Below are 55270 nucleotides of genomic sequence, written 5' to 3' on the forward strand. Positions count from 1 at the left end.
AAAGGCCAACCCCGACATCGACGTGAAGATCCAGAACCCGGGCGCGGAAGGCGTGGCCGCCGCGGTGCCCCGCTTGCTCGCCGCCGGGGAGGCCCCCGACGTGGTCGAGTCGCTCCCGCCGTCGACGGAACTCGCTCCCGAGCTCGTTGACCTGTCGACGTACGACTGGGCGAAGAACGGCCCGCTCGCCGAGCAGTACACGATCGACGGCAAGTACTACATGGCGGGCATCGGTATGCAGCTGCAGAGCCTCTGGTTCTACAACAAGGACGCGTTCGCGGCGGCGGGCATCGCCGAGACGCCGACGACGGTGGAAGAGCTCTCCGACGACCTGGCGAAGCTGAAGAAGGCCGGCTGGACCGGTGTCCAGACCGGCGGCGACTGGATGTCGAGCTACGCGCTGCAGACCGTCGGGCTGCCCACGGTCGTCGGCCAGCATCCCGATTGGTACCAGAAGATGAGCGACGGCAAACTGACCTTCAGCAAGACCTACGGCGACGCGGTCGACGAGTACGCCGATTGGATCGGGAAGGGCTACGTCAACGACGACGCCCTGGGCATCAAGTACGCGGACGCCGAGCAGAACTTCCTCGCCGGCAAATCCGCGCTGTACCCGATGGGCAGCTGGTTCGTGGCGAGCGAGGCGGCGGCGACCACCCCGGCGAACATCGGCGTCTTCCGCGCCCCGGCGTTCGACGGCGTGAAGCAGCCGGCGATGGGCGCCAACATCGCGAGCCCCTACGTCATCATGAAGGACTCGAAGCACACGGAAGCCGCGGCGAAGCTCGTCGAGTACCTGGTGACCGACAAGACGGCCATCCTCGACCAGCTGAAGGTCGACGGCAACTACCGCGCGGGCTACGAGTACGACATGGGCGATCTGGGCAAGGAACTGCTGCAGATCGTGACGGACACCCCCGACGCGGCGTACACGCCGACCGGCCAGGGCTATGGTGAGCGCACCCTCCCCTCGGGTTACTCGACCGAGATCAACGCCCAGACGCAGGCCCTGCTCGGTGGGACCGCGCCGAGCGACGTGAACACGGCGATGGACGACTGGTTCAGCGCCAACCTCAAGTGACGGCCGCACCCATGCTGACCGAGAGCGTCGCACCCACCACGCGGGCCCACGACCGGGCCCGCGTGGACGGGAGCCGTCGTCGACCCAGCCCGCGTTGGGGCGACCGGCTCGCCGGCTTCGTCATGGCGGCCCCGGCCGTCATCGTGTTCATCGCGATGTTCATCGTCCCGATGATCCTGGCGTTCGTCCTCAGCCTCACCGACTGGAACGGCTACAGCCTCCGCTTCGACTTCATCGGCTTCGACAACTACCGGTTCGCCTTCCGCAACCCCCGCACGATCGACGCGGCGGTCTTCACCGCCGTGATCGCGGTGGTGGGGACCATCCTCTGCAACGGCGTCGGGCTGGCACTGGCGGCGCTGATCTCGGGGCCGGGGCGCGCGAACACCGTGCTGCGGACGATCTTCTTCTACCCCTACATCATCAGCGCCCTGATCATCGGGTTCCTGTGGTCGGCACTGCTGTCGCCGCACGGCGCGGTGAACGGGCTGCTGGGGGCGGTGGGCGTCGGGCCCGTGCCGTTCCTGACCGACCCGACGTTCGCCAAGGCGACGGTGATCCTCACGATCGTCTGGGCCCATTTCGGGTTCAACATGATCCTCTACATCGCCGGCATCAAGTCGGTGCCGACGGAGTACTACGAGGCCGCGACGATGGACGGCGCGAGCCGCTGGCAGCAGTTCCGTTCCATCACGGTGCCGATGATCGCCCCGGTGGTGACCGTGAACCTGGTACTGACCCTCGTCGGGCTCCTCAAGGCGTACGACGTCATCCTGGCGCTCACGGACGGCGGCCCGGCCGCGTCGACGCAGACCATCGTCTACCAGATCCTCAAGGACTCGTTCGCGCAATCGCGGCTGGGGCTGGGGGCGGCCCAGTCCGTCGTCCTGCTGATCGTCACGGCGGCGATCGGGCTCGCGGTGACGTTCGCCCGGCGAGGCGCCGAGCGGAAGGTGACCGACTGATGACGACGACCACGACCCCGACCGCGCGCCCGACGGCTGCGCCCGCCACGCCCGCGAGACGGTCGCCGGTGGGAGCGATCGTGCGCTGGATCGCGCTCGGAGGGACGGCGCTGGTCATGCTGGTGCCGCTCTACGTGCTCGTGATCAGCGCGTTCAAACCGCAGGACCAGATCATCCAGCACCCGCTCGAGATCTCGCCGAGCTCGTTCACGCTCGAGTTCCTCTGGAACGCGATCACCAGCACGAAGTTCAACGTGATCGCCGCCTACGGCGTCACCCTGCTGTTCGTGGCCCTCGTGAACCTGTTCTGCATCCTGCTGTCGGCGCCGGTGGCCTATGTCATCGCGCGCGGGCGCAAGAAGTGGCACATGGCGCTCCTCCTGCTCTTCGTCTCGGGGCTGTTCATCCCCGGTCAGGTGACGCTGATCCCGGTGGTCTTCGTACTGCGGGTGCTGGGATTGATCAACACCATCCCCGGCTTCGTCCTGTTCGAGACGGCGGCGACGCTGCCGGTGACGATCTTCCTGTTCAGCGCGTACCTGCGGACGGTCCCGCGCGACATCGACGAGGCGGCCGCCCTCGACGGCGCCGGCCGGATCCGCATCTTCTGGTCGTGCATCTTCCCGATCATGCGTCCGGTGGTCGCTACCGTCGTGGTGCTCAACTCCATCGGGGTCTGGAACGACTTCGTGAGCCCGCAGATCATCCTGGGCGGCGGATCGGGGATCTACACGGTCACGACGGGGGTGTACGCCGCCGTTGGCGAGTTCTCGACGGACTACACCGTCGTCTTCCCGACCCTGCTGCTGGCGATCGCGCCCATCGTGGTGTTCTTCGTGATCATGCAGCGGCACATCATCGGCGGCCTGGTCGCCGGAGCGACGAAAGGCTGACGCGTGGAGATCATCACCGGCATCCCGCTGGACGCGGCGCCCGCCTGGGCCGTCCTCCAGCGCCGCCTGTTCGCCGACATCGAGGAGGGCCGGCGCCTGTTCGAGCGCCGCTACACCGGGCCGGACGGCGGCATCCTCTTCCCGGCGGAGTTCACCGACCGCGACGGGGTCGACGATGTCTACGAACCGTTCTTCAACTGGCCGGCGTTCTACCTGCTGGGCGGCGGCGACGAGGTGCTCGCCGCCGCGAAGCAGCACTGGGAGGGTGTGACGGCTCAGCTCACGGCGGCCGGGATGCTGACCGGCGAGTACGAGAACGGCTACGACTGGTTCCATCAGGGGGAGTCGCTCCTCTTCTTCTACGGGCTGTGCGCGGCGGATCCCGCAGACCAGGCGTTCGCCGAGCGTGCGCGCCGGTTCGCCGAGCTGTACACCGATCCGGCGCACGGCAACTACGACCCCGACCGCAACATCATCCGAGCGCCGCACAACGGGGCGCTCGGACCGCGTCCCGGCCTGAACGACGTGGTGCAGCCGTACTCCGCCGACCTCGCGGAGATGGAACGGTACGGGCTGCCCCTCGAGCACGTTCCCGGCATCGAGCGCTGGGACGATCTCGCGCGCCCGTCCGCGGCGCAGGCGATGGGGGAGGCGATGCAGCGCGCGGCGGCCGGAGACGTCGTCGTGAACCTCGCCGCGACCGGACTGGTGGCCAATCGCTGGCTCCTGGACGGCGACCCGGCCGCCGCGGAGTGGATCGAGCGCTACGTCGGCGGGTGGAGCGAACGTGCCCGAGCCAACGGCGGCCTCGTTCCCGACAGCGTGGCACCCGATGGATCGGTCGGCGGCCTGCACGACGGCCGGTGGTTCGGCGGGCACTACGGCTGGACCTGGCCGCACGGCCTCCCCTCGGTCGGCATGGCCACCGTCGTCGGCGGGCTGAGCGCCGCCCTGGTCACCGGGGACGACGGCCACCTGGACACGGCGCGTCGCGTGCTCGACGCGGTCCTCGACCAGGCCGTCGTCGCGCCCGTGACCGAGACGCCGTACAGTCTGCGCGGGGGCTGGCTCGCCCGGCTCGGGGCGGACGCGAGCCGACCCGCGCTCCTCGTGCCGCACCGGTACGGACGGCAGGGCTGGTTCGACTACGCCCCGATGCCGCCGGAGCTCCCGACCTGGCTGTGGTGGTGGTCGCACGACCCGGCCGACCGCGCGCGCCTCGACCGGGTACGGGAGGGGCTCCCCGCCACCGCCGATCCGGTCAAGCCGTTCCGGGATAAGGCGGAGGCGGGCCACGAGGCGCCGTGGCTCGACTTCCTCGACGGCCGCCTCCCCGACTACCCGGAGCGCGCTCTGTCGATGGCGCTCGGCCAGGTGGCGCGGCGGGTCGCGCTCATCGACCAGGACGACAGCGATCCGGCCACCGTGCACCTCCATTTCTGGCAGCGCGTGAACCCGGTCGTGACGGAGGTGCTCACCCAGCTGGTGGGCGGGGCCCCGCAGGTGCTCTACAACGGCGGCCTCCCGTTCACCGCGGTCGCGTACGAGGACGCCGACCGCCGGCGCCCGGGGCTGCCGCAGGATGTCGCCGCCCTGGTGACCGGGATCGAGCGCGACCGCGTGGCCCTGCAGCTCGTCAACATCTCGCCGACCCGGACGCGCCGGGTGGTCGTGCGTCCCGCCCATCCCGCGTCGCCGCGGCTGACCGCGGTCGGCGCGATCACGGAGCGGGACGGCGACCATCCCGGGGCGAGCACCGCTTACGCGGCGACCCGCGGCACCCGGCAGCACGAGCGGATCGAGACGGATGCCGACGGCGTCGTGGTCGTCCTGCCGCCGTTCCACCGCGCCGAACTCGAACTGTTCACCACGCCCAGCGACCCGACCGACAACACGAAGGAACGACCATGACCGAGACACCGGGTGCCCTCCCGCACCCCGACTTCACCCTCCCCGTGCGCGGCGCGGCCTATCGGCGGGCGGACGCGGGCACGATCGCCGGCTTCGACACGATCACGTCGGCGACCGCATGCGCCAAGCTGCACGGGATGGGCATCTCGCGCTCGTACGTGGACGGGCCCGTGCCCCTGACCCCGGGTCAGCGCGTGGTGGGCTCGGCGATCACGCTGCAGTTCATGCCGCAGCGGGAGGACCTCGCGTCCGGCCTGGGCCAGGAGTACGTCGAGCGCCACACCGCCCTCTGGCACGTCCTCGAGCAGGTGCAGCCCGGCGACGTGCTCGTGATCCAGGCGTACGGCAGCCGGTTCTCCGGCTGCATCGGCGACATCCTCGCCCGCTACTTCCTGCGCAAGGGCGGGGCCGGGATCGTCGTCGACGGGCGTATCCGCGACGCCGCCCGGATCCGGGAGCTCGGGCTGCCGGTGTGGTCGACGGGGACGACCCCGCACTACGCGTCGCAGACCGAGCTGTTCCCGTGGGCGTACGACGTGCCCGTCGCCGTCGGCGGCGCGCTCTGCATGCCGGGCGACGTGGTCCTCGCGGACGACGACGGTCCCGTGATCGTGCCGCAGGCCATGTCCGGTCAGGTCATCGAGGCGGCGCGCGACCACGAGGAGTGGGAGACCTTCAGCCGCAGCCGGCTCGACGACGGTGCCCGGCTGAGCGACTACTACCCGCTCACACCCGACACCCGAGAGGAGTACGAGGAGTGGCGTTCCGCGCAGGCGTTCGCCCTCTGAGGGCCACGCCTGGCGCGTCCGACACCTTCGGTCTCGGCTGCGCGCCGATCGGCAATCTCTACCGTGCCGTGGCCGAAGCGGACGCCGAGGCGACCGTCGCGGCCGCGTTGGCGCACGGGATCCGCTTCTTCGACACGGCGCCGCACTACGGCGCCGGAGCGAGCGAGCTCCGCCTGGGCCGGGGCCTCGCTGGCGTGGACCGCGACACCGTCTCGATCGCGACGAAGGTCGGCCGGCGCATCGTCGACGCGGAGGGAGCCGCCGTCCCCGCGGGCGGGGTGGGGACCGCCACGGTGGGCGATCTGAGTGCGGACGGGGTGCTGCGGAGCGTCGACGGCAGCCTCCGCCGCCTCGGCACCGACCGCATCGACCTCCTCTACCTGCACGACCCCGCCGACGTCGACGAGGCGCTCCGCGGCGCGATCCCGGCGCTGGTCCGCCTGCGCGAGGAGGGCGTCGTGCGCTCGGTCGGCGTCGGGATGGTGTGGCCCGAGCCCCTCACCCGCTTCGTCCGCGAGGCAGCGATCGACGTGGTCATGATCGCGGGCCGCGTGACCCTGCTCGACCGGACGGCGGAATCCGGACTGCTGCCCGCGGCCGCCGAACGCGGAGTCGGGGTCATCGCGGCCGGCGTCTACAACTCCGGCATCCTCGCCGACCCCGAGGGGAGCCCGTACTTCGACTACCGCGAGGCCGCTCCCGAGTTGCGGGACCGCGCCGTCGCCCTCCGCGGCCTCTGCCGCTCGCGCGGGGTGCAGCTGTCGCACGCCGCGGCGCGCTATCCCCTGCAGCACGCGGCCGTCGATGCGGTGGTCGTCGGCGCGCGGACTCCCGAGGAGGTCGCCGCCATCGCCGCGGCCGAACGCGCACCGATCCCCGATGATCTGTGGGCGGAGCTGGAGGCGGTGTGACCGGCGGCGCCATCGACGCCCATGTGCACCTGTGGGATCTCGAGCGGTTCGGACTGTCGTGGTTCCGGCCGGAGCTCGGACTCCCGCGCGCGGCGGATGTGCGGGCCCTCGCGGTGGCCGCGGGGGAGGCGGCGACGCCCGTCGGCCGAGTGACGGGCGCGATCGCGGTGCAGGCGGCCGACACGGTCGAGGAGGCGCAGTGGCTGTCCGGTCTGCGCGACCCGCTGGTGGCGGGCGTCGTGCTGCAGTACGACCCCGAAGACCGGCCGGGCGGCGCGCGGAGCGAGCTCGCCGGCCGGGTGCGCGGGGTGCGCGTCGCGGTGCCCGCGCGACGCCCCGATCTGGCCGACGTCGCGGGGATCGACGCCCTGTGCGACCGGATCGGGCGGGCGCACGGCGTCGTCGAGTTCCTGGTGCGCGCGGAGCAGCTGCCGGCCGTCGCGGGCATCGCCGCCCGGCAGCCGCGCACCCAGATCGTCGTGTGCCACCTGGGTCTCGGCGCCGCCGAGCCGGACGACTCGTGGGAGGCGGGACTGCGCGCCGTGGCGGCGCAATCCAATGCCGCGGCGAAGGCGTCCGGCCTCGTGACCGCGGCCGACCCCGCCGGCGACCGGCTCGCGCGCGCGCTGGCCGTCGCGGTCGACGCCTTCGGGCCGGAACGGCTGCTCTTCGGCAGCGACTGGCCGATGTCCGCCCGGATCGCGCCGTACGCGGCGGTCGTCGACCGCACCGCGGCGGCGCTCCCGAGACTGGGGGCGAGTGGGGACGAGGCGTTCTGGGGAGGAACGGCGCGGAGGATCTACCGGCTCTGATCGGTGCCGGGCTCCTCGAGGAGCGTCCCCGCAGCGTGAGCCCGGAAGAGGGCGGACGCGGCGGCCGGGTCGTCGCCGTCGAGCAGGTCGAGCAGGCTCCGGTGCCAGTCGGCGACCTCGTGCCAGTCGCCCTCGAAGCTCGGGTCGCCCAGCACGTGCATCGAGCGGAGGCCGGGTTCGATGATGTCCCACATCTTCGGCAGGTAGCTGTTCCCGCTGGCCTCGACCACGCTGCGGTGGAAGGTGAAGTCGAGCTCGCGGAACGCATCCAGGTCGCCGGCGTCGGCCGCGCTGTGCATCTGGGCGATCAGGTCGCCGAGACGGGCGCGCGTCGCCGGTGCGAGCGTGCCGCACGCGAGCCGTCCGGCGATCGCCTCGAGCTCCGCGCGCGCGGCGCGGGCCTGCAGGAATTCCTCCTCGGAGTAGCTGGCCACGAAGTTGCCGAGATGGCGCACGTGCGAGACGAGGCCCTCGTGCGCGAGCTGCTTGAGCGCGTCGCGCACCGGAGCCTGACTCACCTGCATGCGCTTGGCGAGCTGCGACTCGACGAGCTGCTCGCCGGGCGCGAGCGTCCCGTCCTTGATCATCGTCTTCATCAGCTCGTAGATCTGGTCGGAGAGCAGGCCGCGCTTGAGACCGGCCAGGGAGGTGAACGGGTCGGTCATGCGCGCGCCCCCGCTCGCAGGTCGGAGGCGGGAATCGTCTCGTACGCGGCGAGCCAGGCATCCGCGAGCAGGCGCGAGCCCGCGGGCGTGGGATGCACGCCGTCGGGCGCGATCGCCGCCGGCCCCTGTTGCTCGGCCGCGCGCGAGAAGGCGGCCTGCACCGGCACGAAGCGTGCGCCCGTCTCGTCCGCGAGGCGCGCGACGACGGCGCGCTTCTCGTCGAGATCGGCGGCCCACTCCGCCTGATCCGGCCGGATCGGCACGACGTACGGCTCCACCAGGAGCACGACCCGCGCGTCCGCCCGGTCGAGCAGCCGGCGGTAGGTCGCCTCGAAGTCGGCGGCGCTCGTCGGGTCGTCGCTGTCGAAGCGCCGCCACATGTCGTTGACGCCGACGGCGATGGTCAGGACGTCGGGCCCCTCCGCCCGGACGTCCTGCTCCCACCGTCGCTCCAGGTCCACGGTGCGGTCCCCGGCGATCCCCCGGTTCACGACGACGACGTCGGCCCCCTGTGCCGCCAGGTCGTCGACGATGAGGGCGACGTAGCCGTCGCCGTACGAACCGTCGTCGGTGCGATCGCGGCCGGCGTCGGTGATGGAGTCGCCGGCGAAGACGAGCCGTTGCGTCATGGTGCCCTTTCGATCGCATCGCACACCGTGCGACCTCCCCAGCATAATCGATAATCGCTGGGAGGAGCGCCGTGATCGACGACAGAGCGGGGGCCGCGCGTCGGCACGGCCCCCGCTCGGTCGGCGCGCGTCAGCTGCCGGCGCCCGCCGTCCACGCCGCCGCGCCGTACTGGAACGCGCCGAGGCTCGGAGTGGCGTCGGTCGATCCGTCGTTGACCCCCGGCAGCGGGATGGCCGCGTTCCGGGCGGGGGATCCAGCCTGGATGCGGTAGTCGTGCGCTGCGGGATCCACATAGAGAGGATCGCCGTCGATGAGGTTGTTCGAGAGTACGAGGCCGCCGTCGGTCGCGCCCGCGAGCCCGGTGATCGGGCCGATGTTGTTGTAGATCTTCGTGCCCGTCGACTGGCCGGCCTCCTTCACATAGAAGAGGGTCATCCCGCCGGTGTTGTTGTACACGAGGTTGTCGTGCGATCCCGTGCCGAGGCCGTTCAGCTCGATCGTCCCTTCGTGGTTGCCCCAGCCCAGGTTGTTGTCGATCTGCATGTCGCTCATCCCGTTGTCGGCGTAGATGCCCGAGATGCCGAACGGGTAGACGCCGCCCGGCCGCGGTGTCGGGTCGTGCAGCACGTTGTGGTCGACGCGGGTCCCTTCCATGTGGGCGGAGCAGCAGGAGTAGATGGCGGCCGTGTCGACGCTCAGCGTCGCGTAGCCCGAGATGTCGTTGTACGCCACGCGGTCCGGGCCGGGGGTGGTGCCGGCGACACCGTTCCACTGCAGGTTGATGCCGCTGCGGCCGACGCGCGCCATCGTGTTGTGGGTCACCGTCTGGCTGTGTCCCTGGACGGCGACGGCGGCGGCGTAGGTCCCCGCGTAGTCCACGTCGGTGATGACGTTGTCCTCCGCCGTGTTGCCGTAGCCTCCGAGCGAGACGCCGTTGCCCGCGCTGTACTGCAGGTGGCTGTCCCGGATGCTGTTGCCGGTGCCCTTCAGGACGATGCCGCTCGTGGAGACGCCGCGGGTCACGTTCGACCCGCAGTCGGTCGCGCCCTGCGTGACGTCCCAGTAGTGGCTGAGGTACGTCCCGTCGATGCCGTCGAGCGCGACACCGGTGCTGGCGTCGCCGGTGCGGATCGTGGAGGCGAACAGTCCGATGCCGTCCACCTGCACGTTGCTGGCGTTCGTGAGGTCGAAGCCGAGATCGCGCTTCTTGGCCTCGATCCGGTGGCTGTTCGGGTCGTCGTCGCTGTAGAGGTAGAGCCGCTTCGTCTGCGCGTCGTAGAAGTACGAACCGGGGTGCCCGAGCTCGCCGATCTTGCCGGACAGCCGGAACCAGGTGTCGGTCGGGACGACCTTGTGCACGCACGGGGGAGCCGTCGTCAGAGTGACGGAGCCGACGGCGGAGCTCGCCACGGTGCCCGTGCTGGTCACGTACCAGTACGACGTCAGCGCCCGGGCGCCCGTCCAGTACCCGGCCGGTCGCGTGAGCGTGGAGTCCACGATGGTCGCGTCGGCCGTGCCGGCGTCCGCGCGCTCCACGGCGGGGTTCAGGAGGTCGGTGCCGGGGAAGGGGTAGGACGCCTCGATGTCCATCGTCCCGTCCGTGAAGATCTGCGCCTCCGCCGCAGCAGAGCCGAGGTCGACGCCGACGCTGTAGATCTTGCCGTCGGCGACCGCCTGGCTGAACGGCGTTCCTGCCGCGAACGGATCCGCAGCGACGACCTGCGCGAGCTCGGTCGCACCGACCGGGGCGAAGCCGGTGACGTGCTCCGCGCCGCTGATCACGGGGTGCGCGCCGGGCGCGGCGGTGAAGGTGATGGGCGCCGTCGCCGTGCCGGAGTGCGCCGGCACGACCGTCTCCTCGTAGGTGCCGTCCTGGATGACGCAGGTGTCGCCGGGCTGCGCGACATCGGCGCAGTCCTGAACGCTGGCGAACGCCGTGTGCTGCGAGCGCCCGTTCATGACCCGGCCCGCGTGCTGACCGACGTAGAAGGTCTTCCCGGTGGGGTGGGGAGGGGGTGGGGGCGTCGCCGCGGCGGAAGTCGCCGTGGCGGTGAGGAGGACTCCCGCGGCGAGGATCCCGCCGGTCAGGAGGAGGCCGCGGTGGCGGCGTGCACGTCGGTACCCGAGCATCATTGCTCCAATCGATAGTGAGTAATCGATAATCTAGGATCCGCGCGACCCGCCGTCAAGGGGCGAATGACTCACTCCGCGAGGTGCAGCAGGCTCACCATCCCGTCCGCCCAGGTGACTTCGGCCGTCACCGCGCCGGCCTCCGACGGCAGCAGCCGCAGTCGCGGCGCCCGCGGGACGACCGAAGTCCGGCTGAGAGAGACCGCGACGGCGACGGCGTCGTCGACCCCGATGCCGTCGAACTCGGCCCACTCCACGGTCGTGCTGCCGAGCGGCGACGTGTCGTCCTCGGCGTGAGCCGTCACCGTCGCCTCACCGAGCAGCGGGATGAGCGCGGCGACGGCCTCCTGCCCCTCGGCGACGGGCCAGCCGCTCACCCGGAGCCGCACGGGAGCTGTGGAGCCGTCGTCGGCGAGCCGCCGCACGACGCGCACCTCCCACGCGCCACGCACGAGCGAGCCGGTGAGGAGCCGCGGCCCGTCGGTGATGGTCCCCGCGCGCCCGGACCCGTGATCGGGGCCCCTGTCGTCCCCCGCGTCGACCCACTGGGTGCGGGCGACGGACGTCGCGAAGGCGGCGATCCCGTCGTCCCCGAGCACGCCGCGCGCGAATCCCGACCGGTTCGTCGAGCGCCCCGCGTCGTCCACGGCGCCGACCGTGTTGTCGACGGGCGCCTCCACGGTCGGGCCGACCAGTGGCGGGAGGGTGGCCGAGGAGTACCCGAGGCGCGCGTACAGCGGAGAGTCTGCGGTGCGGTCGCCCGGCTGCCCGTGGTCGGTGCCGTGGTTGACGACGCGGACCACGCCGTCGGCGACCGTCCCGCTGACGATCCACCCGGCCGCCCGGATCACGCGGCGCACGTCCGCCTGCTCGACGGGCAGGGGCTCCTCCACGGCCGTCCAGACCTCGTGATCGGCCGGCAGGGCGAGTCCCAGGAAGCCCTTGGCCGCCCAGTAGGGCGACCCGGCGCCGGAGTAGGACTGGGCCATCGCGGGCCATTCGCCGAAGAGCCCGACCGACAGGAGGCCGTGCTCGTCGACGGCGCCGCGCTCCAGGAAGGCCCGCAGCATGCCCGACGCGCCCCGCCGCAGCGTGCCGGCCGGGAGCCGCGTCGCGCCGGTGACGGCACCCATCCAGAGTGGAGCCGCCGCCGCGAACCGGTAGATGAGGCTCCGCCCCTGCAGCACGGGCATGCCGTCGGCGCCGATCAGCGCGGCATGGTCGTCGAGGAAGTCGGTGAGGCGGGAGCGGAAGACCGGCTCCAGCGCCCGAGCCCCGAAGGCGTCGGCGCCGGCGGAGTCCGTCCAGAGCAGCGGGTACAGGTGCATGGCCCAGCCGCAGTAGTAGTCGAAGGCGCGGAGCGGGCCGTCGGAGTACCAGCCGTCGGTGCGGTAGTACGACTCGATGGTCGCGAGATCGCGCAGGATCCGGTCCGGATCGTGCGGGCCGCCGACCGAGGCGAGGAAGGTCTCGACCGTGATGCGGAACCACAGCCAGTTGTTGTCGGGGTACCAGCCGTCGGGCGCGTCGGCCAGCCACGCGATGATGTTCCGCTGGTCCGCCTCGTCGAGCTGATCCCACAGCCAGGGCCGGGTGAGCTGGAGGCCGAGGGCGATGGAGGCCGCCTCCACCTTGGCCTGGCCGACGGCGCTCGGCAACGGCCAGCGCTCGGGGTTCGCCGGGTCGCATCCCGCGGCGAGCCCGGTCCGGTACCAGTCGGTGAAGTCGTGCGGGTCGTCGCCGGCTTCGCCGTGCAGGCGGAAGGCGTACAGCATGAAGGAGCGCGCGAATCCCTCCAGACCGTCGCTCGCCGTACCGTGCGAGCTGACGATCCCGGGCAGCTGCACCCGGCTGCGGGTCGTCGAGAAGAAGGGGCGCAGCGAGAGCAGTAGGTGATCCGCGACGGCGGCCCAGTGGTCCCGGGTCCAGCCGGTGATCGGCGAGAGCGTGCGGTCCTCGGGCGGCAGGTCGATGCGGGCGGGGTCGAACGCGGTCATGCGGTCTCGTCTCCTTCGTCGAGGGTGGTGTCCCGAGCGGTGTCGTGCGCGGCGTCGTGGGTGGTCGCGTCCGCGATCGACACGGGGAGCGTCGACTGGCGGACGTGCAGTTCCGGGCTGAGTTTCACGCGGTACGCGGGACGGCCGCTGCCGCCCTCCAGTCGCGCGATCAGCAGGTTGACGGCCTCCCGGCCCACGAACTCCTTCGGCGGGCGGACGGCGGTGATGGCGGGATCCCCGAACCGGGCGACGTCGTCGTCGTACGCGACGATGGCGAGGTCGTGCGGCACGCGCACCCCGCGGTCCAGCGCGTGCTGTTCGAGCGCGATGGCGTGCGGGTCAGGGAGGACGATGACCGCGGTGGTGCCGGTGCGGCGGCAGAGGTCGAGCGCCTCGTCCATCGCCTCCTCGCGGCCGGGGGAGTCGAAGCGGATGCCCTGCAGCATGGCGACGTCCGTCGGCAGGTCGAGGGAGGTGAGCGCCGACTGCCAGCCGCGGCGCACGTACCGGCCGGTCGGGCTCTCGCTCTCGATGAAGAGGCCGATGCGCGTGTGGCCCACCTCGTGCAGGTGGTGGACGGCGAGGGATGCGCCCGCGGTGTGGTCGGAGACCACCGAATCCAGGCGGCGGGCGGCGGCGGCCGTCCGCACGCGCCGTTCGGCCAGCACGACCGGCACCGGGAGGGAGTCCAGCCAGCGCAGCGTCTCGATCGCGTCGTCGCCGAGCGTGTCCGGCGCCACGATGAGCCCGTGCAGGCCCGGCACCTTGAGCAGCGCCTCCACTTGCCGTCGGTTGTCCCGCGAGTCGTAGGTGGAGGCGCGCAGCAGCAGGGACGCGCGCAGCTGGGCGGCCTGCGCCCGCGCTCCGTGGACGATCGGGGGCCAGTAGTACTCCAGCGACGGCACGACCATGCCGATCGTGTACTTCGTCGCCATCGGGGCGGTGGACGACCGGCTCCCGGTGTCGAGGGAACTGCGCAGCGTCGCCCCGCCGTGCACGCGGGTCACCAGCCCCTGCTGCGCGAGCGTGTTGATGTCGCGGCGAACCGTCAGCTCGCTGACGCCCAGCTCGGTCGCGAGCACGCTCACGCTGACCGCGCCGCGCTCGCGGAGCTGGTCCATGATGCGCTCGCGGCGCTGCACGGAGTAGAGGGGCTCGCGGTTGGTCATCGGATCTCCTCGATGGTCGTGGTCAGCGTCCCGGCGGCGCCGCCGAGCGGGTAGCTCAGCCGGGTGAGGCTCGCTCCCCACACGCGTGTGAGCTCGGGATCGTCGAGCGGCCACTCCTCGATCTCCGGTGCGATGCCGCCGGCGTCGACGGCGATCGCGTGGCCGTCGGCGGCGACGATCACACGATCTCCGTCGCGCCGCACGTCGCCCGCGGCGATCAGATGGACGACCGCGCCTCCGGCCACGCGCCAGTCGTCGTGGACCTCGACCCGGGTGGGGGAGACCAGGCTCACGCGCCGCCGCCAGCGCTCGTCCGCGTCCAGCGGGTACGCGCGGCCGAGGTCGAGCTCCAGGCTGGTCGGGAGGTCAGGCGCACGGTCCGCGGTGGATGCGTCGCCGGGTTCCCCGTGCGGAGCCGCGACCACCCGGGCGACGAAGGCCGGGCCCTCACCCTGCTCGAGTCCGCGGGGTGCGGGCGCGTTGTGCCAGCCGCTCTGCATCGCGCGGATGCCGTACCGCTCGGCGCTGAAGGTCGCCCGCGTGTAGGTCGGCTTGCCGATGTCGACCAGCAGGGGGCGCCCGCCCGCGGCGACGATGAACGATCCGAGGTCCTTATGGTTGTGGTTCTCGTCGTTCGTGCCGCCCTTGGCGGCGAGCGCGAGGCCCGCGGGATCGCCCGCGCGGCCCCGGCACACGAGCACCTGGACCGAGGGCAGCCACACCGACCGGGGGAGAGGTGCGGGCGCGGGAGCGGCGTCCCGCCAGCGCGCATCCGTCGCGGCTCGGACGAAGCGTGGCAGACCGCCCGGGATCGGCGCGATCGGCCGACCGGGCTGTCGCGCGCCGCGCGCCCAGTCCACGACCCGGTCATCGCCGATGCGCAGGCCCCACCGGAACGGCAGGTGCCAGGGCTCGTGGTGATGGCTCCGGGCCCAGCCGTCCGCCACGTTGACGTACCAGTCCGCGCCGAGCTGCATGCGCATCGGGAAGCGCAGCACCTCCGCGATGAGCGGCATCGAGCCCGCGTCGAGCGCTCCCTCGGTCAGCTGCGAGACGAGTTCCAGCAGCTCCAGCATCCGGCCGGCGCCGTTCCACCAATAGGCGACGCCCTCGTCGATGGCACCGTCCGCCGGGAGGGTGGCGACGTAACGGTCCAGGCTGTCCAGCGCGCGGGCGGTCATCGCGGCGACGCGCGCGGGGTCGTCCAGCAGCAGCACGCCCGCGAGGAGCACGTTGCCCAGGATCCACGGGTTCCAGTTGTTGACGTCGCGCCAGTAGCCGAGCCACCACAGGTCGTCGCGCGTCTCGAACGGCGCGAACACCCGCGTCTCCGCCTCGTGGCGGATGCGCTCGCGCACACCGGGCCAGGTAGCATCCCACTCGGCGCCGAGCACGCGGTCGGCGACGGCCAGCTGCGCGACGATCTCCCCGGCGACCAGGTCGAGGTAGGGGGAGGCGGCGTCCGGCACCACGAAGCCGCGGCGGGTGCCGGCATCGTCGTGGGCGGAGAGCGACCACGTGCTCTGCTCGCAGAGCACGATGGCGCCGTCGGCGGCCTCGTCGAGCCACTCGGGCGAGCGCGTCGCGGCCGCCAGCACCACAGCGCGGCTCAGTCGGAGCTGCCGGGCGTCGACGGCCGCCTCATAGCCGCGGCGGTCGCCGTCGCGGGAGTACCGCGCGAACAGCGACGCCGGGACGCCGGGCCAGGGGAGTACGAGCTCCGCCTCGGCGTCGGCGCGCAACCGGTCGAGCGTCGGCGCGTCGATGCGGTCCCACACCTCGCGGTCCTCCCCGCTCGGGATGCCGCTCCGGCGACGCAGCTCGGCCGCCCCGGCGGTCGCGAACAGCTCCGAGAGCGAGCGGGAGCGCATCCGTTCGCCCCAGTGGGAGAACAGCGGCCCCTCGAACGGCCGGGCGCTCGCCCGCGAGCCGGCGGGCGGCGCGGTGTGGGCGCTCACCCGCGAGAACGCGGCGTCTTCGGCCTGATCGTCCTCCGACGTCTGCGGTTGCGAGAGGTGCGGCACCGTTGCCTCCTGAGCTGCGATTGTGTCTGTTTGTGTTCGATCGTGAATGATTGGTTTGTTTGTGACGGGTCTGAGTATGTACTGAGTCTCGCGACGACGCAATGACCAGCGATCGCCGCTCGACGGAAAGGCTGGACCTCGCGGCGATGACCGACATCAACTCCCCCGAAGCGCTCGTGGTGATGGACCGCGACGTGTTCGAGCGCCAGTTCGACGCACCGCGGCTGGCGCGGCTGCGGCGGCTCGCCCGACTGCCCGAGCCGCTCTTCACCGACGACCTGGACGACCCGGCGCTGGACGCCCGGCTCGCCACGGTCGAGGTGCTCCTGACCGGATGGGGCGCGCCTCAGCTCGACGCCGGACGGCTCGACCGCATGCCGCGACTCCGGGCGATGCTCCACTGCGCGGGCACCGTGCGGCCGCAGGTGACGCCCGACTTCTGGGAGCGCGGCATCCGGGCGTCGTCCGTCGCGGAGGCCAATGCCGTCCCGGTCGCCGAGTACACGCTGGCCGCCATCATCTTCGCGGGCAAGAAGGCCCCGTTCATCGCGGCCGACCCGCAGGTGCGGCGCGATCACGGCCTCCAGATCAGCCGGTTCGGCGAGCTCTCCAACCTGGGTCGCACGATCGGCGTCGTCGGCTTCAGCCGCGTCGGCCGGCGCGTGGTCGACCTCGTCCAGCAGCTCGAGGACGTCGTCTGCCTGGTGGCGGACCCGTACGCGGACCCGGCCGAGATCGTGCGGGCGGGCGGCATCCCGACCGCGCTCGACGACCTCCTGCCCCGGGTGGACGTGCTCTCGCTGCACGCGCCGGCGCTGCCCTCGACCCGGCACATGATCGCGGCGCCGCAGCTGGCGGCCCTGCCGGACCACGCCACCCTGATCAACACCGCGCGCGGCAGCCTGGTCGACACCGCCGCCCTCGAGCGCGAGTGCGCCTCGGGGCGGCTCAACGCCATCCTCGACGTCACCGATCCCGAGCCGCTGCCCGTGGACTCGGTGCTCTATCGCCTCCCGAACGTGATGGTGACCCCGCATCTGGCCGGGTCGCTCGGTTCGGAGCTGCATCGGATGACCGATGCCGCCCTCGACGAACTGGAGCGCTACGCCGCCGGCGAGCCCCTGCTCGACGAGGTCACGAGCGAGGCCCTCCGGCTGAGTGCCTGACTCGACCCTCCCCTTCCACCGATGACAAAGGAGTTATTCCGTATGAAGAGATCACTGATCGCGGCCGGCGCCGCGGCCGCCGCGCTCGCGCTCGGCCTCGCCGGCTGCGCGGGCACCGGCTCGTCGAGCTCGGGTTCGGGCACGGCCGGGTCGACCACCCTGCGCGTCGCCGTCTGGAACCTGCAGCAGACGCCGGAGTTCGGCGCGCTGTTCAGCGCCTTCGAGAAGGCCAACCCGTCGATCACCATCCAGCCCGTCGACATCCTCGCCGCCAACTACGAGGACAAGATCACGACGATGCTGGCCGGCGGCGACACGACCGACATCATCACGGTCAAGAACCTGACGGACTACGCCGGCTACGCGCAGAAGAAGCAGCTGGTCGACGTGGCGGACGTCGTCAAGAGCCTCCCGACGGCGGACATCCCGGCGACCGAGAGCTACAAGACGGGCAGCGCCTACTATGCGGTGCCCTACCGCCAGGACTTCTCGGTGCTCTACTACAACAAGAAGATGTTCGCCGACGCCGGCGTCGCGGATCCCGAGAACCTCACCTGGGACGAGTTCGCCGCCGACGCCGCGAAGCTCACCACGGGCGACGGCGCCGACAAGGTGTACGGCGCCTACCTCCACACCTGGAACTCGATGGTGCAGGGCTACGCCGCGGCGCAGCAGGACAAGAGCTACGACAAGCCCGACTACTCCTGGATGGCCGACCAGTACAAGCTGACGCTCGGCATGCAGAAGGCCGGCACCATCATGGACTGGGCCACCGCCAACAGCCAGCAGGTGCAGTACAAGGACATGTTCGAGAAGGGCAAGGCCGCGATGGTCCCGATGGGCACCTGGCTCATCGCGCCGCTCCTGGCCGACACCAAGGCCGGCACGACCGACGTCGACTGGGGCATCGCGCCCGTCCCGCAGCTGAAGTCCGGCACGAAGATCACCACCATGGGCGGCCCGACCGGCTTCGGCATCAACAAGAACTCGAAGAACACCGCCGCCGCCGAGAAGTTCCTGACGTTCGCGGCCGGGCCGGAGGGCGCCAAGGCGGTCGCCGCGGTGGGTATCGTGCCCGCGTACCACAGCGACGAGATCACCAAGCAGTACTTCGGACTCGACGGGATGCCGTCGGACGCGCTCTCGAAGACGGCCTTCGACCCCGACGTGATCCGCCCCGACGGCCCCACGGGCACGAACGCCGCGGCGATCGGGACCATCCTGAACCAGGAGCACCAGCTCATCATGACCGGCAGCTCCTCCGTCGCCGATGCGACGGCCGAGATGGCCTCGCGCGTGAAGTCCGACGTGCTCCACCAGTGACGCCATGACCACCATCACGCAACGACGCGCGCCCGCCGGGGAGGAGACTCCCCGGCGGGACCGGCGGGACCGGCGGGGTCTGCGCCGCAGCACTCTCGTCGGTTGGAGCTTCATCCTCCCGAACTTCCTCGGCTTCGCGCTGTTCACCCTCGTTCCCGTCATCGCGGCCTTCGTGCTCGCGTTCATGAACTGGGACTCGTACAACCCGCCCACCTGGGCCGGGATCGACAACTTCGTGCGGCTGTTCCGCGACGACGACTTCCGCGTCGCGCTGACGAACACGGTGCTCTACGCGATCGGCCATGTGCCGCTCACCCTGGCGCTCTCGCTCGGCCTCGCGCTCCTGCTGAACCAGAAGCTGCGCGGGATCGCGTTCTTCCGCGTCGCGATCTTCTTCCCGTACATCACCTCGCTCGTGGCGATCGCGATCGTCTGGAACATGCTCTTCGACCCCACCAGCGGGCCGATCAACCAGTTCCTCCACGCCATCGGCATCGCGAACGCCCCGGGCTGGACGGCGAGCACGGCCTGGGCGCTGCCCGCCGTGATCATCACCAGCGTCTGGCGGGACATGGGCTACTACATGGTCCTGTTCCTCGCCGGGCTCCAGGCGATCCCGCGCGAGTACTACGAGGCGGCGCAGATGGACGGCGCGGGCCGCTGGCGCTCGTTCTGGAATGTCACGCTGCCCTCGCTGCGGCCCACGACCTTCCTGGTGCTCGTGCTGCTCAGCGTCTCGAGCTTCAAGGTGTTCGACCTCGTCTTCGTGATGACCCAGGGAGGCCCGGGCCGGGCGACCCTCGTGCTCTCGCAGCTCATCTACCAGGACGGCATCCTGAACGGCGAGTTCGGCTACTCCTCGGCGATCTCGCTCGTCCTCTTCGTGATCGTCCTGGTCGTGACGGTCTTCCAGTTCCGCATCCAGCAGAGACGGGAGCGCTGATGTCCACCCTCACCTCCGACCTCGCCCAGGAGCTCGAGACGGGCCGGTTCCAGCCGGACGCCCCGCTCCCGAAGCCGCGCCGGCGCCGCGTCAAGACCCGGCTGGGGCAGGCCGCCATGTACGTCGTGCTCGTCGTGCTCCTCGGTGTCGTGCTGCTGCCCTTCATCTGGATGCTCTCGTCGTCGCTCAAGAACGACGCCGACGTGCTCACGGTGCCCATCCAGTGGATCCCGAAGGAGTTCGTCTGGAGCAACTACGCGGACATCTGGTCGGCCATCCCGATGGCCGGGTACCTCGCGAACTCGGCGCTGCTCGCCGTCGTCATCACGGTGCTGCAGGTGCTCACCGGCAGCTTCGCGGCCTACGGCTTCTCGAAGGTCCGCTTCCCGGGCCGCGACGCGCTCTTCCTGGCCTACATCGCCACGATCGCCGTGCCCTGGCAGGCGTACATGATCCCGCAGTACATCATGATGCAGAAGGCGGGGCTCACGAACACGTTCACTGCGCTGATCCTGCTGCAGGCCTTCAGCGCGTTCGGCGTCTTCCTGATGCGCCAGTACTACATGACCATCCCGGACGAGCTCAACGAGGCCGCCCGCATCGACGGCCTGAGCGACTACGGCATCTGGGCGCGGATCATCCTGCCCCTGTCGAAGCCCGCGCTCGCCTCCCTCGCGCTGCTCACCTTCGTGAACACGTGGAACGACTACATGGGGCCGTTCATCTATCTGTCGAGCAACGAGCTCTGGACCGTGCAGATCGGGTTGCGATCGTTCATCGGCCAGTACTCGGCGCAGTACGCCATGATCATGACCGGCTCGGTGATCTCGATCGTGCCCATCCTGGTCATCTTCCTGGCCGGCCAGCGCTACTTCATCGCCGGCATCGCGACGAGCGGGATGAAGGGATGAGCGGCACGACGGCGCGCGCCCCGCGCGGCCTCGCCCGCCTGCGCCACGAGACCCTGGACACGATCTTCGGCTACGTCTACGCCATCCTCATGGTCGATCTGCTGCTCGTCGTCGCGAACCTCCCGCTCGTCGGGATGCTGCTCGTCGCCCGGGATGCGCTGCAGGCGTGGCCGGTCGTCCTCGTCCTGTCGCTGACGCTCTCGCCCTCCCTCGCCGGGGCGTTCGAGGTCTACCGGACGCTCGGCGACGGGAGCCCGCGCCCCTTCGCGGCGTTCTGGCGCGGGTACCGTCGGCGCGGTGCGGCCGCCGCCGTCCTCGGCCTGGCCGCGGCAGCCGTCGTCGGTTTCGTGCTCTACGACGGCGCCGTCACCGCGGGCACCGTTTGGGCCGTCCTCCTCGGGCCGACCCTGCTCGTGGTCGCCCTCGTGGCGGTCGCCACGACTCTGACGGCCATCGCGGGCCTCACCGTGTTCGAGCGGGCGTCCGTCCGCGCGATCGCGAAGGCCGCCCTCTACGTGGCGGTGCGCCGCTGGTACGTCAGCGTGCTCGCCCTGGTGCTGGTCGGTCTCAGTGTCGCCGCGCTGCTCGCGCAGCCCGTGCTCGGGATGCTCGCGCCCGGCCTTCTCCTCTACGCCGTGTTCGCGAACGCGCACTACGGCTTCCGTCAGGTGCTGCAGAAGAAGGAGTGAGCCGCGCGCGGCCTCAGCGCCCGACCGCGCTCCGCAGGGCGGCGGCGATCCGCTTCTTGTCGGCGTCGCCCAGCTTCGCCACCGCGAACCCGACCGGCCACAGGTCCCCGTCGTCGAGCTGCGCCGCGGGCTGGAACTCGATCGTCGCGTAGCGCATCTTAAACTTCGAGCCCGGCTTGAACGCCACGACGGTCTTGCCGTCCGCGTCGGCGTACGCCGGCATCCCGTACCAGGTCTTCGGCGCCAGCGACGTGTTCTCGGCGACGAGCTGGTGGAACGTCTCGGCGAGCTCCTTGTCGTTGCCGGTGAGCGCCGCGATCGCCGCCTCGCACGCGGCCGCCGCGTCGGCTCCCGCCTGCGCCGCCTTCTTCTCCGCGACGGCCGCCTTCATCGCGGCCTTCTCCTCTGCACTGAACGTCGTCGCCATGGTGTCTCCTTCGTCGGTCGATCTGACGATCAATCTACGTCCGGGGCCACCGGATGCGCTTCTCCAAAACTGCTCGCTGGCCCTGCGCCGGATCGTCTACCGGAAATGCTCCTCCTTGGCATCCCGCGCCACGCGCGCCGGACTCGCGAACGCCGCCCCCGCCCGGCGCGCCTGGTCCAGCCCCGCCGACCGGTTCCCGGCATTGTGGTCGCCCTCCACGTCGAAGATGAGGTGCGATTCCACGTCCCTCAGCCCGCAGTATGCGAAGGTGCCGACGTCCAGTTGAGTGCGCATCGCGTCCGCGTAGCCGTACTTGTCGTAGGTGGCCTCCTTCGAACCGCCGATGCCGATCAGGGCGGTGGGGATGCTCGGCAGGAGGGAGGCGGCGACGGCGTCTTTGCCGCGATCCTCGACGCCGGAGCCGTACTGGTATGCCCAGCCCGGCGTGAAGACGCGCTCGATCCAGCCCTTCATCAGGGCCGGCATGCCCCACCAGTAGACCGGGAACACGAATGCCAGCCGGTCGGCGGCCTCCACCCTCCGGTGCATGTCGCCGATGCCGTCGGGGAGGGGGCCGCCCCAGAAGTGGTCGTGGTCCGCCGGGGTGAACCGTGGATCGAAGCCCTCCGCGTCGAGGTCGAGCACGTCGATGCTGTGGCCCTGCCCACGGAACGGCTCGTGGAACGCGCGCATGACGGCCGCCGGGTACCGGTCGGCGAACGGGTGGGAGAAGACGGTCATCAGGTGCATCGGGCGGGACTCCTTCCGGTCGGAATGCTCAGGAGGCGGCGGACCGGCGGGCGCCGATCAGGGTCGCGGCGGCGCTCGCGGCGGCGGTCACCGCCGCGACGCCCTGGTAGCTGGCGGCGGACGTCGCCCCCTCGACGAGCACGAGGAGCTGGTCGGTCAGGAGGTCGTCGTGCTCGCCGAGCTCGGACCGGACGACGCGGGCCACCAGCTCGCGCAGCGACGCCCGGTACTCGGAGACGGCCGCGGGGACACCCTCCACGGAGCCTCGGCCATCCGCTTCCGCGCGCAGGAAGAAGCACCCCCGGGCGCCCTCCTCGATCGTCCACCGCTCGAGCTGGGCGAACAGCTCGGCCGCGCTCGCCGGCGGGACGCGCGCGAAGAAGCGGGCGCTGCGTTCACGCAGCACGGCCTCGATCAGCGCGTTTTTGCTGCCGACGTGCTTGTAGAGCGTTCGCGTCGACACGCCCGCGGCCTGCGTGAGGTGATCCATGCTCGATGCCGCGAACCCGTGCTCGTCGAACGCGCGCTCGGAGCGCTGGAGGATCTGGTCGCGGGTGGTCGTCATCGGGCCAGTGTACAACGAGCGTTTTACTTGCGGGCGCTCGTCGCAGCCGCTACGCGATCACGCGCGGTGGAGCAGCTCCCGGGCCAGTGATCGATCCGTGACGAGTGTCGTTCCGAGGCCCGCGTTCAGGGCGGCGCGGACCGCGCCCGCCTTCCGATCGCCCCCGGCGACGAGAACCAGCTCGGGGATCCGCTTCATGCCCTCGTAGTCGAGGGCTGTGGTGCGATCGTCGATATCGGTGACCAAGGATCCGTCCGACCGGATCAGGGTCGCCAAGATCTCCGCGACCACCCCCTGCTGCGTCAGCGCCGTGCGAATCTCGGGTTCGAGCGAATCACGCATCTGCGACTCCGGCGGATCCCAACTGCCGACGGCGACGGCGGCGACCGTGATCGACTCGAAGCGACGCATCGCCGACTCGACGCCGGGCTGGCTGCGCAGTGCCGCGGCCGTAGCCGCGTCCTGGACCACGAGCGGGACGAACAGGGGATACGGGCGTCCCCCGCCGACCTCGCTGACCCGGCGCACCAGCTCCAACGAGTTCTCCTGAACGGACCCCGCCATCCCGCCGAGCTGTACGACCGGACACGCCGCGAGGTGCGTCAGTTCCGTCGCCATCGCGCTCATCGTCCGCCCCCAGCCGATCCCGAGGACGTCATCGTCGGTGACCAGGTCGCTGAGGGCGCTCGCAGCGGCCGCGCCGATCCGCCGACGCAGTCGGCCGGCGTCGTTCTCGTCCTCCGGTGCGTCGACGACGAGCACCTGGCGCAGCCCGAAGCGTCGCCGGACCATCTCTGAGAGCTCCATGTTCAGCGCCAGAGGCGCAGCGATGGTGAAGCGGATGATCTTCTCCGTCACGGCGATCTCGAGAAGCCGAGCCACCCGGAACCGGGAGATCCCCAGGTCGTCCGCGATCCGCACTTTCGAGTCGCCGTCGATATAGAACCGCTGCGCGACCGTCGCCGCGAGGATCCCTTCGCCCGCACTCACCGCCACAAGCGCCCCCTTTCGCGGCATCACACTACATGTGTTCCCGCGCTCATTTGAGTGTGGCGCTCAAATGAGCGCTGAACTGGATGAATGAGTGCCTACTCCGGATACTCGATTCGTCGGCATGTCGCCGACACGAGCACGGAAGGTTCCGACGATGAGCGATTCGCCCCTGACCCCCACCCTCGAAGCGGCGCGCCGCTTCGTCGCCGCCGAGGGTGAAGCGGTGTTGGACATCGTCGACCAGCTGGACGAGACGTTCGTCCGCGTCGCATCGCTCATACTGAAAAGCACGGGCAAGGTCGTCATGACCGGCGCCGGTACCAGCGGTTTCATCGCCCGCCGCACGGCACACCTGCTCTCGGTCTCCGGAACGCCTGCGTTCTTCCTCAATCCCACGGACGGCTTGCACGGCTCGATGGGCGCACTCCGAGGGAACGACATCATGATCGCTCTGTCCAAAGGCGGCACCAGCTCCGAGGTCAACGACCTCGTGACGCGTGTGAAGGATCGAGGCGTCCAGGTCATCGCCTTGACCTGCGCACCTGAAGGGCCTCTCGCGCAGCTCGCGGACATCCCGGTCGTGCTCCGCCCCTACCCGGACGCCGACCCGGGCTCGCTCATCGCCATGGGCAGCACGCTCTCGCACAGCGCCTGGCTGGACGCGCTCGCCGTCGTGCTGATGCGCGCACGCCAGTACAGCTGGGAGAAGGTCCACTACACGCACCCGGGCGGAGCGGTCGGAAAGCTCGCCACGCTGCCCGAGCCCGTCGCGCCGCTCGACATCCCGGACTTCCCGGAGAACCGATGAGCATCGTCGCCGGAGTCGACTCCTCGACGCAATCCACCACCGTCCTCCTGCGGGACGCAGCGACCGGTCGCATCGTCGGCTCGGGGCGCAGTCCGCACCCGACGACGACCCCGCCGCTCAGCGAGCAGAACCCGCAGAGCTGGTGGGACGCGCTCGTGCTCGCGATGCGCCAGGCCCGGGTCGAGGCAGGCGTCCACGAAGACGACATCGTGGCGATCGCCGTCGCCGCGCAATGCCACGGCCTCGTCCCGCTGGACGCCAGCGGGGAGGTGATCCGCCCCGCGAAGCTGTGGAACGACACGACGTCCTCACCGGAGGTCGCCGAGCTCATCGAGCGCATCGGCGCCGAGCGATGGATCGAGCGGGTCGGCTCTCTGCCCACCGCAGCGTTCACCGCATCCAAGGTCCTCTGGTTGGCCCGCCACGAACCGGAGGCGTTCGCCCGCATGCGCACGATGCTGTTGCCGCACGACTGGCTGACCTACCGCCTCACCGGTCGGTTCGTCACGGATCGCAGCGAGGCGAGCGGGACGGGATACTACGACAGTCGAGCGGACGAGTACGCGCTCGAAGTGCTGGAGCTGATCGACCCGGCGCGCGACTGGACGGCGCAACTGCCCGAGGTGCTCGGGCCATCGGAGCCGGCCGGCCGGGTGCTTCCGGCCGTCGCAAACGAGCTGGGTATCTCGCGCGACGCGATCGTCGGCGCCGGAGCAGGAGATCAGCACGCCGGGGCGATCGGTCTCGGCGTCCGGCCTGGCGACACCGTCTTCTCCCTGGGAACCTCCGGGGTCGTCTACTCGGTTTCGTCCCAGCCGGTCACCGACCTGTCGGGGATCGTCAACTGCGTGGCGGATGCGGCGGGCGGATACCAGCCTCTGATCTGCACGCTCAACGCGGCCAAGGTCACCGACGCCGTCGCCCGGCTGCTCGGCGTCGACCACACCGAACTCAGCCGGCTCGCCTCCGCGGCGCCGCGCACCGCCGACCGGCCGGTGTTCGCCGCGTATCTCGATGGCGAACGCACGCCGAACCTGCCGAGCGCCCGTGGTGTGCTGTCCGGTGTCGGCTCTGACGCGAGCCGGGAACAACTCGCCCTCGCCGCCTACGAGGGAGTCGTGTTCGGACTGGTCCGCGGTCTCGAGACCATGACCGGCCAAGGCGTCCAGCGGAACGGCACCGTGATCGCCGTCGGCGGGGGAGCGCACTCCCCGGCCTACCTCCAAGCCATCGCCGACACCGTCGGCCAACCGGTCGAGATCGCCGACGGCGTCGAGATCGTCGCTGCAGGAGCAGCCGTGCAGGCCGCGGCGGTGCTCGGCGGGGTCCCGATCGCCGAACAGCGCGATGCCTGGGCGCCGCGCACCCGACGGGCCGCCACCCCGCGTGCCGACCCGTCACTCGCCGTCGTCCGCGCGCGCTACACCACGACAGCCGCTTGGCGGGGCGCCGACCTGGCGCTCGCGTCCGACAGCTGACCCCACCCCCGACTCGAACAGAGAGGTTCACATGAAGAAGCGCAGACTCCCCGACGAAGCCGGGATCTTCGCCGTCCTGATCGTGGTCATCGCGGTGCTCAGCATCCTGTCGCCCACCTTCCGCACGTTCGACAATGCCCTGGTACTGCTGGTCAACGGCACGGTGATCGCGTTCCTCGCCCTCGGCCAGACGTTCGTGCTCCTCACGGGCGGTATCGACCTGTCCACAGGGGCGAACGTCGCGATGACCGGTGTGATCGCCGCGCTGCTCATGCAGAGCGGGTTGCCGTGGCCCCTTGGCGCTGTGCTGGCGGTCGGGGTCGGGACGCTGCTCGGCGTCCTCAACGGCTTCCTCATCCACTACCTACGCATTCCGGCCTTCATCGCGACCTTCTCGACGCAGGGAGTCGCCCTGGCGATCCCGCTGATCATCACCGGTGCGAACTCGGTCGCCGTTCGTGACGCCGGGTTCTCCTGGATCGGGCAGGGCCGCATCGCCGGCATCCCGGTCCCCGTGCTCCTGCTCATCGTCGCCGCCGTCATCGCCGCGCTCTTCCTGCGGATGACACGCCCCGGCGTGCACATCTACGCCCTGGGAGGCAACAAAGCGGCCGCACGCCTCTCCGGTGTCAACGTCGCCCGCACGACGATCCTGGTCTACGCGATCAGCGGGTTCTGCGGCGGTATGGGCGGCCTGATCGCCACCTCCCGGCTCATGGTCGGCTTCCCCTCCACAGGAACTGGCAACGAGCTCTTCTACTCGATCGCGGCCGCGGTCGTCGGAGGAATCTCGCTCTTCGGCGGGACGGGCAGCGTGCTCGGCGCCATGATCGGCGCCGTCCTGATCGCTGTCGTCTCCAACGGCATGAACGTCCTCAACGTCCAGAGCTACTGGCAGTCGCTGGTCATCGGCCTCATCATCCTGGCCGGTGTCTCCTTCGACACCTTCCGCCGCTATCGGGCGGGGAAGCCGCTCCTCCGTCGCACGACACCCCCTCCCGGGGCCGGCCCGGCGACGACCTCCACCCCTGCAGCACGAACCCTCACCAAGTAGCGCGCAGCGCACCCGAAAGGAAAATCAATGAAGATCCGCAACCGCATCGGCGCGGTCCTGGCAGTGGGCCTGATCGCGACCGCAGCACTCACCGGCTGCTCCAACCCGGCCACCGACGGCCCGGCGGCCGGAGGGTCGACCGGCGCCACGAAGCTCCCCGCGAACTGCAGCACCGACAAGCCGACCATCGGCGTCGCTCTGCCGAACACGGTCAACCCTTACTACGTCGCGATGCAGGACAGCTTCAAGAAGCACGGTGCCGACCTCGGCTACGACGTCAAGGTCGCCATCGCGAACGACAGCGACTCCAACCAGCTCTCGCAGGTCGAGTCCTTCATCCAGCAGGGCGTGTGCGCTGTCGCGCTCAACGCCGTCAACTCCGGCCCCGGTGCTGCCAGCGTCAAAGCACTCAACGCGGCCGGTATCCCGGTGTTCACCGTCAACGTGATCATCTCCGCGGACGACCTGAAGACCCAGAACGCATCCTTCGTCCAGTACGTCGGCGCCGACCAGACCGCCGGCGGAAAACAGATGGGCGAACAGGCGCTCAAGGATCTCGGCGCGGACGCGAAGATGACCGTCGGCATCATCGGCAACCCCGACCAGATTCCGACCAACCAGCGCGACCAGGGCTTCAAGGACGCCATCTCGAAGGACGCCAACGCCAAGGTCGTGCAAACGGTCAACGGCAAGATCGACCCGAGCGTGAGCCTGCAGGTGACCGGCGACATGCTCCAGGGCAACCCGGACATCAACGTCCTCTTCGCCGATGCCGGGCCGCACGCGGTCGGCGCCCTCCAGGCGGTCTCGCAGCAGGGGAAGGCGGACAAGATCAAGGTCTACGCCTTCTGCGCCGCCGATGAGCCGCTGACCAGCACGTACGCCGCCTGTGCCGCACAGGAGCCCGCCCAGTACGCCGTGATCCTGCTCGACAACCTCAAGAAGTACCTGGCCGGAGACACGGTCGAGAAGGAGGTCCTCGAGCCGCTGAAGGTCTTCGTGAACGGCCAGACCCCGGGCAAGGGCGAAGTCGGCTGACCCCGCCCCCGCACCACGACAAGAAAACGCAGTAGGGAGACCATGATGACCGGCGGACTCATCGTCAGCACCATCTCGAAGTCGTACGGGCCGACCCGCGCGCTCACCGACGTGAGCCTGACGATCGACCCCGGCCATGTGGTCGCCCTGATCGGGCACAACGGCGCCGGGAAGTCCACGCTTCTGCGTGCGCTTTCCGGCGCCGAGGTGCCCGACAGCGGCACGATCTCGGTGGACGGTACGACGGACCAGTTCCAGAGCCCCGGCGACGCGACCACTGCAGGCATCGCCTGCGTGTATCAGGAGCTGAGTCTCGTCGACGAGCTGACGGTCGCAGAGAATCTGTTCCTCGGCACCGAGCGCACCTCCGGCCCCCTGCTGAACCGCAAAGCGATGAATCGCGCCGCCGACGAACTGTGCCAGGAGTACGGCATCCCCGCCAAGGGCACCGATCTCGTCGCGCGACTGCCCGTCGCGCAGCGGCAGCTGCTCGAGGTGGTCCGCGCGATCAATCGCAACGCCAAGTACCTCCTTCTCGATGAGCCGACGACGGCCTTGGAGCAGGAGCAAGTGGAGTACCTGCTGTCGATCATCCGGAAGTTGGCGGCTGAGAAGGGGATCGGCATCCTGCTGGTCGACCACAAGCTCGACGAGGTGTTCGCCGTCGCCGACCGCATCGTCGGCCTCTCGAACGGTCGGATCGTCCTCGACGGGGACGCGCGGACCATCGACCGGACGGCGGTGATCGACGCCATCGTCGGGGACCACGCCGATGTCGACGACAGCCTCGCCTCACGCGCGAACGTGAGTGCCGACGAACTCGAAGTGGTCGGGGATGCGACGCGCGCCGAGCGGTTCGGGCCCGTCGTGCTCCAGGTCGACGGTCTGAGCGGCAACGGCCTCACCGGTGTCGACCTCGACGTGCACGCGGGAGAGATCGTCGGGATCTACGGCCTGATCGGTGCCGGCCGCTCCCGCTTCCTCCGCACCGTCTACGGCGCCGAGCCCATCGCCGAGGGGCGGATCAGCCTTGCCGGCGAGCGGTATGCGCCGAAGCGGCCGTCGCAGGCGATCGCCGCCGGTGTCTCGTTCCTATCGGAGGAGCGCAAGTCGGACGGATTCATCCCACAGATGTCGTCGGTGGAGAACGTCGTGCTCCCAGTGCTCGGCCGCTACCTCCGCGCCGGCATCCTCAACTGGCGCGCGTTGCGCGGGTCGGCGGATGATGTCCTCTCCCAGGTCACCATCCGAGGCGATGTCCGCAGTCCGATCACCTCGCTCTCCGGCGGCAACCAGCAGAAGGCGCTGTTCGCCCGCGCCACGTTGCAGGCCCCGCGGCTGCTGCTGCTGGACGAGCCGACCAAAGGCGTCGACATCGGCGCCAAGAGTGAGATCCATCGCATCGTCAAGCAGTTGGCCCGGGAGAAGAACGTCGCCGTCATCGTCGTCTCCTCGGAGGAGGAGGAGCTGACCGGCCTCGCCGACTCGATCGTCGTGTTCCGGCAGGGAGCGTGCGACGGCGTCGTGCACCCGCGCGGCGGCGTCACCGCCGCGCAGCTGCGCGAACTCGCCTGGGCCGAATCCGAAGGGGCTGCGTGAACGACGAGCTCGCCGCTCGCGTCGAGTCCGCCGGGATGGTGCTGGCAGGCAGCCTGCTCGCCGTCAACCCCGCGGCCCGTTTCGACGCGGCCAGAGGGCTCTGGGCGCGGGGTGCCTGGGCGCACGCGGATGTGATCGGCGGAGGTTACGGCAGCCGCCCCTCCGTCACCCTCGACGAGATCCGCGCCCTCGCTGCCGCCGGCGGTCCTGTCGACGTGCACCTCATGGTGGATGACGTGGTCGGCTGGCTCGAGGCGCTTCCGACCGGACTCGCCCGCGTCACCATCCAGTCCGAGCGACTCGAGGCCGATATCGGTCGGCTCATCGCGCTGGGGCGACAACGCGCCGACGCGGTGTGGGTAGGCGTCGACACTGCTGTAGCGCCGACTCCACAAGCGGTGACCGGGGCTGACGGTGTCCTTCACATGCTCGTTCCGCCCGCCGTGCCCGGCCACTCCCTCGACCCTCAACGGCTCGCCGCCCTCCGCGCGGACGGCGGCAGTCCGGTCGGCGTCGACGGCGGCGTCCGTGCCTCCGATGTCGGTGCCATCGCCCGGTCCGGCGCGAGCTACGTCGTCATCGGCCGTTCCTTGTTCACCGGACCCGCAGCCCAGAAGGAGACCTCCCGATGACCCCGTACCAGCTCTTCGTCGACAGTGCGGACGAATCCGCCGTGGCCCCGCTCCTCGACGCCCGCATCGTGGAGGGGGTGACGACCAACCCCACGATCCTCCGCCGGGCGGGAGTCGGCCCGAGCGACATCCCACGATTGCACGCGGCCTGGCGTGGTGCTGCCGCCCGGCGCTTGTTCTTCCAGGCATGGGGTGCCGACGTCGACTCCATGCTCGGGCGCGCCCGGCGGATAGCCGCTCTCGGACCCGACATCACCGTGAAGGTGCCGGCGACCCGGACAGGGTTCACTGTCGGCCGTGCTCTGGTCGAGCAGGGGACACCCGTGCTGGTGACCGCGGTCTACTCCACCGCGCAGGCCATCGGTGCAGCCGCCATCGGCGCCGAATTCATCGCGCCGTACTTGGGTCGTCTCGACGATGCGGGGCGCGACGGCGTCGCCGAGATCGGAGCCATGCACGACGCCCTCGACGGCACAGGCACCAGTGTCCTCGCGGCGAGCCTCCGCACGCCGGATGCGATCGTGACGTTGGCAGCCCGCGGCGTGCGCGCATTCACGGCGGCACCGGACGTGATCTGGGCCCTCCTGCAGGACGACACGAGCGACACCTCGGCGGCGACCTTCGACGTAGACAGCCTCGAGTAGCTCGGAAGCGCTCGGATACTTGACACTCGGCTCCGATCGCCGATACTTAAGCACATGGTTAAGTATGCGGACGCCGTCTTCCACGCGCTCGCCGACCCGACCAGGCGGCTGATGGTGGAGCGCCTGGCCGAGGGGCCGGCGACCGTCAGCGAGCTCGCGCGCCCGCTGCCGATGTCGCTGCCCGCGGTCGTCCGGCACCTCCGGATCCTGCAGGACAGCGGCCTCGTGCGCAGCAGCAAGACCGGACGCGTGCGGACCTGCCGCCTCGACCGCGACGTGTTCGACGACGCCGCGTCCTGGTTCGGCGCTCAGCGCCGGCACTGGGAGACACGGCTCGACCGGCTGGGGGAGTTCCTCGACTCCTCCGACGACGAATAGGAGATCAGCAGTGAACAGCAGCAGCACCGTGCACGACACGATGGTCCTCGAACGGCTCTACGCGGCCCCGGCGGAGCGCGTCTTCGCCGCGTGGTCCCATCCCGACGCCAAGCGCGTCTGGTTCTCGGGAGGGGATGGTGACGGCGAGTACGAGCTCGACTTCCGCGTCGGCGGGCGGGAGCTCTCGCGCGCCACGCTGGACGGCGGAGACGACGTCTACACCTACGACGCCCTCTACCAGGACATCGTCCCCGACCGGCGCCTCGTCTACACGAACCACATGCTGCGGAACGCCGACCGCATCTCCGTCTCCCTCACCTCGGTCGAGTTCCGGCCAGACCCCGCTGGAACGCGCCTGGTCCTCACCGAGCACGGCGTCTACCTCGACGGCCTGGACCAGCCCGAGTACCGCAGGCAGGGCATCGCGCAGCAACTGGAGGCCCTCGACACCTTCCTCGGCGGTGCGCGATGACCCCCACGACGCGGGTGCTCAGCGTCACGGTTCCCGTCCCCGACCAGGATGCGGCTCTCGCGTTCTACCGCGACGTGCTGGGCTGCGAGGTGCGCTACGACGGCGAGCCCTGGCCCGGCGCCCGCATGATCGAAGTCGTCCCGCCCGGATCCTCGGTCGGCATCGTGCTCCTCCCGGCCGACAGCGAGATCCCCGTTGCGCTGCGACTCGGGACGACGGACGTGCACGCCGCGTTCGCCCGCGTGCGGGAGGCGGGCATCGTCCTCCACAACGACGAGCCCATCACTATTGGCGACGGCACGCCGATGTTCTTCTTCGACGACCCGTTCGGGAACGGGGTCGTTTACATCGAGGAGGGGTGAGCGGGCGCTCCTAACGGCCCGAAGCCAGCAGCGCCTCCGTGTGCTCGACCACTTCCCGGGGCCCGTCATGCCGGCGAAGCGCCTCGCCGACGCGTTCGGCTGCCGCCCGGTAGGCGGGGTCCCCGGTGACGCGCCGCCACGCGCGCAGGATCGTGCGGGGCGATGGCGTTCCCGTGCGCAGGTTCACCCCGGCGCCGGCCCAGGCGACGCGGGCTGCGACTTCCGGCTTGTCCAGGTCTCCGCCGGCGATCACGAGGGGCACGCCGTGGTGCAGCGCCGCCAGCACGCCGCCCCACCCGCCGTTGGTCACCATCACGTCGATGCGGGGCAGCAGCCGATCGTACGGAAGCAGGTCGGCGACGCGGGCGTTCGGCGGTGCGGGGAACGGCAACGCGCTGTCCCCGCGCACTCCCGTCGCGACGGCGAGCTGCACCCGCTGCCGTCCGAGAGCGGCGAATGCCGGCCGGATGAGGTCGGCGGGATCCACGTTTTGCGTGCCTTGAGTCACGTGCACCACAGGTCGCGGGTCCGCGAGGGCTTCGGCCCACCACGCGGGCTCCGGGATGCCGCTGCCGGCATGGTCCGCGAGTTCGCCGACCCAGACGATCCGCCCCGGCCACTGCGGGCGGGGGTACTCCAGGTGCTCGACGCCGCTGGCGCACACCAGCTCGCGTGAGTACAGCGCCTCCTGGAAGGTGAGTGCGGTGGGCGGAAGGCCGGCGAGGGTGCGTTGCTCGTGGAACGCGCGCTGAATCGGGCGGGATGCGGCCGAGAGCGCCGCCCAGAGCGCGCGGTCCCGCAGGCGGCCGAGCACCGACCTCGCCGGTTGCAAGCCCAGGCCGGGCGGCGGAGCACCGGGGGATGGCGTCGCGAGGGGGACGAGCGCGACCGTGACCCGCGGTGTGCCGGTCCGCTCGGCGGCCAGGTGCGCGCCGAGGGAGAGGCCGTCCGCGACGAGGACATCCCAGGGCCGCGCGCCGAAGGACGCCGTCAGGTCTGCGCACTGTGCGGCTCCGGTTCGGACGAACAGGTCCTCGACGTTGACGATCATCTGACGGGGGCCCTTCCGGCCGCGCAACCGCGGGAACGTCGAGGGCAGATCGTTCTCGTCGAAGTCCGGCGCCCTCTCCCACAGCACCGGTTCCGCCCCGTCGGCGCGGAAGGCCTCGGCGTGGACCGACCCCGTGTACACGCGCACCCGGTGCCCCGCCGCAACGAAGGCGCGCACGACCGCCCGCATGGGCGCGACGTGGCCGGCGAACGGCATGACCGCGACCATCACCTCTGCCATGTCAGCCATGGTGAGGCATGCGGGCCGGGCGGCGCCAGAGCGGTGACGGGTTCACCTCTCGGCAGACACGGTTCATGATGGACGCAATGGCAGACCGCATCTCTCCGCAGAGGATCCTCGAGCACGTCCAGCGGCTCGGCGAGCAGCACCCGCCGATCGCTCTCGACTCGGTCGACCGTGACGTCCGTGCGCCGGGGGCTGTCGCCGATCGCTACGGGCACGTCATCGACTACCTCGCGCGGGTGGAGCTCGAAGTCGACCGGAACGTGCTCGAACTGCTCGTGCTCCTGCCGGACGTGCACGAAGTCGATCGCCTGTTCTACGCCGACGTGTGGCAGCCGCAGGAGATCCAGCACGGACTGATCCTCGACCGCCTGCAGCAGGATCTCGGCCGGCCCGCCGCCCAACCCGAGCTCGCCGTCTCGTTCAAGATCAAGATCATGGGCGCCCTCGCGCACTTCTCGTCGATCCAGGACATCGCGCGGCTGCTCTACTACCTGACCGGCGCGAGCACCGAACGGCAGGCGGTGCTGGCGTACAACGTCCTGTACGACGGGATGCGGGACCTCGGGGAGGCGGCGATCGCCGAGACGATCATCAGCCCGATCCGCAGGCAGGAGCCGGGTCACTTCGCGTTCTACCGGATGAGTGCGACCCAGCTCGTGCAGAGCGGCGAGCTCAAGCCCTGGCAGCTCTACCTGGCGCGCATCCTGAGGGAGAAGACGTACAACCTCGTCGGCACGAACGGCCAGGACCGCTATCGCGCCCAGATGGGCGGCGTCGCGAGCGTGCTCGGCTTCGCCGACGACCTCGAGAAGTACGCCCGCGAGGTCGGCCGGATCGAAGCGCAGCTGCTCTGGGCGGAGCAGAGCGGCATGCAGTTCCCCCCGTACGTGCTGAAGGCGTTGAAGGAGAGCATCGACCTCTACCGGGAACGCGGGTTCGACGGCTGAAACGGGCTTCCATCGAGCCTCGGGAGGCGACGAAAAACCCCCGGCATCCGCAAGGGATCCGGGGGTTCTCTATTCCGCTGTGGCTCCGACCGGCATCGATCCGGTGACCTTTCGATTTTCAGTCGAACGCTCTACCAACTGAGCTACAGAGCCTCACCGCCGAGGCGGTGATAGACGAAAGCCCTTCCGAGGGAAGGGCTTGTCGCCATGGCGACCCTGACGGGACTTGAACCCGCGACCTCCGCCGTGACAGGGCGGCACGCTAACCAACTGCGCTACAGGGCCAAACTGTTATTCGATTTTCCGTGTTCCATTGTAGATGACGTCCACCGCTTGCGAGGACGGGTGACCCCAACGGGATTCGAACCCGTGCTGCCGCCGTGAAAGGGCGGTGTCCTAGGCCGCTAAACGATGGGGCCGGGTTGTCTCGATCCACTTTCGTTTCTCGACGACCACCGACGCATAAGCATACGGAAGATGGTGGCCGAACGCCAATCGGGGTTGCATCCCGGGCGGGTCAGGCCTATATGGAGGGTTCGGGAGGGTGCGCCGATCGGGCGACGCCCCACGGAAATGCCCCGGTTCGGCGGGTCTCGGTGGGTAGATTGCGAGCGACGGCTCCCCCCGCCGTCCGCGTGAGTCACGCGCCGCCGACCCCTGCCGCCGTCCACCGACCCTGGGCTTCGCGCGCGCATGTTGGTAAAGTTGCACGAGTTGACTAGCGATACCCGTGCGACTGGTGTGACAAACGAGATGAAAACGATACGTGAGCGAAGCGGGTTCGAGGTGGCGATGAGACGCGAGACGAGTGGATTCGGGGAGAAGGTCCCCAGGCGCAGGCCGTGGTCCCTGCGTGCCGGGATCGCAGCGGCCGCCATCGCGGCGCTGGCCGCCGTCGGATCCGTCGCCCCCGCTTACGCGGACAACTACCCCAGCTGGCAGGACGTCCAGAACGCGAAGGCCAACCAGGCCACCGCGTCCGCCCAGGTCGACAAGATCAACGGCCTGATCTCGCAGCTGAAGGGCGAGGTCGCCTCCACACAGGCGGAAGCCGTGAAGCGCGGAGCCGAGCTCCAGGTGGCCGAGGCCAAGTTCGACGAAGCGAACATGCGGGCGCAGGATCTCGAGAAGCAGGCCGCCGCGAGCCAGAAGAAGGCGGACGACGCGAGCACGCAGGCCGGCAAGGTCGCCGCGCAGCTGTACCGCACCGGCGGGCGTAACCTCACGGCCAACCTCTTCCTGAGCGGCAACGGCGCCTCCGGCACCAACCCCGACAAGCTCCTCTCCGACCTCGGCAGCATGTCCAAGCTGGCCGAGCAGTCGAACCGCGTCTACACGGACGCGAAGACCGCCCAGAACACCGCGAACGCGCTCTCCGACCAGGCCGACGTCGCCAAGGCGGAGCGCTCCAAGCTGCAGGTCGCGGCCGAGGCGGCGATGCAGGCGGCGATCGAGGCGGCGAAGGCCGCGCAGGACAAGCTCGCGGAGCAGCAGAAGCAGATCGTGGTGATGCAGGCGCAGCTCGCTGCGCTGACGGACGCGACCGCTCAGACGGTCGCGGGCTACGAAGCCGGTGTCGCGGCGGCCGCAGCAGCCGCAGCGGCCCGCGGCTCGGCCGGACTCCCGGGCGGATACGTCGGCCCGCAGGGCTGGGCGGTTCCCGCCGCAGGCCCGATCACCGACGGCTTCGGTTCCCGTCCCTCCCCGGGCGGCGTGGGCAGCACCTACCACATGGGCATCGACATCGGCGCCTCGTGCAACGCCCCGATCTACGCCGCCTACAGCGGCACCGTGATCTACGCGGGGCCCAACGGCTCCTACGGCAACTTCGTGCTCATCGACAACGGCAGCGCCGTCAAGACGGGCTACGCGCACATCCGCGACGGCGGCATCCTGGTCGGCATCGGCCAGTCGGTGAGCGCCGGCGAACCCATCGCCCGCGTCGGGACCACCGGCGCGTCCACGGGATGCCACCTGCACTACGAGGTGCGCATCAACGACGTGAAGATCGACGGCATCCCGTTCATGAGAGACAGGCAGGCACCCCTTGGCTGAGAACGACAAGACCCCGAACACCGACCGCGCATCGCGCACCCGGACGGGACTGGCGATCGGCGCCGGCGTCATGGGCGCCGTGACCGCGTCGATCGGCATCGTCACCCCCGCGCAGGCGGTCGACTACCCGTCCTGGAACGACGTGCAGCAGGCCAAGTCCAGCGTCGCGAACCAGCAGGCGATGGTGTCGAACATCACGGCCCTGATCGGCACGCTGCAGTCGAGCGTCGACGCGGCGAACGTCGCGGCGGCCAAGGCGGCCGAGACCTACCTGCAGGCCAAGCTCGCCCTGGACCGCGCGACGGACAAGGAGGCCGACCTGCAGAAGCAGGCGGCCGCGGCGGCGGACAAGGCGAAGACCTCGCAGATGCGCGCCGGCCTGCTCGCCTCGCACCTGGCGAAGTCCGGCGGCGGAGACGTCACGAGCCAGCTCATGCTGAACGGCGGAGGCTCGGGCTCGGAGGCCGACAAGCTCCTGTTCCAGCTCGGCACCATGAGCAAGCTCACCGAGCAGTCCAAGGCCGTCTACGATCAGGCGACGAAGGACAAGAACGCGGCCGAGTCGCTGAAGGCGCAGGCCACCTCCGCGAAATCGGCGCGCCAGGATCTCGCGACCCAGGCCGACACCGCCCTCGCGGCCGCCCAGTCGGCCCAGAGCTCGGCGCAGGCGGCCCTCGCGGAGCAGCAGAGCAAGTCGACCGAGCTGGTCGCCCAGCTCGCGACGCTGAAGAACACGTCCGCGCAGGTCGAGGCCGCGTACCTCCAGGGCGAGCAGGCCAAGGCTGCGGCTGCGGCGGCGGCCGAGGCGCAGCGCAAGGCGGCGGAAGCAGCGGCGAACAACCCCCCGGCGAATTCGGGAGGCGGTGGCGGCGGCTCCTCGTCCGGCGGCGGCTCCTCCTCCGGGGGCTCGTCCGGCGGCGGTGGTGGCGGCGGTGTCGTGGCCCCGCCGAACGGCAACGTCGTGCAGACCGCCATCGCCTATGCGCGCTCGCAGCTCGGCAAGCCGTACGTGCTCGGCGGAGCCGGCCCGAACACCTGGGACTGCTCCGGCCTCACCATGAAGGCCTACGCCTACGCCGGCGTCTACATCGGCGGTCACTCGGTCAACGACCAGTACTACACCGCCCGCAACAACGGCCAGCTCGTCTCCTACGGGGCGAAGCAGCCCGGCGACCTGATCTTCTGGGGCAGCGGCCCGGGCAGTTTCTACCACGTCGGCATCTACATCGGCGGCGGCCAGATGATCGCCGCACCCACCGAGGGCGACGTCGTCAAGATCCAGTCGGTCTGGGGCTCCCCCTGGTCCCAAGTAGCCCGCCCCTCCGCCTGACCCGCGCCCGCCCCAACTCCGGACTCCGGCCCGCGAGCACAGCAAAAACGCTCCCGATCGACTCGATCGGGAGCGTTTTTCCTGTGCTCGCGGGCGACGGGCCCGCGGGGCTCAGTGGCCTTCGGCCTTCAGCTTCTCGAAGCCGGCCTCGACGATCTTCTCGGCCTCGGCGGCGTCGCCCCAGCCCTCGATGTTCACGAACTTGTTCGGCTCGAGGTCCTTGTAGCGGGCGAAGAAGTGCTCGATCTCCTTGCGGGTCTGCTCCGGGACGTCGGTGATGTCCTGGATGTGCGCCCAGCGCGGGTCCTTCGCCGGCACGACCACGACCTTCGCGTCGCTGCCCGCCTCGTCGCTCATGTTGAGCACGCCGACCGGGCGGACCTTGACGCCCACGCCGGGGAACGCCGGGTACTCGAGGAGCACGAGGGCGTCCACGGGGTCGCCGTCCAGACCCAGGGTGTTCTCGAAGTAGCCGTAGTCGGTCGGGTAGACGAAGCTCGTGAAGAGCACGCGGTCCAGGTAGACCCGGCCCGTCTCGTGGTCCACCTCGTACTTGTTGCGGCTCCCCTTGGGGATCTCGATGACGACGTCGTATGCGGCCATGTGCCGTTCTCCTTAGCTCTCGGAAAGACTGCAATAACGTTACTGGATGCACGTCAACGGTTCCCCTGAGCGTCGCCCCCGCCTCACGCCCCCGATCGCCGACGCCCGGCGCGCGGTCCGCGACGCGCTCTCCGCGGCCGCCGCTCTGCCCGCGCCGGACCCGCACGACGACCACGGGCCGCGCCGCGCGCATCCCCTCGCGCCGGGCGCGCTCGTGCTCGTCGGGCTGAGCGGGGGAGCGGACTCCCTGGCCCTCGCCGCGGCGACGGCCTTCGAGGCGCCGCGGGCGGGATACCGCGCCGGTGCCGTGGTCGTCGACCACGGCCTCCAGGAGGGCAGCGCGGCCGTCGCCGAACGGGCCGCCGCCCAGGCGCGCGAGCTCGGCCTCGACCCGGTGCTGATCGAGCGCGTGAGCGTCGACGGGGCCGGAGGGCCGGAGGGGGCCGCGCGTTCCGCCCGCCACGCCGCGTTCGACCGTGCCCGCGCCGCGACGGGCGCCGAGCGCCTCCTGCTCGCCCACACCCTCGACGACCAGGCCGAGACGGTCCTGCTCGGCCTGGCCCGCGGCTCCGGCCCGGGGAGCCTGCAGGGGATGCTGCCGGACACGGGGACGCTCCTGCGCCCGTTCCTCGGCCTGCGGCGGGAGGCGACCCGCGCCGTCTGCGCCGACTCCGGGCTGGAGCCCTGGGACGACCCGCACAACGACGATCCCGCCTTCACCCGGGTGCGCGTGCGCCGCGAGGTGCTGCCGGTGCTCGAGCGCGAGCTCGGTCCCGGCGTCGCCGAGGCGCTCGCCCGTACCGCGGAGCAGCTGCGCGAGGACGACGAGGCGCTCGACGGCCTCGCGCTCGAATGGGCGCTGGAGCTCGTCAGCCAGACCGACGACGGCGCCGTCGCGCTCGACGTCCGGGGGCTGGCCGCTGACCCGCCCGCGCTGCGCCAGCGCATCATCCGACTCGTCGTCTCGGCGGAGTTCGGGGTCTCGCTCACGCGCACCCACACGCTGGCCGTCGCGGAGCTCATCACCGACTGGCACGGCCAGGGTCCGCTCAGCCTGCCAGGCATTAGAGTTGAGAGGCAGAACGGGCTGCTCACGTTTCACCCCAACAGCTAAGGACAGCACCTCCCCCATGGAACTCACGGACGTCGCGAACGACCTGACCGAGATTCTGATCACCGAGGAGCAGATCCGCTCCCGCCTCGCCGAGCTGGCACGGGAGGTCGAACGCGATTACGCGGGCAAGGACGTCCTGCTGGTCGGCGTCCTGAAGGGAGCGGTCATGGTGATGGCCGACCTCTCGCGCGAGCTGAAGCTCTCCGTCACGATGGACTGGATGGCCGTGAGCTCGTACGGCAGCGGCACCCAGTCGAGCGGCGTCGTCCGCATCCTGAAAGACCTCGACACCGACCTGAGCGGCAAGACCGTGCTCATCGTCGAGGACATCATCGACTCCGGCCTCACCCTCTCCTGGCTGATCGCGAACCTGCGCAGCCGCGGCCCCGAGTCGATCGAGATCTTCACGCTCCTCCGCAAGCCGGAGGCGGCGCGCGTCGAGATCGACGTGAAGTACGTCGGCTTCGACATCCCGAACAAGTTCGTCGTCGGCTACGGCCTCGACTACGCCGAGCGCTACCGCACGCTGCGCGGCGTGGGCATCCTCGCCCCGTCCGTCTACAGCTGAGCGACCCCGGCTCGCCGGGCGCCCGCCGAGTGGGCGGGATGTGCACGTGAGAACGCCGAGTGGGCGGACTATTCACCCACTCGGCGTTCTGCTGCGCGGGGGAGGTGCAGTCCCGGGCGTGTCGGAGTGGGCCGCGTACTGCGTGCCCAGAGCGAACACGCAGCCGACCCACAGAGCCGAAGCGGTACTGTGGTCGCACCATGAACGTCAAGAAGATCTTCCGCGGCCCGATTCTCTACGTCGTGCTTGCGATCATCGCCGTGTGGATCGGCTCGAGTCTGATCACGATGTCGGGTTTCAAGGGGGTCTCGACCCAGAAGGGTCTGGAGCTGCTCTCGAGCGACAAGGTCTCCAGCGCGAAGATCGTCGACGGTGAGAACCGCGTCGATCTGACGCTCAAGGAGGCCGACGGGTCGCTCGGCACGCAGGTGCAGTTCTACTACGTCACCCCGCGCGGCGCCGACGTCGTGAAGGCGGTCGACGACGCGAACCTGCCGAAGGGCTACGACGACGAGGTGCCGCAGCCGAACTGGCTGGTCAACATCCTCGGCTTCCTGATCCCGGCGCTGCTGATCGGCGTGTTCTTCTGGATCATGCTGTCGGGCATGCAGGGCGGCGGCAACAAGGTCATGCAGTTCGGCAAGTCCCGGGCGAAGATGGTCACGAAGGAGACGCCGAAGGTCACCTTCGACGACGTCGCCGGGTCGGACGAGGCCATCGAGGAGCTCGAGGAGATCAAGGACTTCCTCAAGGAGCCGGCCAAGTTCCAGGCGGTCGGCGCCCGCATCCCGAAGGGCGTGCTCCTGTACGGCCCTCCCGGAACCGGCAAGACCCTGCTGGCCCGCGCCGTCGCGGGTGAGGCGGGCGTCCCGTTCTACTCGATCTCGGGCTCCGACTTCGTCGAGATGTTCGTGGGCGTCGGCGCGAGCCGCGTGCGCGACCTGTTCCAGCAGGCGAAGGAGAACTCGCCGGCCATCATCTTCATCGACGAGATCGACGCGGTCGGCCGTCACCGCGGCGCCGGTCTGGGCGGCGGGCACGACGAGCGCGAGCAGACGCTGAACCAGCTCCTGGTGGAGATGGACGGCTTCGACCCGAAGACCAACGTCATCCTGATCGCGGCGACCAACCGTCCCGACATCCTCGACCCCGCGCTGCTGCGCCCGGGCCGCTTCGACCGTCAGATCGGCGTGGACGCGCCCGACATGCTCGGCCGCAAGAAGATCCTCGAAGTGCACGGCCGCGGCAAGCCGCTCGCGGCGTCGGTCGACCTCGAGGTGCTCGCCCGCAAGACGCCGGGATTCACCGGCGCCGACCTGGCGAACGTCCTCAACGAGGCCGCCCTGCTCACCGCCCGCTCGAACGCGCAGCTGATCGACAACCGCGCCCTCGACGAGGCCGTGGACCGCGTGATCGCCGGACCGCAGAAGCGCACCCGGGTCATGAAGGACCAGGAGAAGCTCATCACCGCGTACCACGAGGGCGGCCACGCCCTCGCCGCCGCCGCGATGCGCCACACCGACCCGGTGACGAAGATCACCATCCTGCCGCGCGGCCGTGCTCTGGGCTACACCATGGTCATGCCGCTGGAGGACCGGTACTCCGTCAGCCGCAACGAGCTGCTCGACCAGCTGACCTACGCCATGGGCGGCCGCGTCGCGGAGGAGATCGTCTTCCACGACCCGACGACGGGCGCCTCGAACGACATCGAGAAGGCGACCTCGATCGCCCGCAAGATGGTCACCGAGTACGGCATGAGCGCCGACATCGGCTCGGTCAAGCTCGGCCAGGCGAACGGCGAGATGTTCCTCGGCCGCGACATGGGCCACCAGCGCGACTACTCCGAGCGGATCGCCGAGCAGGTGGACGCCGAGGTGCGCGAGCTCATCGAGAAGGCGCACGACGAGGCGTGGGAGGTGCTCAACAACAACCGGGCCGTCCTCGACCGCCTGGCCGCGGCGCTGCTCGAGCAGGAGACCCTCGACCACAACCAGATCGCCGAGATCTTCTCCGACGTGGTGAAGCTCCCCGAGCGTCCGCAGTGGCTGTCGAGCGACAAGCGCCCGATCTCGGACGTGCCGCCGATCGACTTCCCGAAGGCCAAGGCGCCGATCGACTCCGGAGCCGTGGACGGCGGAGTCGACTCCGAGCCGCCGGCGTCGAAGCCGAAGCGCGCTCCGGCGATCAAGCCGCGGCCGGCGACCGCCTAGGTCGCGTCACCGCATGACCGGTTTCGATCGCGCACGCATCGAGGCGGCCGTCGCCGAGATCCTCGCCGCTATCGGCGAGGATCCGTCGCGTCCCGGCCTCGCCACCACGCCGTCCCGCGTCGCCGACGCCTACGCCGAGTTCTTCGCCGGCGTGGGCGTCGACGCGTCGGCGGAGCTCGGCGAGCCGGTGCCGCTGGAGTCGGAGCACGCCGACACCGTGGTGCTGCGCGACATCGCGTTCCGCTCGGTGTGCGAGCACCACCTGCTGCCCTTCCTCGGCGTCGCGCACGTCGCCTACCTGCCGGGGGAGTCGGTGGTCGGCCTCGGCCGCATCCCGCGCGTCATCGACACCCTGGCGGCCCGGCCGCAGATCCAGGAACGGCTGACCGAGCAGATCGCCGACGCGATCGAGCGCGGCGCCGGTGCGCGCGGCGTGCTCGTCGTGCTCGACGCCTCGCACGCCTGCGTCACCACCCGCGGCCCGCGGCAGACGACCGCCACCACCGTGACCTTCGCCACCCGCGGCGCGTACACCGACCCGGTGGTGCGCGCCGAGCTGATGGCCCTCATCGGAAGCGGTGCGCAGTGACGCTCATCATGGGCGTCCTCAACGTGACTCCGGACTCGTTCAGCGACGGCGGCCTCTGGCTCGAGCCGGCCGCGGCCGTCGAGCACGCGCTCGAGCTCGTCGCCCAGGGTGCCGACATCATCGACGTGGGCGGCGAGTCCACCCGGCCCGGCGCCCTGCGCGTCGAGCCGGAGGAGGAGCGCGCCCGCGTGGTGCCCGTGATCAGCGCGCTCGCCGCGCAGGGCGTCACCGTGAGCGTCGACACCCTCAACGCCTCCACCGCCCGTGCCGCTGCCGACGCGGGCGCGGCGATCATCAACGACGTCTCGGGCGGCCTCGCCGACCCGGGGATGCCGGACGCCGTGCTCGACACCGGCCTGCAGTACGTGCTCATGCACTGGCGCGGCCGCCTCGACTCCGCCGACTCGCTCGCCGTCTACACGCACACGGTGCAGGAGGTGCGGAGCGAGCTCTCGGCCCGGATCACCTCCCTGCTCGACCACGGCATCGACCCCGCGAAGCTCATCCTCGACCCCGGTCTCGGCTTCTCGAAGACGGGGGAGCACAACTGGCAGGTGCTCGCCGGCCTGCACGAGATCGAGACCCTCGGCTACCCGGTGCTCATCGGGGCCTCCCGTAAGCGGTTCCTCGGCGCCCTCCTGCCCGACGGCGCGCCGGTGGCGGACCGGGATGCGCCCACCGCCGTGATCTCCGCCCTCGCGGCGCAGGCCGGGGCCTGGGCGGTGCGGGTGCACGACGTCGTTTCCACGCGAGTCGCCCTGGATGTCGTGCGGGCGTGGCAAGCTGGACGCGATGACTAGCACCGAGGCGGCCGACGCGATCATCCTGACGGGGCTGCGCGTCCGCGCCCACCACGGGGTGTTCGACTTCGAGCGCGAGAACGGCCAGGACTTCGTGGTCGATGTGACCGCGGGTCTCGACCTCGCGCGCTCGGCGGCCTCCGACGACCTGGAGCAGACGGTCCACTACGGCGTGCTCGCGGAGGAGATCGTCGCCGCCGTGGAGCGCGACCCGGTCGACCTGATCGAGACCGTCGCGGAGCGGGTGGCGGGCGTGGTGCTCGCGCACTCCGCCGTCCAGTCGGTGGAGGTCACCGTGCACAAGCCGGACGCGCCGATCACCGTGCCGTTCGGCGACGTCGCCGTGCGCGTCGTGCGGAGGCGCTCGTGACCCCCGGCATGGCCCGGCCGCAGCGCATGCGGGTCGGATCCCCCGCCGTGCTGGCGTTCGGCAGCAATCTCGGCGATCGCGCCGCGACCATCCGCACCGCCCTCGACGCGTTGCGCGCCGAGCCCGGACTGCGGGTGGAGGCCGTTTCCCGCCTGTACGAGACGCCGGCTCTGAAGCTCGACGGCATCGACGAGGAGGCCCCCGCCTACCTCAACGCCGTCGCCCGCATCGACACCGTGCTCGACCCGCTCGCGCTGCTCGCGCTGGTGAACCGCGTGGAGGACGCCCTCGGCCGGCTGCGCACCGAGCGCTGGGGCGACCGCACCATCGACATCGACATCGTCGACTACGACGGCATCGTCTCGGACGACGAGCGCGTGACGCTCCCGCACCCGCGCGCCCACGAGCGGGCGTTCGTGCTCGTGCCGTGGCTCGACGTGGACCCGGAGGCCGTGCTCGCCGGATACGGCCGCGTCACCGACCTCGCGGCGCAGGCGACGGACCCGGTGACGCCGTACACCGCCGAGTCCCTCGACGACACGGACGGAGGCGACCGATGAACCGGACCCGCCCCACCTCCCTCATCGGCCTGGGCGTCGTGGGCCTCGTCGTCGGATTCCTCGGCGAGCTCGGCGCATCGGCGACGGGGATGGCCGTGTTCATCCCGCCGGCCACCCTGCCCATCACGCTCGTGGCCGTCGCCGTCATCATCGTGGCGTTCGCCGTGCCGATCCGCCGGGCCGTCCGCGGGCGCAGCTCCCGGCGCATCGACCCGTTCCAGGCGACCCGCGTCGTGGTGCTCGCCAAGGCGTGCGGGCTGAGCGGCGCGCTGCTCACCGGAGCCGGGATCGGCGTCCTCGCCTACCTGCTGAGCCGGGACGTGCTCCCGGGCGGCAACTCCATCCTGCTCACCGTGCTCGCGACCGTCGGAGCCGTGGTGCTCCTGGTCGCCGGACTGATCGCCGAGAGCTTCTGCAGCCTCCCGCCCGACCATGACGACGACGACCCGGAGAACGCCCATGTCGACCCCCGCTGAGCCGGCACGCGCCCGCATCGACCTGAACGTCGGCGACTGGCGCCGCGTCTCGCCCAAGTACGTGGTGGTCGTGATCGTCGGCACCCTGATCAGCGGTGTGGTCGCGTCCGCCGTCGCGACCTTCCTCTGGCTCGTCGCCGGCTGGTCCTTCGCCTGGATCGCGCTGATCGCGATCGTCGTCATCACCCTGGTCGCGCTGGTGATCGCGCCGCGGCGCGCCCGGTCGATCGGCTACCTGGAGCGGCAGGACGACCTGCTCTTCCGCCGCGGGATCATGTACCAGCGCTTCGTCTCGGTGCCGTACGGGCGGATGCAGCTCATCGACATCAACCGCGGCCCGGTGGGGCGGATGCTCGGCCTCGCCGACCTGAAGTTCGTGACCGCGGCGGCCTCGACCGGCGTCGTCATCCCGGGCCTGCCCGATGCGGACGCCGCCGAGCTGCGCGACCGCCTGGTCGATCTGGCCGAGAGCAGGCGGGCCGGGCTGTGACCGAGCCGCTGCCCGGAGGCCCGCTGCCCGGAGGCCCGCTGTCCGCCGTCGAGCGTTCGGCCGAACGGTTCACGGACGGCGAGTGGCACCGGCTGCACCCGGCGACACCGCTGCTGCGCGGCGGCATCGTCTTCATCGCGGTGCTCGGCTTCGTGCTCTCCAACCTGCGGGAGCGCCTGGTCGGCTTCTTCGTGGGCGCCCCCGATTACGGCGGCGACCCCCTCGACGAGATCTACAACCGCGGCTGGGAGGGCTGGGCGCTGCTCGGCGTCGCCGTCGTGCTCATCCTGTGCCTCGGCGCTTTCTACCTGTCGTGGCGGATGCACACGTTCCGCATCACGGGAGACACCGTGGAGGTGCGCAGCGGCATCCTGTTCCGCACGCAGCGCAAGGCACGGCTCGACCGCATCCAGGGCATCAACGTGGTGCGGCCGCTGATCGCGCGGCTGTTCGGCGCGGCGAAGCTCGACATCACCGCGGCCGGGCACGACGCGAACCTCCAACTCGCCTACCTCGGCTCGTCGCTGGCGGACGGGCTGCGCTCGGACGTGCTGCGGCTCGCCTCCGGTGTGCGCGCTGCGGAGGCGCAGGCCCGGGCGGACGAGAGCGCGGGAGCCGGAGCCCCCGACGGCGCACCCGTGGGAGCACCCGGCGCCGCCGCCTCCCGGACCGCCGCCGTCGGCGACCTGGTGAACCGCCGTGTGAACGAGTTCCTCGCGCCGGAGCTCGACCCGAACGCCGCCCCGCCCGAGTCGGTCGTCAAGATCCCGCCGCTGCGGCTCCTCGGCTCGCTGCTGATGAGCGGCTTCACCGTGTTCGTCGTCGTGGTGGTCGCCCTGACCGCCATCGGTGCGGCGACGGGATGGCTCTGGCTCGCCCTCATCGTGCTGCCCGGCCTGATCGGCTCGGCCAGCTTCTACATCAACCGTTTGACCAAGTCGCTGCGCTACTCGATCGCCGGGACGCCGGACGGGGTGCGCGTCGGGTTCGGGCTGCTCAGCACGAGCAACGAGACCCTCCCGCCCGGCCGCATCCACGCCGTGCAGGTGCTGCAGCCGCTGCTGTGGCGTCCGTTCGGCTGGTGGCAGATCCGGATCAACACGGCGGGCCACTCGCGCGAGAAGGGCGCCGCCGGGCAGGCGAACACGACGACGCTCCCGGTCGGGGATGCGACCGACGTCGAGCGCGTGCTCGCGCTGATCCTCCCTGGGCTCGCGACCGAGGAGCACCGCGACCTGATCCGCTCCGGGATGACGTCCCGCGGCCGCGACGACTGGACCAGCAGCCCGCGGCGCGCGGCCTGGTTGCGGCCGCTCTCGTGGCAGCGCACCGGCTACACGAGCGTCGACGGCGCGGTGCTCCTGCGGCACGGGTTCGTCTGGCGGCAGCTGGTGATCGTGCCGCTCGCCCGCCTGCAGAGCCTCAAACTGGAGCAGGGGCCGATCGACCGCCTGCTCGGGCTCGCCGAGGTGGACTTCCACACGGTGAGCGGCCCCGTCCACCCGCGGCTCGCGGCGATGGACGCGACGGAGGGCATCCGGCTGTTCGAGCGGGCGTCGGCCGACGCGATCGCCGCCGGACGCAGCGACCGCAGCCACCGCTGGGGGGAGTCCGCATGAGCCCCGTGGAACGCTCCGGGCGCCTCGGCCTCGGGATCGTCGGCGCGGGACGCGTCGGCCCGGTGTTCGGCGCCGCCCTCGCGGGAGCCGGTCACGCCGTGGTCGGCATCTCGGCGGTGTCGGCGGCGAGCCGCGAACGCGCGGAGGCGATGCTGCCGCAGGCGCCGGTGCTGGAGGTCCCGGTGCTGGTCGAGCGCAGCGAACTCGTCATCCTGGCCGTCCCGGACAGCGAGCTGCCCGGCCTGGTCGCCGGGCTCGCCGCGACGGGCACCTGGCAGCCGGGCCAGATCGTGCTGCACACCGCGCCCGGGTACGGCGTCGACGTGCTCCGCCCCGCCGCCGCCGCCGGCGCGATCCCGCTGGCCGTGCATCCCGCGCTCGACTTCACCGGCACCAGCCTCGACCTGGCGCGCCTGGCCGAATCGTGGTTCGCCGTCACCGCGGCCGCCCCGGTGCTGCCGATCGCGCAGGCCCTCGTCGTCGAGATGGGCGGCGAGCCCGTCGTCGTCGCCGAGCAGGACCGCCCCGCCTACGCGGAGGCCATCGCCACGGCCACCGCGTTCTCACGCTCGATCGTGGAGCAGTCCACCGGCATCCTGCGCGGCATCGGGGTCGAGAACCCCGGTTCCTTCCTGAGCTCGCTCGTCCGCTCGGCCGTCGACAACGCGCTGACGCAGGCGGGCGCGACCCCCGCGATCGACGTCGAGGACGTGCTGCAGGCGCTCCGCGACGACGACCTCCCCGGCCCCGGCGACGGCGACCCCGGAGACGACGGGCGCGGCTGGTACCTCCGCGGCGAGTAGCCTGGACTGCGGCCATCGCTCGTTGCCACCCGTACGGGCGCCGCGGTCGAAGGGGAGAGAATGCCGCACGTCGTCACCACCATCGCCGAACTGCGCGCGCTCATCGCGAGCGCCCGCCGCGAGGCCCTGCTCGCCGACCCTGCCGGCGACCCGGCGGGGCTCGTCGCGCTCGTGCCGACGATGGGCGCCCTCCACGACGGCCACCTGCGCCTCGTCCGCCAGGCCCGCGAGCTCGCCGGCGTCGTGGTCGTCTCGATCTTCGTGAACCCGCTGCAGTTCGGGCCGGGCGAGGACCTCGACCGCTACCCGCGCACCCTCGACGCCGACGTCGCCGCGCTGGAGGGCGTCGCCGACATCGTCTTCGCCCCGAGCGCGGCCGAGATGTACCCGCAGGGGGAGTCCTCCACGCGGGTCACGGCGGGGGAGGTCGGCTCGCTCTTCGAGGGCGCGTCCCGCCCCGGCCACTTCGACGGGATGCTGACCGTCGTCGCCAAGCTGTTCGGCATCGTGCAGCCCGACGTCGCGGTCTTCGGCCAGAAGGACGCCCAGCAGGTGCACCTCGTCGGCCGGATGATCGACGACCTGAACCTCCCGCTGACCCTCGCGGTCGTCGACACCGTGCGCGAAGACGACGGCCTGGCGCTCTCGAGCCGCAACCAGTACCTCTCGTCCGACGACCGCGTCGCCGCCGTGACGCTGTCGCAGGCGCTCGCCGCGGGCGCCGAGGCCGCGCAGGGCGGGGTGGAGGCCGCGCTCGCCGCCGCCCGGACGCGCATCGAGGACGACCCAGCCGTTAAGCTGGACTATCTCGTGATCGTCGACCAGCCCTCGTTCCGCGAGGCGGCACCTGGCCACCACGGCCCGGCACTGATGCTCGTCGCGGCCCGCGTGGGCACGACGCGTCTCATCGACAACCGGCGCATCACGATCCCCTGAGCCGACACCGACGACACGACGACCACCGCCGAACGGAAGACACACCGATGACCGACGCGCCCACCCCCCAGGCCGACCTCACGGACGACGAGATCAGCGAGCAGAAGGCCGTCCGGCTCGGCAAGCGCGAGCGCCTCATCGCCCAGGCCGAGACGGCCGCGGGAGGCGCGTACCCGGTGCAGGTGCCGGTCACCACGACCATCCCGGAGGTCCGCGCGGCCTGGGGCCACCTGGCCGCGGACGAGCCCTCGGGCGAGACGGTCGGCGTCGCCGGCCGCGTCGTGCACCTGCGCAACACCGGCAAGCTGTGCTTCGCCGTGCTCCAGTCGGGCGACGGCACGCGCATCCAGGCCATGGTGTCGCTGGCGGCCGTCGGCGAGGAGTCGCTGATCGCCTGGAAGGAGCTGGTCGACCTCGGCGACCACGTGTTCGTCACCGGCGAGGTCGCCTCCAGCCGCCGCGGCGAGCTGTCGATCATGGTCACCGGCTGGGAGATCGCGTCCAAGGCGCTGCTGCCCCTCCCGAACCTCCACAACGAGCTCAACGAGGAGACGCGGGTGCGCTCGCGCTACCTCGACCTCATCGCGCGCGAGCAGGCCCGCAAGACCGTGCTGGACCGCGCCGCGACCATGGCGAGCCTGCGCGCGACGTTCGCCGACCGCGGCTTCGTCGAGGTCGAGACCCCGATGCTGCAGGTCATCCACGGCGGGGCCTCGGCCCGCCCGTTCGTGACCCACTCCAACGCGTTCGACACCGACCTGTACCTGCGCATCGCGCCGGAGCTCTACCTGAAGCGCGCCGTCGTCGGCGGCATCGACCACGTCTTCGAGATCAACCGCAACTTCCGCAACGAGGGCGCCGACTCGACGCACTCGCCCGAGTTCGCGATGCTCGAGGCCTACCAGGCGTACGGCGACTACAACTCGATCGCCGACCTCACCCAGACGCTCATCCAGAACGCCGCGCAGGCCGTCTCCGGCTCGCACGTCGTCACCTGGGCCGACGGCACCGAGTACGACCTCGGCGGCCAGTGGGACCGCATCCGGATGTACGACAGCCTCTCGGAGGCGATCGGCGAGGAGATCACGCCCGAGACCCCGATCGCGCGCCTGCGCGAGCTGGCGGCCGACGCCGGGATCGAGATCGAGCACCCGCTCGCCGGCAAGTACGTCGAGGAGCTGTGGGAGCACCACGTGAAGGCGGACCTCGTGCGCCCGACGTTCGTGATGGACTTCCCCGTCGACACCAGCCCGCTCGTGCGCGCGCACCGCTCGCGCGAGGGCGTCGTCGAGAAGTGGGACCTCTACACCCGCGGCTTCGAGCTGGCGACCGGCTACTCCGAGCTGATCGACCCCGTCGTGCAGCGCGAGCGCTTCGTCGAGCAGGCGAAGCTCGCGGCGGCCGGCGACAACGAGGCCATGCGCCTCGACGAGGAGTTCCTGCGGGCGCTCGAGTTCGGGATGCCGCCGACCGGTGGCATGGGCATGGGCATCGACCGCCTGCTCATGGCCCTCACCGGTCTCGGCATCCGCGAGACCATCCTCTTCCCGCTGGTCAAGTAGCCGCTTTCTGCGGACCCGACGAGGGGCTCAGCCGCGCCGCTGCAGGTGGGCGCGGGTGAGCTCCTCGACCTGCTCGTCGGTCAGCTCGTCGACCTTCTTCGCCTCGCGCCGGTCCAGCCGCATCCACCGCACGAACAGGATGACGAGGATCGGCACGTCGGCGAACTCGGCGATGAACCACAGGAAGTCGCCCGACAGGTGCTGGTCGTGCAGTGCGTTCGGGAACCAGAACGGCAGCCTCCCCGTGACGCGCGCCGCGCCGTCGAGCACGCTGTCGTTCAGGCGCAGCAGCAGGCCCGGGATGGCGTCCAGCAGCAGCTCGACGAACGCCAGCAGGAACTCGACCGTGATGAAGAACCCGGTGCGGACGACCGAGTGCGCCGCGATCGGCAGGACCAGCAGCATCCCGGCCAGCGGCACCAGCACCGAGATCGTCCACTCCGACCAGACCGAGTCGCGCAGCACCGCGGCCACGGGGGTGAGGAACACGAGGAACACGGCGCACGCGAAGACGGGCGCGAACATCGCGTTGCCCAGCACGCGCACCGGGCGGGAGCGCAGCACGCGCTCGGTGCGCAGGCGGCCCGTGGTCGACAGGGCGACCCGCGCGAGCGCGATCGGCCGTCCGAGGCTCATCAGCGCGGGCACGACGAAGAGCAGCAGGGCGATCCTGGTCGTGAACGCCCACCGCAGTTCGCTGCTGTACGCGCCGAGGAAGCCGAACGAGATCCACGCGTACGAGCCGAGCCCCAGCAGCAGGAACCACAGCGTCAGCCGCGCGGGCCAGCGGTGACCGTGGCGGCGCAACCGCAGCACCCCGCCGAGGTAGAGCGCGGCGGCCGCGACGAGCAGCATGGCGGCGGCCGGGTCGAACGACCAGGTGGTCAGGAAGACGGTGACGGGAGGCGTGGCTGGCTCCATTCGCGGGTGGTGGCGCCCTATTGTCCCTCCGCTTCGCTACGGTATCCCTGTAGGTGCTTCGCTCCGAGCGCGCCTGCGACCGAGAGGACCGGATGGACGCAGGTTTCCTGAGCACCGCCATCGTCGTGGTGGCGCTGCTCGTCGACTTCATCATCCGCGTGATCGCGATCATCGTCGTCCCGCGCAACCGCAAGCCCACGTCGGCGACCGCGTGGCTGCTCGCGATCTTCCTCATCCCGTACATCGGCGTGCTGTTCTTCCTGCTGATCGGCAGCTACAAGCTCCCGAAGCGGCGCCGGGACAAGCAGATCGAGATCAACAACTTCATCATCGAGTCGACCGAGGGCATGGAGCGCGTGCGGCGCGACCACCCGTGGCCGTCGTGGCTCGAGTCGGTCGTGCTGCTCAACCGCAACCTGGGCGCGATGCCGCTGGTCGGCGGCAACTCGGCCAGCCTGAACGGCGACTACAAGGGGTCTCTCGACGCGATGACAGCCGAGATCCAGGCCGCCCGCAAGTACGTGCACGTCGAGTTCTACATCCTGTCCCTCGACGACACCACCGAGCCGTTCTTCGACGCGCTCGCCGACGCGGTGAAGCGCGGCGTCACCGTCCGCGTGCTGCTCGACCACATCGCCTCGCTGCGCACGCGCGACTACAAGCGGACCATCAAGCGCCTCACCGCGATGGGTGCACGCTGGCAGCTGATGCTGCCGGTCCAGCCGTTCAAGGGCAAGTACCAGCGCCCCGACCTGCGCAACCACCGCAAGCTGCTCATCGTCGACGGCCGCGTCGCCTTCATGGGTTCTCAGAACATCATCGACCGCAGCTACAACAAGAAGTCCAACATCCGCCGCGGGCTGAAGTGGAAAGAGCTCATCGTGCGGCTCGAGGGACCGATCGTCGCCGGTCTGAACGCCATCTTCATCACCGACTGGTACAGCGAGACCGACGAGCTGCTCCGCCGCGAGACCGAGCCGATCACCGACGAGATCGGCCCGGACTCGCTGGACGCGCAGGTCGTCCCGTCCGGGCCGGGATTCGCCGGTGAGAACAACCTCCGGCTCTTCCTCGCCCTGCTCTACTACGCGCAGGAGCGCATCGTCATCACGTCGCCGTACTTCGTGCCCGACGAGTCGATGCTCACCGCGATCACCACCGCCACCCAGCGCGGCATCGCCGTGGAGCTGTTCGTCTCCGAGATCGGCGACCAGGCGCTCGTCTACCACGCGCAGCGGTCGTACTACGAGGTGCTGCTGCGCGCGGGCGTGAAGATCTGGATGTACAAGGCGCCGTACATCCTGCACGCCAAGCACTTCACGATCGACGACGACGTGGCCGTGATCGGGTCGAGCAACATGGACATGCGCTCGTTCCAGCTCAACATGGAGGTCTCGCTGATGGTGCGCGGCCGCTCGTTCGTGACCGAGATGCGCGCCGTCGAGGACGGCTACCGGCGCGAGAGCCGCGAGCTCACGCTCGACGAGTGGATGAAGCAGCCGCTGCGCTCCACGGTGCTCGACAACCTCGCGCGGCTGACCTCGGCGCTGCAGTAGCGGGAGCGGCGCCGTCGTACCGCGGCGACATTCGTGCCGAATGTCGTGAAAGCGCGCCCCTCAACATACATTCGTGCCGAATGTGCCGGGGCGGCGGAGGCTACGGCTTGGGGGCGAGGCCGCGGCGCGCGCGCTCTTCGGCCTCCATGCGGGCGTAGACCTTCCGCTCCGTGCGGTCGGCGTGCACGATCTTGCGCATGATGAGCCAGAAGAGCAGCCCGACCAGGACGGTCGGAGCCAGCGACCACACGATTCCGCCGATGATGTCGTTCATAACGCGCTCATCGTACCGCCTCCGCCTGTGCGGATGCCCGGCCGCCGAGGTTCACGACGTTGCGCTCATTCGCGCCGTTTTGACCGCCACGTCGTGAACCTCGGCGGCGGGAGACGCCGGGTCAGCCGCGGGGTTTGAGGCGGACGGTGGGGAGCTCGGGCGCGGGGAGCGGAGCGCCGTCGTAGCCGTCGACCGTGCCGAAGCGGCCGTGCGGGTCGGCGCCGGCGATCACCTCGCCCTGCCACTGGGCGCGGGAGGCGACGATGTCGTCGTGGGTGCGCCCGATGAAGTTCCACCACATGACGATCTGCTCGCCGAGCGGTTCGCCGCCGAGCAGCACGAGGCGGGCCGGTCCGTCGCTGCCGACCACGACCTCCACGGCATCGCGCCCGGGAGCGAGGTACCCGAGGTGCGCGACCGGGAGGCCGGTGCCGGCCACCGTCACGGTGCCGGCGTCCACCAGGATGCCGTGCTCGAACGCGGTGTCGAGGGGGATGCGCACGATCGCGCCCGCCGGTGCCGTGATCTCGGCGCCGACGAGCGGAGAGAAGACGGTCGCCGCGGTGCCGCTCCCGGCCAGCGAGCCCACGAACGTGCGCACGGTGGCGGCGCCCAGCGTCGACGCGAGAGGCACGTGGTGCTCGAAGAACGGGGCGACATCGCGGGAGGCCGCGGGCAGCGCCACCCAGAGCTGGACGCCGTGCAGCACCCGCGCCTCGGGCGTCGACACCTCGGAGTGGCTGATCCCGTGCCCGGCGGTCATCAGGTTGAGCTCGCCGGGCCGCACGAGCGCGTGGCTGCCAACGCTGTCGCGGTGCTCGATCTCGCCCTCGAAGAGCCAGCTGACGGTCTGCAGGCCGGTGTGCGGGTGCGGCGGGACGCGCATCCCGCCGGTCGTGGAGACGTCGTCCGGGCCGTAGTGGTCGATGAAGCACCAGCCGCCGATGAGCGAGCGGCGGCGCTGCGGCAGCGTGCGGCGCACGTTCATCGCGCGCGGGCCGCCGAGCGGCACGTCCCGCGGCTCCAGGATCTCCACGTCGCCGCCGGTCGCGGGGGCCGGCTCCGCCAGCGCCGTGCCGACCGCGAGCACCTCGGCCGGGTCGCGCTCCAGGTTGCTCATAGCGGCATCCTAGGCTTCCCGCGGCAGCGCGGCGCCGCTTCCCAGCGTCCCGTTCCTAGAATGGTCCCGTGCCCCGGACCGCGACCCGCCCCCTGCTCTCCCTCGCCGGAGGGATGCTGGTGCTGGTCGCGCTCGCGGGCTGCGGGATCAAGTCCCAGCAGCAGCCCGTCAAGGACTACTCGGGCGAGCCAACCGGTGTGGAGGCCCCGGCCAGCAGCGCGGGCGGAGCCTCCTGGGCGGCGTGGCTCGACGACGGGCGCCAGTTCGGCATCGTGCTCTACGGCAGCTCGACGTGCGCGCCCACCGTGGCGTCCATCAGCGTCACCGGCGACAACCAGCTGAAGGGGACGCTCTCGCCGGCGCCGGGCGGCGTCTGCACCCGCGACTACGTGCCCCACACGACCGTCTTCACCACGCCGAAAGGCGTGACGACCACCTCGGACGTGACGATCACCCTCCCGGACGGCACCCTCACCATCCCGGGCCTCCAGGGCTGAACGCCGAGGCGCAGCAGGGCCGGAGTGAGTAGCAGGCTCCGGGGTCAGCCCTTCGTCAGGTCCTGCGCGAGCATCACGATGATGCCGCTGGGCCCGCGCAGGTACGACAGCTTGTAGACGTCCTGGTAGTTCGCGACGCCGCGCAGCGGGTGGACGCCGTGCTTCGCGGCGATCGCCAGCGCCTCGTCGATGTCGTCGACCGAGAACGCGACGCGGTGCATGCCGATCTCGTTCGGGAGGGTCGGCTCGGTCTCGATCGCGTCCGGGTGGATGTACTCGAAGAGCTCGAGGCGGCCGTGGCCGTCGGGTGTCTGGAGGAGCGCGATCCTGGCGTGGTTGCCGTCCAGTCCGACGGCGGTGTCGGC

56 protein-coding genes and 3 tRNA genes (2 of these 59 cut by a window edge) are annotated in these 55270 nt (G+C 70.8%); 40 read left to right on the plus strand and 19 right to left on the minus strand.

Annotated elements, in window-relative coordinates; genetic code table 11:
* The 7 genes in view from BGO91_RS19190 to BGO91_RS19220 are tightly spaced (at most 11 nt apart) and all read left to right on the plus strand, a layout consistent with a single transcriptional unit that may run on beyond the window.
* On the plus strand, window positions 1-1081 hold the 3' portion of the coding sequence (locus tag BGO91_RS19190; protein WP_290474336.1) for an extracellular solute-binding protein. It extends 179 nt beyond the left edge of the window; the window shows 1081 of its 1260 coding nt (coding positions 180-1260); the start codon falls outside the window, past its left edge; its stop codon occupies window positions 1079-1081.
* Window positions 1082-1092: 11 nt separating this feature from the next.
* The gene (locus BGO91_RS19195; RefSeq protein ID WP_290474337.1) at window positions 1093-2046 is read left to right on the plus strand and encodes a carbohydrate ABC transporter permease; all 954 of its coding nucleotides are present in this window, start codon (window positions 1093-1095) and stop codon (window positions 2044-2046) included.
* A complete protein-coding gene (locus tag BGO91_RS19200; protein WP_290474338.1) occupies window positions 2046-2939 on the plus strand; it encodes a carbohydrate ABC transporter permease in 894 nt (297 codons plus the stop codon). The genes BGO91_RS19195 and BGO91_RS19200 overlap by 1 nt, the downstream gene beginning before the upstream one ends.
* 3 nt (window positions 2940-2942) lie before the next feature.
* The gene (locus tag BGO91_RS19205; RefSeq protein ID WP_290474339.1) at window positions 2943-4850 is read left to right on the plus strand and encodes a hypothetical protein; all 1908 of its coding nucleotides are present in this window, start codon (window positions 2943-2945) and stop codon (window positions 4848-4850) included.
* Window positions 4847-5638: a ribonuclease activity regulator RraA gene (locus tag BGO91_RS19210; protein ID WP_290474340.1), complete on the plus strand. Its 792-nt coding sequence runs from the start codon at window positions 4847-4849 to the stop codon at window positions 5636-5638. Before BGO91_RS19205 ends, BGO91_RS19210 begins: the two co-directional genes overlap by 4 nt.
* Entirely contained in the window at window positions 5608-6549 is a 942-nt protein-coding gene (locus BGO91_RS19215) for an aldo/keto reductase (RefSeq protein WP_290474341.1), read from the plus strand. The genes BGO91_RS19210 and BGO91_RS19215 overlap by 31 nt, the downstream gene beginning before the upstream one ends.
* A complete protein-coding gene (locus BGO91_RS19220; RefSeq protein ID WP_290474342.1) occupies window positions 6546-7361 on the plus strand; it encodes an amidohydrolase family protein in 816 nt (271 codons plus the stop codon). Before BGO91_RS19215 ends, BGO91_RS19220 begins: the two co-directional genes overlap by 4 nt.
* Here the strand turns inward: BGO91_RS19220 and BGO91_RS19225 are convergent.
* The 6 genes from BGO91_RS19225 to BGO91_RS19250 all read right to left on the minus strand — a co-directional run bounded on the left by BGO91_RS19225 (window position 7349) and on the right by BGO91_RS19250 (window position 15976).
* Window positions 7349-8026 carry a GntR family transcriptional regulator gene (locus BGO91_RS19225; RefSeq protein WP_290474343.1) on the minus strand — a complete coding sequence of 226 codons (678 nt, stop codon included), beginning with the start codon at window positions 8024-8026 and terminating at the stop codon, window positions 7349-7351. The two genes, BGO91_RS19220 and BGO91_RS19225, sit on opposite strands and share 13 nt — an antisense overlap.
* Window positions 8023-8655, minus strand: coding sequence for an SGNH/GDSL hydrolase family protein (locus BGO91_RS19230; RefSeq protein WP_290474344.1), 633 nt, complete (start codon window positions 8653-8655; stop codon window positions 8023-8025). Before BGO91_RS19230 ends, BGO91_RS19225 begins: the two co-directional genes overlap by 4 nt.
* A 130-nt stretch (window positions 8656-8785) precedes the next feature.
* Window positions 8786-10789, minus strand: coding sequence for a right-handed parallel beta-helix repeat-containing protein (locus tag BGO91_RS19235; RefSeq protein ID WP_290474345.1), 2004 nt, complete (start codon window positions 10787-10789; stop codon window positions 8786-8788).
* 68 nt (window positions 10790-10857) lie between these two features.
* A complete protein-coding gene (locus tag BGO91_RS19240; RefSeq protein ID WP_290474346.1) occupies window positions 10858-12783 on the minus strand; it encodes a DUF2264 domain-containing protein in 1926 nt (641 codons plus the stop codon).
* Window positions 12780-13952 carry a substrate-binding domain-containing protein gene (locus BGO91_RS19245; RefSeq protein ID WP_290474347.1) on the minus strand — a complete coding sequence of 391 codons (1173 nt, stop codon included), beginning with the start codon at window positions 13950-13952 and terminating at the stop codon, window positions 12780-12782. Before BGO91_RS19245 ends, BGO91_RS19240 begins: the two co-directional genes overlap by 4 nt.
* Window positions 13949-15976, minus strand: coding sequence for a heparinase II/III family protein (locus BGO91_RS19250; protein ID WP_290474348.1), 2028 nt, complete (start codon window positions 15974-15976; stop codon window positions 13949-13951). The genes BGO91_RS19245 and BGO91_RS19250 overlap by 4 nt, the downstream gene beginning before the upstream one ends.
* Before the next feature lie 101 nt (window positions 15977-16077).
* Between BGO91_RS19250 and BGO91_RS19255 the strand changes: the two genes are divergently transcribed.
* The 5 genes from BGO91_RS19255 to BGO91_RS19275 are packed head-to-tail and all read left to right on the plus strand — an operon-like array spanning window position 16078 to window position 21008.
* Window positions 16078-17142 carry a hydroxyacid dehydrogenase gene (locus tag BGO91_RS19255; RefSeq protein ID WP_290474349.1) on the plus strand — a complete coding sequence of 355 codons (1065 nt, stop codon included), beginning with the start codon at window positions 16078-16080 and terminating at the stop codon, window positions 17140-17142.
* A gap of 42 nt (window positions 17143-17184) precedes the next feature.
* Window positions 17185-18465 carry a sugar ABC transporter substrate-binding protein gene (locus BGO91_RS19260; protein ID WP_290474350.1) on the plus strand — a complete coding sequence of 427 codons (1281 nt, stop codon included), beginning with the start codon at window positions 17185-17187 and terminating at the stop codon, window positions 18463-18465.
* Between the two features lie 4 nt (window positions 18466-18469).
* Entirely contained in the window at window positions 18470-19408 is a 939-nt protein-coding gene (locus BGO91_RS19265) for a carbohydrate ABC transporter permease (protein ID WP_290474351.1), read from the plus strand.
* The gene (locus BGO91_RS19270; protein ID WP_290474352.1) at window positions 19408-20319 is read left to right on the plus strand and encodes a carbohydrate ABC transporter permease; all 912 of its coding nucleotides are present in this window, start codon (window positions 19408-19410) and stop codon (window positions 20317-20319) included. The genes BGO91_RS19265 and BGO91_RS19270 overlap by 1 nt, the downstream gene beginning before the upstream one ends.
* Complete coding sequence (locus tag BGO91_RS19275) at window positions 20316-21008, plus strand: hypothetical protein (RefSeq protein WP_290474353.1); 693 nt, start codon at window positions 20316-20318, stop codon at window positions 21006-21008. Before BGO91_RS19270 ends, BGO91_RS19275 begins: the two co-directional genes overlap by 4 nt.
* Before the next feature lie 13 nt (window positions 21009-21021).
* Here the strand turns inward: BGO91_RS19275 and BGO91_RS19280 are convergent, their stop codons facing one another.
* The 4 genes from BGO91_RS19280 to BGO91_RS19295 form a co-directional block, all read right to left on the minus strand.
* Window positions 21022-21435 carry a hypothetical protein gene (locus tag BGO91_RS19280; protein WP_290474354.1) on the minus strand — a complete coding sequence of 138 codons (414 nt, stop codon included), beginning with the start codon at window positions 21433-21435 and terminating at the stop codon, window positions 21022-21024.
* 96 nt (window positions 21436-21531) lie between these two features.
* On the minus strand, window positions 21532-22185 hold the full coding sequence (locus BGO91_RS19285) for an NAD(P)H-dependent oxidoreductase (RefSeq protein ID WP_290474355.1): 654 nt from the start codon (window positions 22183-22185) through the stop codon (window positions 21532-21534).
* Between the two features lie 28 nt (window positions 22186-22213).
* On the minus strand, window positions 22214-22750 hold the full coding sequence (locus BGO91_RS19290; protein WP_290474356.1) for a TetR/AcrR family transcriptional regulator: 537 nt from the start codon (window positions 22748-22750) through the stop codon (window positions 22214-22216).
* A 57-nt stretch (window positions 22751-22807) separates the two neighbouring features.
* The gene (locus BGO91_RS19295) at window positions 22808-23746 is read right to left on the minus strand and encodes a sugar-binding transcriptional regulator (RefSeq protein ID WP_290474357.1); all 939 of its coding nucleotides are present in this window, start codon (window positions 23744-23746) and stop codon (window positions 22808-22810) included.
* A 151-nt stretch (window positions 23747-23897) separates the two neighbouring features.
* Here BGO91_RS19295 and BGO91_RS19300 point away from each other — a divergent pair, with 151 nt between their 5' ends.
* The 10 genes from BGO91_RS19300 to BGO91_RS19345 are packed head-to-tail and all read left to right on the plus strand — an operon-like array spanning window position 23898 to window position 32208.
* Window positions 23898-24551, plus strand: coding sequence for an SIS domain-containing protein (locus BGO91_RS19300; protein ID WP_290474358.1), 654 nt, complete (start codon window positions 23898-23900; stop codon window positions 24549-24551).
* Entirely contained in the window at window positions 24548-26029 is a 1482-nt protein-coding gene (gene xylB / locus BGO91_RS19305) for a xylulokinase (RefSeq protein WP_290474359.1), read from the plus strand. The genes BGO91_RS19300 and xylB overlap by 4 nt, the downstream gene beginning before the upstream one ends.
* A 31-nt stretch (window positions 26030-26060) precedes the next feature.
* Window positions 26061-27083 (plus strand): ABC transporter permease, encoded by a 1023-nt coding sequence (locus tag BGO91_RS19310; protein ID WP_290474360.1) that lies wholly within the window; start codon window positions 26061-26063, stop codon window positions 27081-27083.
* Between the two features lie 27 nt (window positions 27084-27110).
* Window positions 27111-28121, plus strand: a complete 1011-nt coding sequence (locus BGO91_RS19315) for a substrate-binding domain-containing protein (protein WP_290474361.1) — start codon at window positions 27111-27113, stop codon at window positions 28119-28121.
* Window positions 28122-28166: 45 nt separating this feature from the next.
* Window positions 28167-29720, plus strand: a complete 1554-nt coding sequence (locus BGO91_RS19320) for a sugar ABC transporter ATP-binding protein (RefSeq protein ID WP_290474362.1) — start codon at window positions 28167-28169, stop codon at window positions 29718-29720.
* Window positions 29717-30352, plus strand: coding sequence for a hypothetical protein (locus tag BGO91_RS19325; protein WP_290474363.1), 636 nt, complete (start codon window positions 29717-29719; stop codon window positions 30350-30352). The genes BGO91_RS19320 and BGO91_RS19325 overlap by 4 nt, the downstream gene beginning before the upstream one ends.
* The gene (locus BGO91_RS19330) at window positions 30349-30996 is read left to right on the plus strand and encodes a transaldolase family protein (protein ID WP_290474364.1); all 648 of its coding nucleotides are present in this window, start codon (window positions 30349-30351) and stop codon (window positions 30994-30996) included. Before BGO91_RS19325 ends, BGO91_RS19330 begins: the two co-directional genes overlap by 4 nt.
* 54 nt (window positions 30997-31050) lie before the next feature.
* The gene (locus tag BGO91_RS19335) at window positions 31051-31374 is read left to right on the plus strand and encodes a metalloregulator ArsR/SmtB family transcription factor (protein ID WP_290474365.1); all 324 of its coding nucleotides are present in this window, start codon (window positions 31051-31053) and stop codon (window positions 31372-31374) included.
* 10 nt (window positions 31375-31384) lie between these two features.
* Window positions 31385-31846: an SRPBCC family protein gene (locus BGO91_RS19340; protein ID WP_290474366.1), complete on the plus strand. Its 462-nt coding sequence runs from the start codon at window positions 31385-31387 to the stop codon at window positions 31844-31846.
* Window positions 31843-32208, plus strand: coding sequence for a VOC family protein (locus BGO91_RS19345; RefSeq protein ID WP_290474367.1), 366 nt, complete (start codon window positions 31843-31845; stop codon window positions 32206-32208). Before BGO91_RS19340 ends, BGO91_RS19345 begins: the two co-directional genes overlap by 4 nt.
* A 10-nt stretch (window positions 32209-32218) precedes the next feature.
* Here BGO91_RS19345 and BGO91_RS19350 read toward each other — a convergent pair whose 3' ends face one another.
* A complete protein-coding gene (locus BGO91_RS19350) occupies window positions 32219-33499 on the minus strand; it encodes a glycosyltransferase (protein ID WP_290474368.1) in 1281 nt (426 codons plus the stop codon).
* 86 nt (window positions 33500-33585) lie between these two features.
* On the opposite strand from BGO91_RS19350, the gene BGO91_RS19355 reads away from it, so the two are divergent.
* Window positions 33586-34452, plus strand: coding sequence for a GTP-binding protein LepA (locus BGO91_RS19355; protein ID WP_290474369.1), 867 nt, complete (start codon window positions 33586-33588; stop codon window positions 34450-34452).
* Window positions 34453-34532: 80 nt separating this feature from the next.
* Here the strand turns inward: BGO91_RS19355 and BGO91_RS19360 are convergent.
* The 3 genes from BGO91_RS19360 to BGO91_RS19370 form a co-directional block, all read right to left on the minus strand.
* Window positions 34533-34605: transfer RNA gene (locus BGO91_RS19360), tRNA-Phe, on the minus strand.
* Between the two features lie 55 nt (window positions 34606-34660).
* A tRNA-Asp gene (locus BGO91_RS19365) sits at window positions 34661-34737 on the minus strand.
* A 61-nt stretch (window positions 34738-34798) separates the two neighbouring features.
* Window positions 34799-34871, minus strand: a tRNA-Glu gene (locus tag BGO91_RS19370).
* Window positions 34872-35244: 373 nt separating this feature from the next.
* Here BGO91_RS19370 and BGO91_RS19375 point away from each other — a divergent pair.
* Both BGO91_RS19375 and BGO91_RS19380 read left to right on the plus strand, forming a co-directional pair.
* Window positions 35245-36507: a peptidoglycan DD-metalloendopeptidase family protein gene (locus BGO91_RS19375; RefSeq protein ID WP_290474370.1), complete on the plus strand. Its 1263-nt coding sequence runs from the start codon at window positions 35245-35247 to the stop codon at window positions 36505-36507.
* The gene (locus BGO91_RS19380) at window positions 36500-37837 is read left to right on the plus strand and encodes a C40 family peptidase (RefSeq protein WP_290474371.1); all 1338 of its coding nucleotides are present in this window, start codon (window positions 36500-36502) and stop codon (window positions 37835-37837) included. Before BGO91_RS19375 ends, BGO91_RS19380 begins: the two co-directional genes overlap by 8 nt.
* A 111-nt stretch (window positions 37838-37948) precedes the next feature.
* Here BGO91_RS19380 and BGO91_RS19385 read toward each other — a convergent pair whose 3' ends face one another.
* A complete protein-coding gene (locus tag BGO91_RS19385) occupies window positions 37949-38440 on the minus strand; it encodes an inorganic diphosphatase (RefSeq protein WP_179701250.1) in 492 nt (163 codons plus the stop codon).
* 46 nt (window positions 38441-38486) lie between these two features.
* Here BGO91_RS19385 and tilS point away from each other — a divergent pair, with 46 nt between their 5' ends.
* From tilS to lysS, 13 genes are all read left to right on the plus strand, one after another.
* The gene (gene tilS, locus BGO91_RS19390) at window positions 38487-39554 is read left to right on the plus strand and encodes a tRNA lysidine(34) synthetase TilS (RefSeq protein ID WP_290474372.1); all 1068 of its coding nucleotides are present in this window, start codon (window positions 38487-38489) and stop codon (window positions 39552-39554) included.
* Window positions 39555-39570: 16 nt separating this feature from the next.
* Window positions 39571-40122 (plus strand): hypoxanthine phosphoribosyltransferase, encoded by a 552-nt coding sequence (gene hpt / locus BGO91_RS19395; RefSeq protein WP_290474373.1) that lies wholly within the window; start codon window positions 39571-39573, stop codon window positions 40120-40122.
* Window positions 40123-40322: 200 nt separating this feature from the next.
* Window positions 40323-42332: an ATP-dependent zinc metalloprotease FtsH gene (gene ftsH / locus BGO91_RS19400; protein ID WP_290474374.1), complete on the plus strand. Its 2010-nt coding sequence runs from the start codon at window positions 40323-40325 to the stop codon at window positions 42330-42332.
* Between the two features lie 13 nt (window positions 42333-42345).
* Complete coding sequence (folE, locus tag BGO91_RS19405; protein ID WP_290474375.1) at window positions 42346-42921, plus strand: GTP cyclohydrolase I; 576 nt, start codon at window positions 42346-42348, stop codon at window positions 42919-42921.
* The gene (folP, locus tag BGO91_RS19410) at window positions 42918-43721 is read left to right on the plus strand and encodes a dihydropteroate synthase (protein ID WP_290474376.1); all 804 of its coding nucleotides are present in this window, start codon (window positions 42918-42920) and stop codon (window positions 43719-43721) included. Before folE ends, folP begins: the two co-directional genes overlap by 4 nt.
* On the plus strand, window positions 43714-44091 hold the full coding sequence (gene folB / locus BGO91_RS19415; protein WP_290474377.1) for a dihydroneopterin aldolase: 378 nt from the start codon (window positions 43714-43716) through the stop codon (window positions 44089-44091). The genes folP and folB overlap by 8 nt, the downstream gene beginning before the upstream one ends.
* Window positions 44088-44651 carry a 2-amino-4-hydroxy-6-hydroxymethyldihydropteridine diphosphokinase gene (gene folK / locus BGO91_RS19420; RefSeq protein WP_290474378.1) on the plus strand — a complete coding sequence of 188 codons (564 nt, stop codon included), beginning with the start codon at window positions 44088-44090 and terminating at the stop codon, window positions 44649-44651. The genes folB and folK overlap by 4 nt, the downstream gene beginning before the upstream one ends.
* Window positions 44648-45127, plus strand: coding sequence for a DUF3180 domain-containing protein (locus tag BGO91_RS19425; RefSeq protein WP_290474379.1), 480 nt, complete (start codon window positions 44648-44650; stop codon window positions 45125-45127). Before folK ends, BGO91_RS19425 begins: the two co-directional genes overlap by 4 nt.
* Window positions 45111-45617: a PH domain-containing protein gene (locus tag BGO91_RS19430; protein WP_290474380.1), complete on the plus strand. Its 507-nt coding sequence runs from the start codon at window positions 45111-45113 to the stop codon at window positions 45615-45617. Before BGO91_RS19425 ends, BGO91_RS19430 begins: the two co-directional genes overlap by 17 nt.
* The gene (locus BGO91_RS19435) at window positions 45614-47236 is read left to right on the plus strand and encodes a PH domain-containing protein (protein WP_290474381.1); all 1623 of its coding nucleotides are present in this window, start codon (window positions 45614-45616) and stop codon (window positions 47234-47236) included. The genes BGO91_RS19430 and BGO91_RS19435 overlap by 4 nt, the downstream gene beginning before the upstream one ends.
* Window positions 47233-48039, plus strand: a complete 807-nt coding sequence (locus BGO91_RS19440) for a Rossmann-like and DUF2520 domain-containing protein (RefSeq protein ID WP_290474382.1) — start codon at window positions 47233-47235, stop codon at window positions 48037-48039. Before BGO91_RS19435 ends, BGO91_RS19440 begins: the two co-directional genes overlap by 4 nt.
* A gap of 60 nt (window positions 48040-48099) precedes the next feature.
* Window positions 48100-48975 carry a pantoate--beta-alanine ligase gene (panC, locus tag BGO91_RS19445; protein ID WP_290474383.1) on the plus strand — a complete coding sequence of 292 codons (876 nt, stop codon included), beginning with the start codon at window positions 48100-48102 and terminating at the stop codon, window positions 48973-48975.
* Window positions 48976-49022: 47 nt separating this feature from the next.
* Window positions 49023-50537: a lysine--tRNA ligase gene (lysS, locus tag BGO91_RS19450; protein ID WP_290474384.1), complete on the plus strand. Its 1515-nt coding sequence runs from the start codon at window positions 49023-49025 to the stop codon at window positions 50535-50537.
* Window positions 50538-50564: 27 nt separating this feature from the next.
* Here the strand turns inward: lysS and BGO91_RS19455 are convergent, their stop codons facing one another.
* Entirely contained in the window at window positions 50565-51458 is an 894-nt protein-coding gene (locus BGO91_RS19455; RefSeq protein ID WP_290474385.1) for a cytochrome c oxidase assembly protein, read from the minus strand.
* Window positions 51459-51550: 92 nt separating this feature from the next.
* On the opposite strand from BGO91_RS19455, the gene cls reads away from it, so the two are divergent.
* The gene (cls, locus tag BGO91_RS19460; protein WP_290474386.1) at window positions 51551-53014 is read left to right on the plus strand and encodes a cardiolipin synthase; all 1464 of its coding nucleotides are present in this window, start codon (window positions 51551-51553) and stop codon (window positions 53012-53014) included.
* Between the two features lie 100 nt (window positions 53015-53114).
* Here cls and BGO91_RS19465 read toward each other — a convergent pair whose 3' ends face one another.
* Window positions 53115-53288 (minus strand): hypothetical protein, encoded by a 174-nt coding sequence (locus BGO91_RS19465; RefSeq protein WP_021764533.1) that lies wholly within the window; start codon window positions 53286-53288, stop codon window positions 53115-53117.
* A 121-nt stretch (window positions 53289-53409) separates the two neighbouring features.
* On the minus strand, window positions 53410-54408 hold the full coding sequence (locus BGO91_RS19470) for a pirin family protein (RefSeq protein WP_290474387.1): 999 nt from the start codon (window positions 54406-54408) through the stop codon (window positions 53410-53412).
* A gap of 68 nt (window positions 54409-54476) precedes the next feature.
* Here BGO91_RS19470 and BGO91_RS19475 point away from each other — a divergent pair, with 68 nt between their 5' ends.
* On the plus strand, window positions 54477-54905 hold the full coding sequence (locus BGO91_RS19475; RefSeq protein WP_290474388.1) for a hypothetical protein: 429 nt from the start codon (window positions 54477-54479) through the stop codon (window positions 54903-54905).
* Between the two features lie 44 nt (window positions 54906-54949).
* Here the strand turns inward: BGO91_RS19475 and BGO91_RS19480 are convergent, their stop codons facing one another.
* Window positions 54950-55270, minus strand: partial view of a VOC family protein gene (locus BGO91_RS19480; protein ID WP_290474389.1) — the 3' portion only. It continues 117 nt past the right edge of the window; the window shows 321 of its 438 coding nt (coding positions 118-438); its start codon lies off the right edge, out of view; the stop codon is at window positions 54950-54952.

The sequence above is a fragment of the Leifsonia sp. 71-9 genome, assembly GCF_001898805.1.
Taxonomy (GTDB): Bacteria; Actinomycetota; Actinomycetes; order Actinomycetales; family Microbacteriaceae; genus Leifsonia.

What these genes read in the sequence shown, in the direction of transcription:
- xylB (WP_290474359.1), top strand. Translation starts at nt 24,548, where the DNA reads ATGAGCATCGTCGCCGGAGTCGACTCCTCGACGCAATCCACCACCGTC.
- BGO91_RS19335 (WP_290474365.1), top strand. Translation starts at nt 31,051, where the DNA reads ATGGTTAAGTATGCGGACGCCGTCTTCCACGCGCTCGCCGACCCGACC.
- BGO91_RS19350 (WP_290474368.1), bottom strand. Translation starts at nt 33,499, where the DNA reads ATGGCAGAGGTGATGGTCGCGGTCATGCCGTTCGCCGGCCACGTCGCG.
- BGO91_RS19320 (WP_290474362.1), top strand. Translation starts at nt 28,167, where the DNA reads ATGACCGGCGGACTCATCGTCAGCACCATCTCGAAGTCGTACGGGCCG.
- BGO91_RS19210 (WP_290474340.1), top strand. Translation starts at nt 4,847, where the DNA reads ATGACCGAGACACCGGGTGCCCTCCCGCACCCCGACTTCACCCTCCCC.
- BGO91_RS19275 (WP_290474353.1), top strand. Translation starts at nt 20,316, where the DNA reads ATGAGCGGCACGACGGCGCGCGCCCCGCGCGGCCTCGCCCGCCTGCGC.
- folE (WP_290474375.1), top strand. Translation starts at nt 42,346, where the DNA reads ATGACCGGTTTCGATCGCGCACGCATCGAGGCGGCCGTCGCCGAGATC.
- BGO91_RS19385 (WP_179701250.1), bottom strand. Translation starts at nt 38,440, where the DNA reads ATGGCCGCATACGACGTCGTCATCGAGATCCCCAAGGGGAGCCGCAAC.
- BGO91_RS19465 (WP_021764533.1), bottom strand. Translation starts at nt 53,288, where the DNA reads ATGAACGACATCATCGGCGGAATCGTGTGGTCGCTGGCTCCGACCGTC.
- lysS (WP_290474384.1), top strand. Translation starts at nt 49,023, where the DNA reads ATGACCGACGCGCCCACCCCCCAGGCCGACCTCACGGACGACGAGATC.
- folB (WP_290474377.1), top strand. Translation starts at nt 43,714, where the DNA reads ATGACTAGCACCGAGGCGGCCGACGCGATCATCCTGACGGGGCTGCGC.
- hpt (WP_290474373.1), top strand. Translation starts at nt 39,571, where the DNA reads ATGGAACTCACGGACGTCGCGAACGACCTGACCGAGATTCTGATCACC.
- BGO91_RS19425 (WP_290474379.1), top strand. Translation starts at nt 44,648, where the DNA reads ATGAACCGGACCCGCCCCACCTCCCTCATCGGCCTGGGCGTCGTGGGC.
- panC (WP_290474383.1), top strand. Translation starts at nt 48,100, where the DNA reads ATGCCGCACGTCGTCACCACCATCGCCGAACTGCGCGCGCTCATCGCG.
- BGO91_RS19255 (WP_290474349.1), top strand. Translation starts at nt 16,078, where the DNA reads ATGACCAGCGATCGCCGCTCGACGGAAAGGCTGGACCTCGCGGCGATG.
- BGO91_RS19230 (WP_290474344.1), bottom strand. Translation starts at nt 8,655, where the DNA reads ATGACGCAACGGCTCGTCTTCGCCGGCGACTCCATCACCGACGCCGGC.
- BGO91_RS19225 (WP_290474343.1), bottom strand. Translation starts at nt 8,026, where the DNA reads ATGACCGACCCGTTCACCTCCCTGGCCGGTCTCAAGCGCGGCCTGCTC.
- BGO91_RS19290 (WP_290474356.1), bottom strand. Translation starts at nt 22,750, where the DNA reads ATGACGACCACCCGCGACCAGATCCTCCAGCGCTCCGAGCGCGCGTTC.
- BGO91_RS19315 (WP_290474361.1), top strand. Translation starts at nt 27,111, where the DNA reads ATGAAGATCCGCAACCGCATCGGCGCGGTCCTGGCAGTGGGCCTGATC.
- BGO91_RS19245 (WP_290474347.1), bottom strand. Translation starts at nt 13,952, where the DNA reads ATGACCAACCGCGAGCCCCTCTACTCCGTGCAGCGCCGCGAGCGCATC.
- BGO91_RS19280 (WP_290474354.1), bottom strand. Translation starts at nt 21,435, where the DNA reads ATGGCGACGACGTTCAGTGCAGAGGAGAAGGCCGCGATGAAGGCGGCC.
- BGO91_RS19440 (WP_290474382.1), top strand. Translation starts at nt 47,233, where the DNA reads ATGAGCCCCGTGGAACGCTCCGGGCGCCTCGGCCTCGGGATCGTCGGC.
- tilS (WP_290474372.1), top strand. Translation starts at nt 38,487, where the DNA reads ATGCACGTCAACGGTTCCCCTGAGCGTCGCCCCCGCCTCACGCCCCCG.
- ftsH (WP_290474374.1), top strand. Translation starts at nt 40,323, where the DNA reads ATGAACGTCAAGAAGATCTTCCGCGGCCCGATTCTCTACGTCGTGCTT.
- BGO91_RS19355 (WP_290474369.1), top strand. Translation starts at nt 33,586, where the DNA reads ATGGCAGACCGCATCTCTCCGCAGAGGATCCTCGAGCACGTCCAGCGG.
- BGO91_RS19260 (WP_290474350.1), top strand. Translation starts at nt 17,185, where the DNA reads ATGAAGAGATCACTGATCGCGGCCGGCGCCGCGGCCGCCGCGCTCGCG.
- BGO91_RS19430 (WP_290474380.1), top strand. Translation starts at nt 45,111, where the DNA reads ATGTCGACCCCCGCTGAGCCGGCACGCGCCCGCATCGACCTGAACGTC.
- BGO91_RS19330 (WP_290474364.1), top strand. Translation starts at nt 30,349, where the DNA reads ATGACCCCGTACCAGCTCTTCGTCGACAGTGCGGACGAATCCGCCGTG.
- BGO91_RS19270 (WP_290474352.1), top strand. Translation starts at nt 19,408, where the DNA reads ATGTCCACCCTCACCTCCGACCTCGCCCAGGAGCTCGAGACGGGCCGG.
- BGO91_RS19265 (WP_290474351.1), top strand. Translation starts at nt 18,470, where the DNA reads ATGACCACCATCACGCAACGACGCGCGCCCGCCGGGGAGGAGACTCCC.
- cls (WP_290474386.1), top strand. Translation starts at nt 51,551, where the DNA reads ATGGACGCAGGTTTCCTGAGCACCGCCATCGTCGTGGTGGCGCTGCTC.
- BGO91_RS19285 (WP_290474355.1), bottom strand. Translation starts at nt 22,185, where the DNA reads ATGCACCTGATGACCGTCTTCTCCCACCCGTTCGCCGACCGGTACCCG.
- BGO91_RS19470 (WP_290474387.1), bottom strand. Translation starts at nt 54,408, where the DNA reads ATGAGCAACCTGGAGCGCGACCCGGCCGAGGTGCTCGCGGTCGGCACG.
- BGO91_RS19240 (WP_290474346.1), bottom strand. Translation starts at nt 12,783, where the DNA reads ATGACCGCGTTCGACCCCGCCCGCATCGACCTGCCGCCCGAGGACCGC.
- BGO91_RS19200 (WP_290474338.1), top strand. Translation starts at nt 2,046, where the DNA reads ATGACGACGACCACGACCCCGACCGCGCGCCCGACGGCTGCGCCCGCC.
- BGO91_RS19300 (WP_290474358.1), top strand. Translation starts at nt 23,898, where the DNA reads ATGAGCGATTCGCCCCTGACCCCCACCCTCGAAGCGGCGCGCCGCTTC.
- BGO91_RS19455 (WP_290474385.1), bottom strand. Translation starts at nt 51,458, where the DNA reads ATGGAGCCAGCCACGCCTCCCGTCACCGTCTTCCTGACCACCTGGTCG.
- BGO91_RS19310 (WP_290474360.1), top strand. Translation starts at nt 26,061, where the DNA reads ATGAAGAAGCGCAGACTCCCCGACGAAGCCGGGATCTTCGCCGTCCTG.
- BGO91_RS19375 (WP_290474370.1), top strand. Translation starts at nt 35,245, where the DNA reads ATGAGACGCGAGACGAGTGGATTCGGGGAGAAGGTCCCCAGGCGCAGG.
- BGO91_RS19235 (WP_290474345.1), bottom strand. Translation starts at nt 10,789, where the DNA reads ATGATGCTCGGGTACCGACGTGCACGCCGCCACCGCGGCCTCCTCCTG.
- BGO91_RS19195 (WP_290474337.1), top strand. Translation starts at nt 1,093, where the DNA reads ATGCTGACCGAGAGCGTCGCACCCACCACGCGGGCCCACGACCGGGCC.
- BGO91_RS19345 (WP_290474367.1), top strand. Translation starts at nt 31,843, where the DNA reads ATGACCCCCACGACGCGGGTGCTCAGCGTCACGGTTCCCGTCCCCGAC.